At 64.2% G+C, this 55049-nt stretch carries 57 protein-coding genes and 1 pseudogene (1 of these 58 running past the window's edge); 30 read left to right on the top strand and 28 right to left on the bottom strand.

The window, feature by feature from the left end; genetic code table 11:
• The 3 genes from IT549_RS10670 to IT549_RS10660 all read left to right on the top strand — a co-directional run.
• Nucleotides 1–4200 carry the 3' portion of an autotransporter domain-containing protein gene (locus tag IT549_RS10670; protein WP_292972955.1) on the top strand. The gene continues 243 nt to the left of window position 1, outside the view, so 4200 of the gene's 4443 nt are visible here — the last part of the coding sequence; the start codon falls outside the window, past its left edge; it ends in the stop codon at nt 4198–4200.
• 190 nt (nt 4201–4390) lie between these two features.
• Entirely contained in the window at nt 4391–4810 is a 420-nt protein-coding gene (locus tag IT549_RS10665; protein WP_292972953.1) for a VOC family protein, read from the top strand.
• Between the two features lie 10 nt (nt 4811–4820).
• Complete coding sequence (locus tag IT549_RS10660; RefSeq protein ID WP_292972951.1) at nt 4821–6158, top strand: ectonucleotide pyrophosphatase/phosphodiesterase; 1338 nt, start codon at nt 4821–4823, stop codon at nt 6156–6158.
• A gap of 262 nt (nt 6159–6420) precedes the next feature.
• On the opposite strand, the pseudogene IT549_RS10655 reads toward IT549_RS10660, so the two are convergent.
• The 10 genes and pseudogenes from IT549_RS10655 to IT549_RS10610 all read right to left on the bottom strand — a co-directional run.
• Nucleotides 6421–6585: pseudogene (locus tag IT549_RS10655) on the bottom strand (YihA family ribosome biogenesis GTP-binding protein); the annotation flags it as partial.
• 249 nt (nt 6586–6834) lie between these two features.
• A complete protein-coding gene (locus IT549_RS10650; protein ID WP_292972949.1) occupies nt 6835–7734 on the bottom strand; it encodes a hypothetical protein in 900 nt (299 codons plus the stop codon).
• On the bottom strand, nt 7735–8592 hold the full coding sequence (locus IT549_RS10645) for a hypothetical protein (protein ID WP_292972947.1): 858 nt from the start codon (nt 8590–8592) through the stop codon (nt 7735–7737).
• A gap of 182 nt (nt 8593–8774) precedes the next feature.
• Nucleotides 8775–8912 (bottom strand): hypothetical protein, encoded by a 138-nt coding sequence (locus tag IT549_RS10640; protein ID WP_292972945.1) that lies wholly within the window; start codon nt 8910–8912, stop codon nt 8775–8777.
• Between the two features lie 231 nt (nt 8913–9143).
• Entirely contained in the window at nt 9144–9779 is a 636-nt protein-coding gene (yihA, locus tag IT549_RS10635; RefSeq protein ID WP_292972943.1) for a ribosome biogenesis GTP-binding protein YihA/YsxC, read from the bottom strand.
• 1 nt (nt 9780) lies between these two features.
• Complete coding sequence (gene yidC / locus IT549_RS10630; RefSeq protein WP_292972941.1) at nt 9781–11568, bottom strand: membrane protein insertase YidC; 1788 nt, start codon at nt 11566–11568, stop codon at nt 9781–9783.
• Nucleotides 11569–11642: 74 nt separating this feature from the next.
• The gene (gene yidD / locus IT549_RS10625) at nt 11643–11852 is read right to left on the bottom strand and encodes a membrane protein insertion efficiency factor YidD (RefSeq protein ID WP_292972939.1); all 210 of its coding nucleotides are present in this window, start codon (nt 11850–11852) and stop codon (nt 11643–11645) included.
• Nucleotides 11849–12211 (bottom strand): ribonuclease P protein component, encoded by a 363-nt coding sequence (gene rnpA / locus IT549_RS10620; RefSeq protein ID WP_292972937.1) that lies wholly within the window; start codon nt 12209–12211, stop codon nt 11849–11851. The genes yidD and rnpA overlap by 4 nt, the downstream gene beginning before the upstream one ends.
• Nucleotides 12212–12225: 14 nt before the next feature.
• Nucleotides 12226–12360, bottom strand: coding sequence for a 50S ribosomal protein L34 (gene rpmH / locus IT549_RS10615; protein WP_039388288.1), 135 nt, complete (start codon nt 12358–12360; stop codon nt 12226–12228).
• 258 nt (nt 12361–12618) lie between these two features.
• Complete coding sequence (locus tag IT549_RS10610; protein ID WP_292972928.1) at nt 12619–13299, bottom strand: alpha/beta hydrolase; 681 nt, start codon at nt 13297–13299, stop codon at nt 12619–12621.
• Between the two features lie 157 nt (nt 13300–13456).
• Here IT549_RS10610 and IT549_RS10605 point away from each other — a divergent pair, with 157 nt between their 5' ends.
• On the top strand, nt 13457–14965 hold the full coding sequence (locus IT549_RS10605; RefSeq protein ID WP_292972926.1) for a YifB family Mg chelatase-like AAA ATPase: 1509 nt from the start codon (nt 13457–13459) through the stop codon (nt 14963–14965).
• Between the two features lies 1 nt (nt 14966).
• Here IT549_RS10605 and IT549_RS10600 read toward each other — a convergent pair whose 3' ends face one another.
• Nucleotides 14967–15482 (bottom strand): helix-turn-helix domain-containing protein, encoded by a 516-nt coding sequence (locus tag IT549_RS10600; protein WP_292972925.1) that lies wholly within the window; start codon nt 15480–15482, stop codon nt 14967–14969.
• 197 nt (nt 15483–15679) lie between these two features.
• Here IT549_RS10600 and IT549_RS10595 point away from each other — a divergent pair, with 197 nt between their 5' ends.
• Nucleotides 15680–16021 (top strand): hypothetical protein, encoded by a 342-nt coding sequence (locus IT549_RS10595; RefSeq protein WP_292972924.1) that lies wholly within the window; start codon nt 15680–15682, stop codon nt 16019–16021.
• 97 nt (nt 16022–16118) lie between these two features.
• Here IT549_RS10595 and IT549_RS10590 read toward each other — a convergent pair whose 3' ends face one another.
• From IT549_RS10590 to galE, 4 genes are all read right to left on the bottom strand, one after another.
• A complete protein-coding gene (locus IT549_RS10590; RefSeq protein WP_292972923.1) occupies nt 16119–16733 on the bottom strand; it encodes an HAD family phosphatase in 615 nt (204 codons plus the stop codon).
• A gap of 100 nt (nt 16734–16833) precedes the next feature.
• Nucleotides 16834–16959, bottom strand: coding sequence for a type B 50S ribosomal protein L36 (gene ykgO / locus IT549_RS10585; protein ID WP_004210176.1), 126 nt, complete (start codon nt 16957–16959; stop codon nt 16834–16836).
• Between the two features lie 275 nt (nt 16960–17234).
• Nucleotides 17235–18854, bottom strand: a complete 1620-nt coding sequence (locus tag IT549_RS10580; protein WP_292972922.1) for a M20/M25/M40 family metallo-hydrolase — start codon at nt 18852–18854, stop codon at nt 17235–17237.
• Nucleotides 18855–18924: 70 nt separating this feature from the next.
• Entirely contained in the window at nt 18925–19929 is a 1005-nt protein-coding gene (gene galE, locus IT549_RS10575) for a UDP-glucose 4-epimerase GalE (RefSeq protein WP_292972921.1), read from the bottom strand.
• A gap of 136 nt (nt 19930–20065) precedes the next feature.
• Between galE and IT549_RS10570 the strand changes: the two genes are divergently transcribed.
• From IT549_RS10570 to IT549_RS10555, 4 genes are all read left to right on the top strand, one after another.
• Nucleotides 20066–20761, top strand: a complete 696-nt coding sequence (locus IT549_RS10570; protein ID WP_292972919.1) for a DUF4136 domain-containing protein — start codon at nt 20066–20068, stop codon at nt 20759–20761.
• Between the two features lie 62 nt (nt 20762–20823).
• Nucleotides 20824–21414 carry a DUF4136 domain-containing protein gene (locus tag IT549_RS10565; RefSeq protein WP_292972917.1) on the top strand — a complete coding sequence of 197 codons (591 nt, stop codon included), beginning with the start codon at nt 20824–20826 and terminating at the stop codon, nt 21412–21414.
• The gene (locus tag IT549_RS10560) at nt 21411–22541 is read left to right on the top strand and encodes a M14-type cytosolic carboxypeptidase (RefSeq protein WP_292972915.1); all 1131 of its coding nucleotides are present in this window, start codon (nt 21411–21413) and stop codon (nt 22539–22541) included. The genes IT549_RS10565 and IT549_RS10560 overlap by 4 nt, the downstream gene beginning before the upstream one ends.
• 133 nt (nt 22542–22674) lie before the next feature.
• Complete coding sequence (locus tag IT549_RS10555; RefSeq protein WP_292972913.1) at nt 22675–23421, top strand: hypothetical protein; 747 nt, start codon at nt 22675–22677, stop codon at nt 23419–23421.
• 10 nt (nt 23422–23431) lie between these two features.
• Here IT549_RS10555 and IT549_RS10550 read toward each other — a convergent pair whose 3' ends face one another.
• From IT549_RS10550 to IT549_RS10540, 3 genes are all read right to left on the bottom strand, one after another.
• Nucleotides 23432–23860, bottom strand: a complete 429-nt coding sequence (locus IT549_RS10550; protein ID WP_292972911.1) for a cytidine deaminase — start codon at nt 23858–23860, stop codon at nt 23432–23434.
• Nucleotides 23857–24555 carry a glycoside hydrolase family 25 protein gene (locus IT549_RS10545; protein WP_292972909.1) on the bottom strand — a complete coding sequence of 233 codons (699 nt, stop codon included), beginning with the start codon at nt 24553–24555 and terminating at the stop codon, nt 23857–23859. The genes IT549_RS10550 and IT549_RS10545 overlap by 4 nt, the downstream gene beginning before the upstream one ends.
• 196 nt (nt 24556–24751) lie before the next feature.
• Entirely contained in the window at nt 24752–25234 is a 483-nt protein-coding gene (locus tag IT549_RS10540) for a UPF0262 family protein (RefSeq protein WP_292972907.1), read from the bottom strand.
• Between the two features lie 290 nt (nt 25235–25524).
• Between IT549_RS10540 and IT549_RS10535 the strand changes: the two genes are divergently transcribed.
• Nucleotides 25525–27033 (top strand): replicative DNA helicase, encoded by a 1509-nt coding sequence (locus IT549_RS10535; protein WP_292972905.1) that lies wholly within the window; start codon nt 25525–25527, stop codon nt 27031–27033.
• Nucleotides 27034–27145: 112 nt separating this feature from the next.
• Nucleotides 27146–27490: a DNA-directed RNA polymerase subunit omega gene (gene rpoZ / locus IT549_RS10530; RefSeq protein ID WP_292972903.1), complete on the top strand. Its 345-nt coding sequence runs from the start codon at nt 27146–27148 to the stop codon at nt 27488–27490.
• Nucleotides 27491–27549: 59 nt separating this feature from the next.
• Here rpoZ and IT549_RS10525 read toward each other — a convergent pair whose 3' ends face one another.
• Nucleotides 27550–28512 carry an alpha/beta hydrolase gene (locus IT549_RS10525; RefSeq protein WP_292972901.1) on the bottom strand — a complete coding sequence of 321 codons (963 nt, stop codon included), beginning with the start codon at nt 28510–28512 and terminating at the stop codon, nt 27550–27552.
• Nucleotides 28513–28624: 112 nt separating this feature from the next.
• On the bottom strand, nt 28625–28993 hold the full coding sequence (locus tag IT549_RS10520; protein ID WP_292972899.1) for a hypothetical protein: 369 nt from the start codon (nt 28991–28993) through the stop codon (nt 28625–28627).
• A 92-nt stretch (nt 28994–29085) separates the two neighbouring features.
• Here IT549_RS10520 and IT549_RS10515 point away from each other — a divergent pair, with 92 nt between their 5' ends.
• Nucleotides 29086–30156 (top strand): DUF3667 domain-containing protein, encoded by a 1071-nt coding sequence (locus tag IT549_RS10515; RefSeq protein WP_292972897.1) that lies wholly within the window; start codon nt 29086–29088, stop codon nt 30154–30156.
• 17 nt (nt 30157–30173) lie between these two features.
• On the opposite strand, the gene ftsH is transcribed toward IT549_RS10515, so the two are convergent.
• Nucleotides 30174–32099 (bottom strand): ATP-dependent zinc metalloprotease FtsH, encoded by a 1926-nt coding sequence (gene ftsH, locus IT549_RS10510; protein ID WP_292972895.1) that lies wholly within the window; start codon nt 32097–32099, stop codon nt 30174–30176.
• A 134-nt stretch (nt 32100–32233) separates the two neighbouring features.
• Here ftsH and IT549_RS10505 point away from each other — a divergent pair, with 134 nt between their 5' ends.
• Entirely contained in the window at nt 32234–33373 is a 1140-nt protein-coding gene (locus tag IT549_RS10505) for a hypothetical protein (RefSeq protein WP_292972893.1), read from the top strand.
• Nucleotides 33374–33412: 39 nt separating this feature from the next.
• Here the strand turns inward: IT549_RS10505 and IT549_RS10500 are convergent, their stop codons facing one another.
• A complete protein-coding gene (locus IT549_RS10500; protein ID WP_292972891.1) occupies nt 33413–33811 on the bottom strand; it encodes a hypothetical protein in 399 nt (132 codons plus the stop codon).
• A 106-nt stretch (nt 33812–33917) separates the two neighbouring features.
• Between IT549_RS10500 and IT549_RS10495 the strand changes: the two genes are divergently transcribed.
• On the top strand, nt 33918–35528 hold the full coding sequence (locus IT549_RS10495; protein WP_292972889.1) for a bifunctional phosphopantothenoylcysteine decarboxylase/phosphopantothenate synthase: 1611 nt from the start codon (nt 33918–33920) through the stop codon (nt 35526–35528).
• Nucleotides 35497–35976, top strand: coding sequence for a dUTP diphosphatase (gene dut, locus IT549_RS10490; RefSeq protein ID WP_292972887.1), 480 nt, complete (start codon nt 35497–35499; stop codon nt 35974–35976). The genes IT549_RS10495 and dut overlap by 32 nt, the downstream gene beginning before the upstream one ends.
• A gap of 1 nt (nt 35977) precedes the next feature.
• Here dut and IT549_RS10485 read toward each other — a convergent pair whose 3' ends face one another.
• Together IT549_RS10485 and IT549_RS10480 are read right to left on the bottom strand one after the other, a co-directional pair.
• Complete coding sequence (locus IT549_RS10485; RefSeq protein WP_292972885.1) at nt 35978–37183, bottom strand: acyl-CoA dehydrogenase family protein; 1206 nt, start codon at nt 37181–37183, stop codon at nt 35978–35980.
• Nucleotides 37180–38274 carry an acyl-CoA dehydrogenase family protein gene (locus IT549_RS10480; protein WP_292972883.1) on the bottom strand — a complete coding sequence of 365 codons (1095 nt, stop codon included), beginning with the start codon at nt 38272–38274 and terminating at the stop codon, nt 37180–37182. Before IT549_RS10480 ends, IT549_RS10485 begins: the two co-directional genes overlap by 4 nt.
• Before the next feature lie 212 nt (nt 38275–38486).
• On the opposite strand from IT549_RS10480, the gene IT549_RS10475 reads away from it, so the two are divergent.
• On the top strand, nt 38487–39803 hold the full coding sequence (locus tag IT549_RS10475; protein ID WP_292972881.1) for a sugar MFS transporter: 1317 nt from the start codon (nt 38487–38489) through the stop codon (nt 39801–39803).
• 22 nt (nt 39804–39825) lie between these two features.
• Here IT549_RS10475 and IT549_RS10470 read toward each other — a convergent pair whose 3' ends face one another.
• Nucleotides 39826–40383 (bottom strand): YqgE/AlgH family protein, encoded by a 558-nt coding sequence (locus IT549_RS10470; RefSeq protein WP_292972879.1) that lies wholly within the window; start codon nt 40381–40383, stop codon nt 39826–39828.
• Between the two features lie 183 nt (nt 40384–40566).
• Between IT549_RS10470 and rpmI the strand changes: the two genes are divergently transcribed.
• The 6 genes from rpmI to pheT all read left to right on the top strand — a co-directional run bounded on the left by rpmI (nt 40567) and on the right by pheT (nt 46764).
• Nucleotides 40567–40770: a 50S ribosomal protein L35 gene (rpmI, locus tag IT549_RS10465; RefSeq protein WP_067536462.1), complete on the top strand. Its 204-nt coding sequence runs from the start codon at nt 40567–40569 to the stop codon at nt 40768–40770.
• Nucleotides 40771–40783: 13 nt separating this feature from the next.
• On the top strand, nt 40784–41143 hold the full coding sequence (gene rplT, locus IT549_RS10460) for a 50S ribosomal protein L20 (protein WP_292972872.1): 360 nt from the start codon (nt 40784–40786) through the stop codon (nt 41141–41143).
• 162 nt (nt 41144–41305) lie between these two features.
• A complete protein-coding gene (locus IT549_RS10455; RefSeq protein ID WP_292972870.1) occupies nt 41306–42196 on the top strand; it encodes a helix-turn-helix domain-containing protein in 891 nt (296 codons plus the stop codon).
• 122 nt (nt 42197–42318) lie between these two features.
• Entirely contained in the window at nt 42319–43191 is an 873-nt protein-coding gene (locus IT549_RS10450; protein ID WP_292972868.1) for a helix-turn-helix domain-containing protein, read from the top strand.
• A gap of 88 nt (nt 43192–43279) precedes the next feature.
• Nucleotides 43280–44377 carry a phenylalanine--tRNA ligase subunit alpha gene (gene pheS / locus IT549_RS10445; RefSeq protein WP_292972866.1) on the top strand — a complete coding sequence of 366 codons (1098 nt, stop codon included), beginning with the start codon at nt 43280–43282 and terminating at the stop codon, nt 44375–44377.
• Entirely contained in the window at nt 44374–46764 is a 2391-nt protein-coding gene (pheT, locus tag IT549_RS10440) for a phenylalanine--tRNA ligase subunit beta (RefSeq protein WP_292972864.1), read from the top strand. Before pheS ends, pheT begins: the two co-directional genes overlap by 4 nt.
• On the opposite strand, the gene IT549_RS10435 is transcribed toward pheT, so the two are convergent.
• A complete protein-coding gene (locus IT549_RS10435; protein WP_292972862.1) occupies nt 46761–47057 on the bottom strand; it encodes a hypothetical protein in 297 nt (98 codons plus the stop codon). The genes pheT and IT549_RS10435 overlap by 4 nt on opposite strands.
• 17 nt (nt 47058–47074) lie before the next feature.
• Nucleotides 47075–48142, bottom strand: coding sequence for a chorismate synthase (gene aroC, locus IT549_RS10430; RefSeq protein WP_292972860.1), 1068 nt, complete (start codon nt 48140–48142; stop codon nt 47075–47077).
• A gap of 59 nt (nt 48143–48201) precedes the next feature.
• On the opposite strand from aroC, the gene IT549_RS10425 reads away from it, so the two are divergent.
• The 5 genes from IT549_RS10425 to IT549_RS10405 are packed head-to-tail and all read left to right on the top strand — an operon-like array spanning nt 48202 to nt 50212.
• Nucleotides 48202–48513, top strand: coding sequence for an antibiotic biosynthesis monooxygenase (locus tag IT549_RS10425; RefSeq protein ID WP_292972858.1), 312 nt, complete (start codon nt 48202–48204; stop codon nt 48511–48513).
• The gene (locus IT549_RS10420; protein WP_292972856.1) at nt 48510–48854 is read left to right on the top strand and encodes an arsenate reductase; all 345 of its coding nucleotides are present in this window, start codon (nt 48510–48512) and stop codon (nt 48852–48854) included. The genes IT549_RS10425 and IT549_RS10420 overlap by 4 nt, the downstream gene beginning before the upstream one ends.
• Nucleotides 48851–49444: a nicotinamide riboside transporter PnuC gene (pnuC, locus tag IT549_RS10415; RefSeq protein WP_292972854.1), complete on the top strand. Its 594-nt coding sequence runs from the start codon at nt 48851–48853 to the stop codon at nt 49442–49444. Before IT549_RS10420 ends, pnuC begins: the two co-directional genes overlap by 4 nt.
• The gene (locus tag IT549_RS10410; RefSeq protein ID WP_292972852.1) at nt 49441–49962 is read left to right on the top strand and encodes an ATP-binding protein; all 522 of its coding nucleotides are present in this window, start codon (nt 49441–49443) and stop codon (nt 49960–49962) included. The genes pnuC and IT549_RS10410 overlap by 4 nt, the downstream gene beginning before the upstream one ends.
• Nucleotides 49949–50212 (top strand): hypothetical protein, encoded by a 264-nt coding sequence (locus tag IT549_RS10405; protein WP_292972850.1) that lies wholly within the window; start codon nt 49949–49951, stop codon nt 50210–50212. Before IT549_RS10410 ends, IT549_RS10405 begins: the two co-directional genes overlap by 14 nt.
• Here the strand turns inward: IT549_RS10405 and ubiG are convergent.
• Entirely contained in the window at nt 50199–50948 is a 750-nt protein-coding gene (gene ubiG / locus IT549_RS10400) for a bifunctional 2-polyprenyl-6-hydroxyphenol methylase/3-demethylubiquinol 3-O-methyltransferase UbiG (RefSeq protein ID WP_292972848.1), read from the bottom strand. The two genes, IT549_RS10405 and ubiG, sit on opposite strands and share 14 nt — an antisense overlap.
• Before the next feature lie 81 nt (nt 50949–51029).
• On the opposite strand from ubiG, the gene IT549_RS10395 reads away from it, so the two are divergent.
• The 3 genes from IT549_RS10395 (at nt 51030) to IT549_RS10385 (ending at nt 54803) form a co-directional block, all read left to right on the top strand.
• Nucleotides 51030–52283 carry an aspartate kinase gene (locus tag IT549_RS10395; protein ID WP_292973132.1) on the top strand — a complete coding sequence of 418 codons (1254 nt, stop codon included), beginning with the start codon at nt 51030–51032 and terminating at the stop codon, nt 52281–52283.
• A gap of 80 nt (nt 52284–52363) precedes the next feature.
• A complete protein-coding gene (locus IT549_RS10390) occupies nt 52364–53653 on the top strand; it encodes a cytochrome P450 (RefSeq protein ID WP_292972846.1) in 1290 nt (429 codons plus the stop codon).
• A gap of 142 nt (nt 53654–53795) precedes the next feature.
• Entirely contained in the window at nt 53796–54803 is a 1008-nt protein-coding gene (locus IT549_RS10385) for a nitronate monooxygenase (RefSeq protein WP_292972844.1), read from the top strand.
• Nucleotides 54804–55049: the final 246 nt, after the last annotated feature.

Genomic DNA, 55049 nt, shown 5'->3' with positions numbered 1-55049 from the left:
CCCTTTCTGTCGATCGGCCGGACGAACACCGGCACGCTGGATATCATCAACGGCGGGAAGATGGACAATACCGTGGTCCTGATCGGCCAGAATGCCGGAAGCTCGGGCGCGGCACTGGTCGATGGGCCGACTTCGTTCTGGCAGTCATCGATTTTCGAGGTTGGTGTTCACGGTGAAGGTTCGCTGCTGGTCCGCAACGGCGGTACTCTGGACAGTAATGCCGCGGCTATCGGCTTTGAAGCGGACGGCACCGGGCTGGTGATCATTGATGGCAGCGGGTCGAGCTGGAGCAACGCTGGCACGATCAACATTGGCCACGCGGGAAGCGGCACATTGATCGTGCGCAATGGCGGTGTGGTCAATGCCGGGAACGATAGCTACATCGGCCGCGAGCCGGGATCGACCGGTGCGCTACGCGTCGATGGGGCGGGTTCACAGTTCAACCTGGGTGTCAACGATCTCTTCCTCAACAATGGCACGATCGACATCACGAATGGCGGCGCAGTCGATACCCGCGATCTCTACGCAAGCGGCGGGGTCAATGTCAGCGGAGCAGGCTCGCTATTTGACGGGCGGTTCCTCCATATCGGCTTCGATGCATTTGGCACTCTGACCGTTGCTGGTGGCGGCAAGGTGCAGGCCAATTCAGCCGTGTTCGGTGCCTCGACCGGAGTTTCGGGCATAGGCAGCGTCGATGGCCCCGGTTCGGTTCTCGACACCTCATTTGGAATCTTTGTCGGCAATTCCGGCAGCGGCATCCTGACGATCAGCAATGGCGGTACGGTCAACACCATGAACGGCCATATCGGTTTCGATCCGGACGCAGGTGGGATTGTCACGGTCAGAGGGGTCGGCTCAAGCTTCAATGCCAGCGACTTCCTCTATGTCGGCCAAGGCGGCGTCGGCTTGCTCGATGTTCGCGAGGGCGCCCTGGTCACCAGCGGGATCGGGGCAATCGGTCTCAGCGCCGGTTCGAGCGGCCTGGCTTCGGTCAGGGATAGTGGTTCGGCCTGGAACCTCACCGATGCGCTCTATGTCGGGCATTCGGGTACCGGCACGCTGGCCTTGCGCGATGGCGGCACGGTCAGCAGTACCAATGGCTTCGTCGGCTTCAACCTTGGCGGTGATGGCCGGGCCGAGATCGATGGCACTGGATCGAAGTGGACCATGAGTGGCGACCTGCACATCGGCACCGGCGGCACGGGCGTGATGACCGTGACCAATGGCGGCGTCGTCACCAATGCGGTCGGTTATGTCGGCCACGGTACCGGATCGACCGGCGAGGTCAGGGTAGACGGGGCCGGAGCGAACTGGACCAATTCGGGCGCGCTGATTGTCGGCAACTTTGGCGATGGCACGGTCAACTTGCGTAATGGCGGCACGCTCAATTCGCTTTCGGGCACGATCGGATCGCAGGCCGGCTCGACCGGGATGGTCGATGTACGCGGCATCGGATCGCTGTGGGCCACCGGGCACCTTGCGGTTGGTTATGAAGGCCAGGGGCAGCTGGTACTTATGGATGGAGGCGAAGTGTGGGCGCAGAACGCTGACCTTGGTTACAATCCCGGTGGTCTGGGCAGCGCGGTCATTTCGGGCGCCAATTCCAGGCTGTCGCTGAGCGGTATCCTGCTGGTTGCCGATTCGGGAATGGGCGGCCTGGTGGTCAGCAATGGCGGCACGGTGACCAGCTCGATGGGTCTGATTGCACGCAGCAACGGATCGACCGGCACGGTGACCGTCGCGGATGCCGGGTCGAGCTGGCAGATTGCCAACGATCTCCATGTCGGGATTGATGGGCTGGCCTACCTGAGCATCTACACCGGCGGCAATATCAACAACTTCAACGGGGTTGTCGGATCGAATGCCGGTGGTGCCGGGATCGTCACCGTCAGCGGGGGCGGGGCCAGCTGGGTCAATGTCGGCGACCTGACGATCGGGCAGGACGGGTTCGGCAACATGGCGGTCCGTTCGGGCGGCTATGTCGGCAGTCAGGATGCCTATGTCGGGCGCAACGCCGGTTCGGACGGTTCGGTCGAAGTCGAGGGCGCCGGGTCGCTGTGGAATGGCAGCAATGCCTTGACGATCGGCCATGCGGGCACCGGCTCGCTCGCGATCCGCACCGGCAGCGAAGTGCACAGCGCGATCGGTATCGTCGGAAGCCTGGGCGGCAGCCATGGCGAAGTCGAGGTGCTGGGCACCGGATCGCAGTGGATCAACAGCGGATCGCTGCTGGTCGGCAATTTCGGCGCGGGCACCCTGACCATCGCCCAGGGCGGCAACGTCACGACCCCGGTCGCGGTGGTGGGCACCGGTGCGGGCGGCAATGGCCAGATCGCGATCGACGGCACCGGATCGTACCTGCAGGTATCGGGCAACATGACCGTGGGCTCCTTCGGCAACGGAACGGTGACCGTGCGGAGCGGCGGCACCCTGAACGTCGGCGGGACCCTGCGGTTGGCCAGCCAGCCGGGGACGACCGGCGCGCTGATCATCGGGGCCGATTTCAATCAGGCCGCGGTAGCAGCGGGCCATGTCAACGCCGGGGCGATCCAGTTCGGTGCGGGCGATGGCGGGATCGTGTTCAACCACACCGGCAGCAACTATGTCTTCGCCGGGAATATCAGCGGGCAAGGCAACATCAGCTTCATCAATGGCACCACGGTGCTGACCGGCAATTCGAGCGGCTTTCACGGGCAGGCTTCGGTCCAGGGCGGTACTGTGGTGGTCCAGGGTTCGTTCGGAGACCTGCTGTCGGTCAATACCGCCGGCCGGCTGATGGGCACGGGCACGATCGGCGGGGTTTCGGTTCACGGCACGATTGCGCCGGGCAATTCGATCGGCACGCTCAATGTCGGCACCATCGCCTTCAACAGCACTTCGACCTATGAAGTCGAGATCACCCCGGCGGGTGCGGCCGACCTGATCGCCGCGACCGGCAATGTCACGATCAATGGCGGCACGGTCAGGGTGATGAACCCGGTCGGCAGCTATGCGCTGGGCACCCGCTATACGATCATCACCTCTGGCGGCAACGTCTCGGGCACGTTCAGCGGGCTCAGCCTGCTCAATCCGCTGCCCACGCCGTTCCTGACCTTTGCGCTGAACTATGCGCCCAAGGCGGTCTATCTCGATGTGCTGCGCAGCGCGGTCACCTTCGCCTCGGTGGGCCAGACGCAGAGCCAGAAGGCGGCGGGCGCCGGGCTCGACAGCCTGCCGCAAAGCGGTCCGCTGATCGGCGCGCTGGTCCAGCTGACCGGGCCGCAGGCCGCGCAGGCCTTCGATGCGCTTTCGGGCGAGATCCACGCCTCGGCCAAGACCGCACTGATCGAGGACAGCCGGTTCGTGCGCTCGGCCATGGGCGGGCGGATGCGCGACAGCGATGGGCAGGGCTCGATGCTCTGGGCCCTGGGCCTGACCTCAAGCGGCCAAACCGACAGTGACGGCAACGCCGCGCGGCTCGATCGCTCACTCGATGGCGGCCTGATCGGCTTCGATGGCGAAGTGGCCGATGGCTGGCGCGCCGGTGTGCTGGGTGGCTGGTCGCGCAGCGAGTTTTCGGTGCCTGCCCGCGCTTCGGAAGGGCACGCCAGTTCGGTCCATCTCGGCGCCTACGCCCATGGCCGGTTGGGCCAGCTCAACCTGCGGCTGGGCGCGGCGCAGAGCTGGCACAAGCTGCACACCGCCCGTGTAGCTGCCTTCCCCGGCTTTGCCGAAAGCCTGACCGCCAGCTACAGCGCCCGCACGCTGCAGGGCTTTGCCGAACTGGGCTATACCATCAAGGCCGGCTCGCTCGATCTGGAGCCCTATGCCCAGATCGCCGCGGTGAGCCATCACACCAACGCGATTGCCGAAAGCGGCGGCACGGCAGCACTGGGCGGCAGCGAGCGCACCGAAACCCGCACTTTCAGCACGCTGGGTCTGCGGGCCGCGGTTGGCCTGGGCCAGGACGGCAAGCTCACCCTGGGCGCGGGCTGGCGGCACGGCTTTGGTGCGGACGAACCGCTGGCCACGCTGCACTTCGCTGGCGGTGCGCCCTTCACGATTGCCGGAGTGCCCGTGGCCGGGGACATTGCCGATCTGGAAGCCGGCGTGGACTTCAGCCTGAGCCGCAACCTGCGGGTGGGGCTGTCCTATGGCGGCCAGTTCGGTTCGGGCAGCAGCGACCATTCGGGCCGCGTCGCGCTCAGCCTGAAGTTCTGAGCGGCTGGCGCACCTGATAGCCTGCTTGAGCGACCCGGCAGGTTATCCGCACGGCTGGCAGGACTGCTCTCCAGCCAGCTGCAACGGGGGGAGGGCCGGAGGATGAATCCTCCGGCCCTTTTCGCGTGCAGGGCCCCGCGCAAGTCTTGCGCATTGACGCGAGCGGCGGCGGCGGGCAGTCAGTCCAGCGATGAGCCTGCGTCCCTTCCATCTCGCCTTTCCCGTCCGCGATCTTGAGGAGGCCCGCGCCTTCTGGGGCGGGGTGATGGGCTGCCCTGAAGGGCGCAGCAGCGAGCAATGGATCGATTTCGATTTCTATGGCCACCAGATCGTCGCCCATTGCACCGGGCAGGCGGCGGACGATGCCGGGAACAACCATGTAGACGGCCACGGCGTGCCAGTGCCGCACTTCGGGATCGTGCTTGAACTGCAGGACTGGGAGGACCTGGCCGAGCGGCTCAAGGCGGCGGGGACGAAGTTCGAGATCGAACCCTATGTCCGCTTCAAGGGGCAGGTCGGCGAACAGGCGACCATGTTCTTCCGCGATCCCAGCGGCAATGCCATTGAAATGAAAGCCTTTGCCGATCTGGGGCAACTGTTCGCGAAATAGGGAGCTGCCGATGCTGCGCCGCCTGCTGATTGCCGTGCTGGCCGTGCTGGCCTGGGCTCAACCGGTCGCTGCCCGTCCGCTGCTGCTGATCTCGATCGACGGGCTGCGCCCGGGCGATGTGATCGAGGCCGACAAGCGCGGGTTGAAGGTGCCAACGCTGCGTCGGTTTCTGGCGGAAGGCAGCTATGCCAGCGGCGTGCGCGGGGTGCTGCCCAGCGTGACCTATCCCAGCCATACCACGCTGCTGACCGGGGCCAGTCCGGCGCGGCACGGGATCATCGCCAACCAGACCTTTGATCCCCGGCAGATCAATGCTGCGGGCTGGTTCTGGTACGCGCAGGATATCAAGGTGCCGACCCTGTGGGATGCGGCCCGGCAGGCCGGGCTATCGGTTGGCAATGTCCACTGGCCGGTCAGCGTCGGGGCGCGGGCGATCGACTGGAACCTGCCGCAATACTGGCGCACCGGCCACGCTGACGATGCCAAGCTGCTGGCCCTGCTGGCCACTCCGGGGCTGCTGCGCGATCTGGAGCAGGCGCGCGGCGAACCCTATGCGCAGGGGATCATCGAGGACATCGATGGCGATGAGAACCGGGGGCGCTTTGCCGCCGCGCTGATCCGCCGCCACAAGCCGGGTTTCATCACGGTCTATTTCACCGCGCTTGACCATACCCAGCACGAGGATGGCCCCGATACCGCCAGCGCTCGCGCGGTGCTGGAACGGATCGACAGCGCCGTCGCCCAGGTGATCGCGGCCCAGCAGCAGGCGCATCCCGATACGGCGATCGCGCTGGTCAGCGACCATGGCTTTGCCCCGGTCGGCACCGAGGTAAACCTGTTCCGCGCCTTTATCGACCAGGGCCTGATCACCCTGGGGCCGGACGGCAAGGTGCAAAGCTGGCAGGCGATGCCCTGGCCCAGCGGGGGCAGCGCAGCGGTGGTGCTGGCCGATCCGGCCGACAGCGCAGCCCGGGCAAGGACGGCTGCGGTGCTGGCCGCGCTCCAGGCCGATCCGGCCAGCGGGATCGCCAGCATCGCCGATCAGGCCGCAATCAAGACCTTGGGCGGCAATCCGCAGGCGGCCTTCATGGTCGATTTCCGGATCGGCACCAGCGCCGGAACTTTTGCCAATCTGGCCAAGGGGCCCTACGCCGCAACCGCGAACAAGGGCACCCACGGCTGGTTCCCCGATGCGCCCGAAATGCGCGCCAGCTTCTTCATCATGGGGCCGGGCATTCCCAGGGGTCGCAACCTGGGCGAGATTGATCAGCGTGCGATCGCACCCACGCTGGCGCGGATCATGGGCGGCAAGCTGGGCGGCGCGGAGGTTCCGGGCCTGAAGTTCTAGGGTCAGGACCTATTAACCGCGCCTTCGAGGCACCGGAATGGCGAACATATCGGAGGGAAATTCACGCAGGGAAGGCTGGTTGCCTTTCCAAGGGAATTTCCTTTCGAGATGGAAGCCATTCCGGTGTCCCGAAGGGATTTGGCCAAAATGGCCCATTGCCGCGTCAGGAAGTCTTGAAATATCGACATATTCCAGCGCCTTCCTTCCTTGCACTGAGCCATTTTGACTCAAACCTCGAAGGCGCGGTTAATAGGTCCTGACCCTAAATCGACGCGTCTTCCAGCACGGCAGCGCGCAGCTCTTCGATCCCCATGCCCTTTTCGCTGCTGGTCACGTGGACCACCGGATAGGCGGCGGGGTGCTTGCGCGCCTCGGCCTGGGTGGTGAGCAAGACCGCTTCCAGCTCGCTGGCCGTGATCTTGTCGGCCGCTGGGCGAAGACGACCAGTACGCGATCACAACTCTCCTGGCGCGGATCATCGGAGCGAGATTCGGCAGCGCGGAGGCAAAGCGCTGGAGTTCGAGCTCAGAGCATCTTCCAAACTGGCGGTTGGCAAGGCGAGCGCAAACAAGCTTCGCGTACGCTAAATATGGGCCAGTTTCCCCGACCTAAACCCAAGGCTGAGTTCCGAAGCCGCCGCTAAATGTGAGCCAATTCCAACACGGCGAATCTGGCTTCAGGAGGCTTGAAGCACCGACGAAACATATCTGCGTGTCATTTCCCGCACCATTCGCCTGTTCGAATCAAGTCCAAGTTTGGCGCGTTGCTCTGCCTCAGCTTCGGAGTTCGATGACTTAACCAAAGCCTTGCAGGCTCGATAACGAGTCATGTCGCAATCGCTGTTGGCTGAGATATGTGCCAAAGTGTCGTCCACATCGGCGTCGTTCAAAGCCCCCGCAATTTCAAATATGCTGGGAGAGGATTTTGCCGACATAACGTGACTTATTACGTTTTTATCCGTGTCAAAATAATACTGATAAATATACTGAAATGCCGGATTTGCGTCCATTATGTTGATAGAAACTGACATTGATTCCGGAGGAAACTGCTCATGAACATCTTGCAGTGCTCGATAGAGAAGTATGTCACCTTCTTTCAAATTTCTTTCTTTTATAAATTTCAATCCTGCGCTTTCTCCGATGTATCCGTCTAGATCACTGTAATCGTATTCATAATACTTACTCAGATATCCTGGGCCAAAATATCCTATCGTAAGAAAATTAAAATTGTGATCATGCGCCATCTCATAGATGAACGCGTCAGGCTTTTTTATATATTCGAAATCCTGGTGAGAAGACCAGCAATTTACTCTGAGGAATGAGTTTCTCCCAAGATTCCGTAGTATCAGAGAGCCTACACCATATCTATTGTCGCTTTGATCGGAAAGGTTGTTGGTCAGGGAATCGATAACAAACCGGCCGAAGAAGTTTCTATCGTTTGCGAGCTTCTTAAGCAGCGGAGCTGCCTCTACCAAGGACTCCTGTTCAGCAGCATTGAACTTCCCGTCGATATAGAGTTCGCAGAACTCGTCGAGACCGATGCTGCCATCTTCGTCGCAATCAATTTGCAGAGCCACTTAAGCCTCCTCCTTGGCCTTGCTTGCCAGAAAATCGAGCGTTGCCCTTGCCGCGCGTCTGACGGAGGGGTTTACATCGTCATCGACCATTTTTTTGGCGATTTCTGCGCCTGCAGCCGGGTCGATCGCCAGCAATTCGCGCACCGCATACCAGCGCTGGTAGAACGGTCCTGTCAGCGCCAGCTTCTTGATAACTTCGGCTCTGTCCGGCGTTCCAATGTTTCTGAGCGTAGAAAGGAGAAACATTGATCGCGCAGCTTTCCCATTGCGGGGGTGGAGCTCGCGGTAAGCAAGAGATTCGGCATCGAAATCGACTGAGACACTTGCTGAAAGCGATGGAATTGAAATCTGAACATATACGCAAGGGCTCGTTATCTTGTCGATCGATATCGCTTGGCAGGCACCGTCAATTTCGAGCGTTTCTCCTAGCACGAGTTCGGCGGGCTCCGCGAACCGACAGGCGGAGCCCATAAAGTCCGATTCTTCGCAGATTCGATCACATTGCCACTGGCGGAAGGTCATTGGTCGTCCAGATAGCAGCCTATAGAATTCCTTCTGGCCCGAAAACTGTACAGTTTTCCCCGCCATCCGACTGACAAAGTCAATTGGAGAAACGGATGAAACTTGTATCGAAAGATTTTCTCCATCGAAAATTCTGATCATCGAGAATGGCGAAGAAGGGCTATATGTATCATGCGGGAATGGCATGAATGCGTCAGGAATATATCTTGCGCTATGAACATAGTATTCAATATGCATCAAAATCCAACGCAAATCGCCATCAAGAAATATTTTAATATTGGATTCCGCTTCAGATATACGATTAGATTGTACCAGGTCTTCAACTTTATCTGACAATTCGCAAATAAGAGGGTGTTGTCGCAAAAGGCTCTCTTGGATAGCCTGATACGATCGGTAGCATTCAAGAAGTGGGGGCCGCTTCATATCCAAGCCTGTTTGCTAACTGCCTATATTTCGCACAGCATCTATCGCACAATGAAATTGCGCGATTCAATTTATTAAGAATCGCGCAATTCCGATCAACGAATTACAATCGAGAACAGAAGCATCAGAGATATAAGCGCCGGATGAGCAACCGAATCTTCGGCAATTCCGGGATCGCTGCAAATAACATTGGTATCGAGGTGCGGAATTTCATTGATATCAATAGAAGTCATGTTGACATCCCCAATATTATAGACCGAATCTAGCTCGGCGTTGCAATTTGGGCATAATTCGATCTTGGAGTCAACGATCTGAGTTTAAAAATTAAGAATATCGTTTGGACATTGGCTGCGTGACTGGAGCATCGCTTGCAACATCGAGATTTTGGGATCAATTCAAGAGCTCCAACAACCAATTGATTGCGGTCCCCCAGGGGAAGACAGCGATGAATTGAGTCATTGAACTCATATTGCCGCGTCTTCGACTACAGCAGTGCGCAGTTCCGCGATCCCCATGCCCTTTTCGGATGAGGTGACGTGTACCATCGGAAAGGCGGCCGAATGCTTGCGCGCTTCGGCCTGGGTGGCGAGCAGGACCGCTTTCAGTTCACTGGCCTTGATCTTGTCGGCCTTGGTCAGCACCAGCCGATAACCGACCGCCGCCTCGTCGAGCATCTTCATCATCTCGCGGTCGACGTCCTTCACCCCGTGGCGGCTGTCGATCAGCACCAGGGTGCGCTTCAGCTCGACCCGCCCGCGCAGATAATCGCGGACCAGCCGCTTCCAGTTCTCGACCACCTTGAGCGGGGCCTTGGCAAAACCATAGCCGGGCATGTCAACCAGCCGCAGCCGGGTGGGCGTGCCCACTTCGAAGAAGTTCAGTTCCTGCGTCCGGCCCGGGGTAACCGATGCGCGCGCGATCGCCTTGCGCCCGGTTACCGCGTTGAGCAGGCTGCTCTTGCCGACGTTGGAGCGCCCGGCAAAGGCGATCTCCGGCGCGCCGGGATCGGGCAGGAACTTGAGCGCCGGGGCGCTCAGCAGGAAATCGACCCGGCCCGCGAACAGGCGGCGGGCCTGTTCGTTCAGGCTGTCTTGTTCCACCCTATTTGCCCCGGGTCTTGGCCCGCTCGGCATCGACGGTATCCTTTTCGGCCTGGGCCTTCAATTGCGGATGCTTCGAATAGAGATAGGCCTGCTGGGCAATGGTGAGCACGTTCGAGGTGATCCAGTAAATCAGCAGTCCGGCCGCGAAGGGCGCCATGATAAACATCATGAGCCACGGCATCAGATCCATGATCTGCTGCTGGGCCGGATCCATCTGCGCCGGGTTAAGTTTGAACTGCAGCCACATGGTGATCCCCAGCAGCAGCGCCAGCAGGCCGATGCCCAGAAACGCCGGGGGGGTGAAGTCAAGATAGCCGAACAGGTTCAGGATATGCAGCGGATCGGGCGCGGAAAGGTCCTTGATCCACAGCGCGAAGGGCTGGTGGCGCATTTCGACCGCCAGGATCAGCACCTTGTAGAGCGCGAAGAACACCGGGATCTGCAGAAGGATCGGCAGGCACCCGCCAAGCGGATTGACGCCTTCCTTCTTGTACAGCGCCATGATTTCTTCCTGCTGCTTCTGCTTGTCGTCCTTGTAACGTTCCTGGATCGCCTTCATCTTGGGCTGGATCGCCTTCACTGCGGCCATCGAGGCGAACTGCCTCTGGGCGACGGGGAACATCACGCCGCGCACGATCAGCGTCAGCAGCATGATCGCCACGCCGAAGTTGCCAACCAGACCGAACAGCGACTTGAGCAGCCAGAAGATCGGCTTTTCGAACCAGCGGAACCAGCCCCAGTCGATTGCCAGGCCAAATTTGGGAATGCCGGCTGCCTCGTACTTGTCGAGCACCGAGCTTTCCTTGGCCCCGGCGAACAGGCGGGTCGAAACCGCGCTGCTCTGGCCCGGCCCGATCGCGGCGTCAGGATAGATCAGGTCGGCCCGGTAGAGCCCGCCGCCCAGCGCGCGGAAGCCACTACTGGCCTGGGCCTTGGCATCGGGCACCAGCGCGCTCATCCAATAGATGTCAGTAAAGCCGATCCAGTCGGTCTTGCCCGGGTTGGTCAGCTGCTTGGCTTCGGTCACTTCATCATAGTCCGGACCGAACGAGACCGCGTCGTCAAAGGCACCGAACGGCCCGGCGTGGACGTTCCAGGTGTCGATCGAGGCGGTCTTTTCGGTCCGCGCGATCAGCGCATAGGGCTTGGCGGTCAGCGCCGCCTGGCCGCCATTGCTGACTTCCTGTGTGACGGTCAGCATGTAATCGGCGTCGATCGCGTAGGTCAGCTTGAAGGTGACCCCGGCGGGGTTGGTCCAGCTCAGCGTGACCGGGCTCTGCGGGGTCAGCTTGGCGCCCTGCGGCGCGGCCCACTGGGTGGCAGGGCCGGGCAGCGCGGCATCGGCGCGGCCATCGGGCAGCCGCCAGCCGAATTCGGCGAACTGCTGGGCCGGCGTGCCGGCCGGCGAGAAGATCCGCTGCGGGCCGCTGTTCTGTTCGACCGCGGCGGTGTGGCGGTTGGTGGTCAGGTCATCGACCGCGCCGCCGATGAGGTTGATCGAGCCCGACAGGCCCGGCGCGGCAATCGCGACACGGGTGGCGGGATTGAGCGCGGTCTTGAGGTCCTTCGCTTCCAGCGCCTTGTCAGCCGCGTCGGTCAGCCCGCCTTCGCGGGTGTGAGCGGGGCTGGTGCTGGCCGAAGCGGCGGGCGCGGGGGCGCTGGCGGCGGGAACGGGCGCCTTGTTGGCGTTGGGATAGAGGTACTTCATCCCCCAGTCCCAGCCGACAAAGATCAGCAGGGTCAGCACGCCTGCAAGGACCATGTTCTTGAAATTCTGGTTGTCCACTCGGGGCGCCCCTGGTTCGCTAGTCAATTCATGTCAGATGGGAAGGCGGCAGGGCCTGTCAAGGCATCGGCCGGTCACGGAACCGGATCGTACCCGTGTCCCCCCCAAGGATGGCAGCGCAATATACGCTTCACGCCCAACCAGCCACCCTTAATCGCGCCGTGCTTTTCGACCGCCTCGATCATGTATTGCGAGCACGACGGGGCATAGCGGCAGCTGGGCGGCAGGACCCGTGAAGGCCCCAGTTGCCAGCCGCGCGCGATCAGGATCAGCAGGCGTTTCATCGGCGCGGCCCGGGCTTGCGGCGGGGCGGATCGCCCTGGCCCTGGGCTGCGCGGGCCAGCGCGGCGGTCAGTTCCTCGCGCAGCCTGGCGAAGTCGCGTTCGACCCCGCCTTCGCGCCCGATCAGCACATGGTCGTGCCCGGCCAGCCCTTCTTGCGGCAGCGCCGCGCGCAGCAGTTCGCGAAAGCGCCGCTTCATCCGGTTGCGGACCACGGCGTTGCCGATCTTCTTGGTGACGGTGATGCCATAGCGCATCGCATCAAGCCCGTTGGGCCGCGCAAGCAAAACAAAACCGGGGCGCGCGATCCGCAGGCCCCGGTTGGCTGCCAGAAAATCGGCCCTCTTGGTCAGGACCGACATGCTGGGCGATTCGCTCAGGCGCTGAGCTTTTTGCGACCGCGCGCGCGGCGGGCGCGCAGGACCTTGCGACCGCCAACCGTGGCGGTGCGGGCGCGGAAGCCGTGACGGCGGGCGCGAACAAGGCGGCTGGGCTGGAACGTACGCTTCATGTCAAAAAACCTCGGAAATCTCTATTCGACTGACCTCATCGTTAGACAGGGCCCGATCGCAGACGCGCGCCGTTAACGGAGGGCAGGGAGTGAGTCAAGGGATTCGGTTTCGAATGGTTGCTCGCACAAAGCCACAAAGTCACAAAGTCGCAGCTCTGCAGCGAAGCTGCTCCAATTCACCCGCTCGGGATTTTCCAGCTCGGATAGCCTTCGGCGATTTCCGCCAACTTTGTGGCTTTGTGACTTTGTGCGAGAATTTCAGTCCAGCTTGACCCACTGGCGCATGTCCGCCGCGGTCAGCCATTTGGCATCGGCATGCGGAACCGAATTGGTCATGGCATAGAATGCGCTGGCCTGCGGCGCATCCATGCCCATATCGCGGTAATAGTCGATATAGGCGCGGTTTTCGGGGGCATCGGCGGGATAGTCCTTGGCCTCACGCCCGTCTTCGTCGGCCCACGAATGGACCGCAAATTCGCTGCCCGGATCGGCAAAGCGCTGTTTGCCGGCCAGGAACAGTTCAACCCCGCCCGAACGCACCGAACCGCCGGATGGAACGTGGGTGGCAATCCCCTGGGCGCGGATCATCCGGCCCAGCTTCAGGTTCGCACGGTCGTCTTCGGTACCGGGACATTCGACCATCTCGATCGTTGCGATGCCGGGATAGGCACGCAGCATGGCCTGGAACTGGGCCGGGCTGGCGCTGTCGGTCACATCGACCAGCGCCGCGCGATTGCCATCAAGCACGCGGAACGGGCCAAACCGGGCGATCCCCTGGGGGATCGGCGCGGGGGCGGTGGCGACATAGCGCTCGGACCCGCCCTCATCGACGTATTCGATCACTTCGACCAGGTCCTCGATCACGATCGTCTCGGCCGCCACGGCAGGGGCCGCGGTGCAGGCGAGCAACGTGAGAGCAAGGGCGGTCAGTGTGCGCATGCCATGCTAATCGCCCGCCGCCCCTTACCGGGTTCACAAGGCCAAAGGTTAAGAAGGGCTTACCGACGATTGTTCCATTCCGGCGCTATCGGCTCGACAGGCCAGTGTTTCTGCGGCACACCCAAGTAATTCGCCGTAGCTGCATGGGGGCAATACTTTGGTCGCGCTGGTCCAGACGGTGGCTTACCTTGGGCTGGAGGCGCGCAGCGTCGAAGTGCAGTGCCAGATCGCGCCGGGCCTGCCGCGCTTCAATGTGGTCGGCCTGCCCGACAAGGCAGTCAACGAAAGCAAGGAACGGGTCGGTGCCGCACTGGCAGCGATGGGTCTGTCGCTGCCGCCCAAGCGGATCACGATCAACCTCTCGCCCGCCGACCTGCCCAAGGAAGGCTCGCACTATGACCTGCCGATCGCGCTGGCGCTGCTGGCGGCGATGGGGGTGACCGATGCCGAACAGCTGGGTGATTTCATCGCGGTGGGCGAACTGGCGCTCGATGGCCGGATCGTCGCCTCGCCCGGCGTGCTGCTCGCCGCGCTGCATGCCGCATCGCAGGACCTTGGGCTGATCTGCCCGGCCGTGCAGGGCAGCGAGGCGGCCTGGGCCAGCGGTGTGCCGGTGGTGCCCGCGCCCAATCTGGTCAGCCTGCTCAACCACCTCAAGGGCGTGCAGCAACTGGCCCAGCCGCAACCGGGTGAGGCGGAAGCGCCCGGCTTCGGGCCCGACCTCAGGCAGGTGAAAGGCCAGGAAGTGGCCAAGCGCGCGCTCGAGATCGCGGCGGCTGGCGGTCACAACCTGCTGATGATCGGTCCGCCGGGTGCGGGCAAATCATTGCTGGCCAGCTGCCTGCCCGGGATCCTCCCGCCGCTGACCCCGGCCGAGGCGCTGGAAGTGTCGATGGTTGCCTCGGTCGCGGGCACGCTGGAAGAAGGCCGGATCAGCCGCACACGCCCGTTCCGCTCGCCGCACCATTCGGCCTCGATGGCGGCGCTGACCGGCGGCGGCCTCAGGGTTCGGCCGGGCGAGGTCAGCCTGGCGCACCTTGGCGTGCTGTTTTTGGACGAGCTGCCCGAATTCCAGCGCGCGGTGCTCGATTCGCTGCGCCAGCCGCTCGAAACCGGCTCGGTCGATGTCGCGCGGGCCAATGCCCATGTCACTTTCCCGGCGCGGGTCCAGCTGATCGCGGCAATGAACCCGTGCCGCTGCGGGCATCTCGGCGATCCGGCGCTGGCCTGTTCACGCGCGCCGCGGTGCGCCGCCGATTATCAGGCCAAGGTTTCCGGGCCGATGCTCGACCGGATTGACCTGCATGTCGAAGTCGATCCGGTCAGCGCCGCCGACCTCGCCCTGCCGCCGCCCGCCGAAGGCAGCGCACAGGTCGCCGCCCGGGTCGCCGCGGCCCGCGCGGTGCAGACCGCGCGGATGGCCGGAACCAACAAGCGCAGCAATGCCGAGCTTGACGGCGATCTGCTCGAATTGCACGCCACCCCTGATGAACCGGGCCGCAAGCTGCTGATGCAGGCGGCCGAAGCGATGCGGCTCTCAGCGCGCGGCTATACCCGGATCCTGCGCGTGGCGCGGACCATCGCTGACCTTGCCGGCAGTGAAGGGGTGGGCCGGATCCATGTGGCCGAAGCGCTCAGCTATCGGCGGGTGGCGCCCAGGGCGTAAGTTACCTCAGCACATTCAGCTGCGGCTTGACCGGATAGTCGTCGTACTCGGCCTCGCTCTTGCCGACATCGGAGGCTTCGCGCCATTCAAGTTCGGTGTGGTGTAGCCGGCGTCCGTCGTGGGCGTGGATCGCGATTTCGGCGATCGGCATGCCGTCGCGCGCGTCGCACAGCACCGGGTTGCTGGGAATGCCGACGCCGTACTTCTCACCCCACTGGCGCAGCGCTAGCATCGCGGGAAGCAGGTCGAGCCCCTTGGCGGTCAGGCGGTATTCGATCTTGCGGCGATCCTCGGGCAGCGGCTCGCGCTTCATGATCCCGTGTTCGACCAGCCGGGCCAGACGATTCGACAGGATGTTGCGGGCGATCCCCAGGGTCGAAAGAAACTCTTCAAAGTGGTGCAGGCCGTTGAAGCTGGCGCGCAGGATCATGAAGCTCCAGCGTTCGCCCATGACCTCGAGAGCAGCGGGAAGCCCGCAGTTCTGCATGTCATTCAGCGGTTCGGTCAGTTTACCCATAGCTTCACGTCCCCTTGCCCGAAGGCAGCCTAACTCAATTGCTCTTCCAGTTGCACAAAAAAATCTTTGCTGCGGCGCACAGTTTCTAGTTGCAACTGAAAACCTATCGCATTAGGTAGCGATTAGCAACGCAAATCGAGTCTCCCTCCCAGGACCCCTTTCGATCCCTGCGTGCAAGACAGGAAAGGGATTTAGACATGACCGCAATTTCGCAGCAATTCTCGCGCGGCCTGCTGGCCGCTGGCCTCGCTCTGGCTGGCACCGTGCTCAGCTTCTCGGCCACCACCACCCCCGCGCATGCCGGCGCCAGCCGCAACGTGGTGAAGCTTTCGACCGCGCTGGCCGCGCCGAAGAGCAAGGTGGTGAACGGCGTGATCTGGAACTGCGCGGGTGATACCTGCACGGCTCCGATCGATGGTTCGCGTCCCGAAAAGACCTGCGCCCAGGTGGTGAAGGCATTTGGTACGCTTTCGGCATTCACCGGCCCGAAGGGTGAATTCGGCGCTGAAGATCTTCAGCGCTGCAACGCGGCTGCCTGACCGCGCCAGGGCCGCCCCCTTATAGGCCCCAGGCAAATCCTCAACAGCCCCCTCCATGGCCTCCGTTCGCAAGAACGGGGGCCTCTTTTCTTGGGGTTCAGTCCAGCAACCCCCGCTCCACCAGTTCGGCGCGCAGGCTGTCGGCTGCGGTAAAGTGGTGCGCGTGCCAGCCGCTGGCGCGGGCGCTTTCCACATTGGGCAGGCTGTCATCGACGAACAGCATCGCCGGCGGGGCATGGCCAAAGCGCGCGGCGGCGAGCGCGTAGATCGCCGGATCGGGCTTGGCGAGCTTCTCGTCACCCGAAACCACGATGTCGCGAAACAGGTCGAACAGCGGCCAGGTCGGGCGGAACTGCGCCCAGGTGTCGGCGCCGAAATTGGTGATCGCATAAAGCGGCACGCCCGCGCGGTGCAGGTCCTGCACCAGATCGACGCTGCCCGGGACCGGGCCGGGGATCGTCTCGTTGAACCGGGTCAGCCAGGCGCGAATCAGGCGGGCGTGATCGGGATAGAGCGCGCTGCGCTCGGCGATCATCTCCTCGGCGGCGCGGCCGGCATCGTGCTCGCCGTGCCAGGACAGCGGGATTACCTCGTCCATGAACCAGGCCCGCTCGGCCGGATCGGGGATCAGTTCGCGAAAGGGCAGGTCACGTTCCCACTGGACCAGCACCTTGCCGACATCGAACACCACCGCCTCGATTCGCCCGGTCATTGCCAAATTCCCCTGCAGCAAAAAAGGTTTCGGCCCGCGCTCCGGTGGGAGGCGGGCCGCAATGGTTTCAACCGGATCCGCATGCGGACCCCGCCGGGACTTAGCCCTGGCGCGCCTTGAAGCGGCGGTTGGTCTTGTTGATCACATAGGTCCGGCCACGACGGCGGATCACGCGGTTGTCCCGGTGACGGCCCTTGAGCGACTTGAGGCTGTTGCGAATCTTCATTGGTTCCTCGGTGCGGCTGCTGCCGCTGAAAACTTGAAGTGGCGCCGTTAGTGGTGACTCGGTTGGAAGTCAACCAAGGAGTCACCTCCCCCTCCATGGGGGAGGGATACCGCAGCTTGTGAGCTTGCTCGCTAGCGCAGGTTGGGTGGGGGTGCGCTCGCGGCCTTACTCGTAGTTTGTCGCGCGCTCACCCCCATCCAACTGCGACTAGGCGGCACAGCCGCCAAGTCTGCGTATCCTTCCCTCATCAAGGGGGAAGGGTCCCTTGCTATCTCCTATTCATCCGGATCGCGCACCTTGAACGGATCGGTCGGCACCGGCTTGGACGGCAAGGGCATGCGCGGCAGGTCCTTGTCGCTGTTCGCGGCTTGCAGCAGCATCGCGGCCATGATCGTGGCTGCCTGGCGCAGATCATCGCCGCGCAGGTGGTCCAGCGTGTCGATCGAGGTGTGGTGGACCCGGCTGTCATAATCGAGCGGGTCCTGGATGAACTGGTATCCGGGCAGCCCGATCGCCTGCATGAAGACGTGGTCGGTGCCGCCGGTCTTGCCGGTCACCACCCGGCCGGCGCCCAGGCTGGCGAAGGGGTTGAGCCATTTGCCCAGCATGCCTTCGGCCGCGATGTTGCCTTCGGCATAGATCCCGCGGATCTTGCCGCCGCCATTGTCGAGATTGAAATAGGCCTTGAGATCGCCGTAGCCCGGCTTGGGCGTGATCGGCCAGGCCTGCGACCAGGCCGAATAGGCGGCGATCCCGGTCAGCTTGGGGTCGATCGGGCGGCTGGCCAGGTGGCGGTCGATATAGGCGCGGCTGCCCAGCAGGCCCTGTTCCTCGCCCGCCCACAGTGCAAAGCGGATCGTGCGGCGCGGCTTGACCCCCAGCCGCATCAGGATCCGCGCGGCTTCCAGCACCACCACGCTGCCCGCGCCGTTGTCGGCCGCACCGTCACCGGCGATCCAGCTGTCGAAGTGCGCGCCTGCCATGACATAGCCAGCCTTGGGATCACTGCCCGGGATTTCGCCGAACAGATTTTCGGCCATCAGGTTGCTTGCATCGAAGCGGGCGGCCAGCGCCAGTTCCAGTGTGGGCGCAGTGCCGGTGGTGGTCAGCCGGGCGAGCCGGCGATAGTCCTCTGCTGCCACTTCGAAAGCGGGCAGGGCCAGGGTTTCGCCCGGACGGAAATTGTAACCTTCGCCGTGCACCAGCTTGCCGTCGCGATAGCTGATCCGCACCATGGCCACTGCGCCTTCGGCCTTGAGGAAGCGGCTCAGCTCAAGCGGGAAATTGGTCCGTTTGGCGCGGCGGTCGGCGGCATGCGGATCGAAGCTGGGCAAATCGTACTTGTCGTATTCGCCGATCTGCTTGTCGTCATAGCGCTGGAACGCGGGCTTGCTCGGCTCGCCGCTGGTCCCCGGCATCGAAATCAGCACCACCTTGCCGGCCAGCTTGCCCTTCCACTGGGCAAAGTGTTCGGCCTTGCTCATCGGGGCGAGCACCACCGGCGCGCGCAGCGTTCCTTCGGTGGGCGGAGACCAGGCGACGGGGATCGCGGTCAGTTCGATCCGGCGCGGCGTGACCATCACCGCGCGGTAGCTGTCGACGTTCCAGCCCAGCCCGAATTCGAACCCTTCGCGGTGTACGTTCTGCAGCCCCAGCCGCGTCATCCGGGCGGTCGCCCAATCGGCGGCGCGGCGATAGCCTTCGGAATTGGTCAGCCGCGGGCCGATCCCGTCAAGCAGTTCGGACGCCATGACCATTGCCTCGCTGCGGTTGAGGCCCTCGTCCATCACCGCCGCCACCTGGCCTTCGCTGGCATCGGCCAGCAGCGGGGCCGGGCTGGTTGCCAGCATCGCCAGCAATGCCCCGCCGCCCAGCAGCGCCTTCCTGATCATCATTGTTCTCCCCTGTCTGATCTTGGTGCCCTTGCTTACACAACGGCACGTCCAGGCCAAGGGGGGAGGCGGCCTATTGGCTGCGGATTTCCGAAAGCCTACGTTCCCATTGCAGTGCATGGCTGACGATGGTGTCGAGATCGGCGTATTTCGGTTCCCACGGCAGCGTGGCCTTGATCCGGCGGTTGTCCGAAATCAGCGAATCCGGATCGCCGGCGCGGCGCGGGCTGAGCTTGCGCTCGATCGTCAGGTTGGTGACCCGATCGACCGCGTCTAGCACTTCGAGCACCGAGAAGCCCCGGCCATAGCCGCAGTTCATCGTCAACGAGCTGGCCGGATCCTGGATCAGCGCTTCCAGCGCCAGGACGTGGGCCTGGGCCAGGTCCGCTACGTGGATGTAGTCGCGCACCCCGGTGCCATCCGGCGTGGCATAGTCGGTGCCGAACACCTCGACATGGCTGCGCTTGCCCAGCGCCGCCTCGACCGCCACCTTGATCAGGTGGGTCGCGCCGGCGGTTGATTGCCCGGTGCGCGCGCGCGGATCCGCCCCGGCGACGTTGAAATAGCGCAGCGCACAGAAGTTGAGCGGGTGCGCGCGGGCGACGTCGGCCAGCATGGTCTCGGTCATCAGCTTCGACATGCCATAGGGATTGATCGGTGCCTTGGGGCTGTCCTCGCTGACCGGCGAGACTTCGGGAATGCCATAGGTCGCCGCGGTCGAGCTGAAGATGAAGTGCGGCACCCCGCCGGCCACTGCGCTGGCGATCAGCGCGCGGCTCTTGGCGGTGTTGTTGTGATAGTACTTCAGCGGGTTCTCGACCGATTCGGGCACGATGATCGAACCGGCGAAATGCATCACCGCCTTGATCCCCTGTTCGGCAATGATCCGGGCCAGCAGGGCGCTGTCCTCGATATCGCCTTCATAGAACGGCACCCCTTCGGGCACCGCCCAGCGAAAGCCGGTGGTCAGGTTGTCGATCACTGCGACCGGCCAGCCGGCATCGGTCAGGGCAAGGACCGCGTGGCTGCCGATATAGCCGGCGCCACCGGTAACGAGGACGGGAACTTTGTTGGTCATGACAGCGGCGGATCTAACACGATCAGGCAATAAAGTGGTTAACGCCGATCGGGCCGGGCGCGTTCAGCCGGGCGCAAGGTTCGTGCGCCGATGGACCGGGCGTGGGGCAGGTTTTCGATAAGTGAAGGATCAATCCATGGCCGCAATCCGCGCATCCCTGCCAACCCTTGCCACCGTTGCCCTGCTGGGGCTGACGGGCAGCGCGCTGATGGCGCAGCCGGGGGCCTGGGGCGGGCCGGGCTGGGGGCGGACGGGCTGGGGCGGCACCGCGCGCAGCAGCACGCCGTCGCTGGAAGGCCGGGTCGAAGTTGCCCGCTTCCGCGCCGAAGACCAGCGGGTGCTGGGCATGGGGTCGGTCGCGGTGGTGACCATGTCGGGCGACGCGGAAAATTCCGACCGGCGCTTTGGCGCGACATTTGAAGCTGCGGTTGAAAACCAGCTGCTGCATGCCGGTTATGCCGCCGCGGCCAGCGGTGCGAGCGACGGACAACTGGTCGAAGTGCGGGTGGTGCGCAGGGAAGCGGTGCCCGCCGAACAGAAGCGCAAGCCGCTGTCGGGCGAAATGACCATGGGGGTTTCCAACCATGGCTCGATGATGGGGATCGGCCTGCAGTACGATGCCAGCAAGCCCAAAGCCGCGCTGCTTTCGACCCGGCTCGAAGCGCGGATCAAGGACCGGGCCAGCGGCGCGGTGCTGTGGGAAGGCCGGGCCGAGATGTATTCGCGTGATGGCGACGGCAAGTGGGATGACCAGACTATTGCCGATCGGCTGGCCCAGGCGCTGTTCGATGGCTTTCCGGGCAAGACCGGCGAACAGACGCTCAAACGCTAAGTGCTTGCATCGCGGGGCTATCGGATTCAAAATCGCACCCAGGCCAACAAGGGGAGCCGGCAATGAAGCGTATCGTTCCTGTCCTGGTACTGTCCGGCCTGCTGGCGCTGGCGGGCTGTATGACCCCGGTTGGCCCGGTTGAAGTCACGCGGTTCCATGCCGCCGATGTCTCGATGCTGGGCAAGGGGACGATCTCGGTCGAGCCGGCCCCGGGGATGGATGGCAACAACCTTGAATGGCAAAGCTACCGTGCGGCGGTGATGCGCCAGCTGGTGCTGCTGGGCTACAGCGAGGCCTCGCCTGGCACCGGCACCCAGGTCGCCCACATGGCGATGAGCCGCCAGACGCTGGAGCCGCAGGGCCGCAGCCCGGTCAGCGTCGGGATCGGCGGCTCGACCGGCAGCTATGGCTCGGGCATCGGTCTGGGTATCGGCCTCAACCTTTCGCCCAAGCCCAGCGCGCAGGTGACCACTGACCTGGCGGTGACGATCCGCGACCGCGCCAGCAATGCGTCGCTGTGGGAAGGCCGCGCCAGCTTCACCGTTTCAACCAGGTCGCCGCTGGCCGCGACCACGCTGGGCGCGCCAAAAATGACCGAGGCCCTGTTCAAGGGCTTTCCGGGCCAGTCAGGTGAGACTATCGAGGTCAAATGACCCAGATCACCATCGACGCTGCCTTCGACAGCGGCAATATCGAAGTCCTTGCAATCGACGGCGCCGCTGCCCGGCTGGCCATCCGCAAGGACCATCTTTCGGACTTCTACCAGTGGTTCCACTTCCGCGTCACCAATTGCGCCGGGCGCGAACTGGAACTCAAGATCACCGGGCTGGGCGGTTCGGCCTATCCCGATGGCTGGCCCGGCTATCACGCGGTGGTCAGCGAGGATCGCGAATTCTGGGGCCGCGCCGCCAGCAGCTATGACAAGGATGAAGACGGCGGCACCCTGACGGTGCGCTATACGCCCGACGCCAACCTGGCCTGGTTCGCCTATTTTGCCCCCTATTCGATGGAGCGCCACCATGATCTGGTCAGCCAGGCCGCGCTTGAGCTGGGGGTGGAGCACCGGGTGCTGGGCCGCACGCTTGATGGCCAGCCGATCGACTGCCTTGAGCTGGGCGAGGGCGACCGGCAGGTCTGGCTCTATGCCCGCCAGCATCCGGGCGAATCGATGGCCGAATGGTGGATGGAAGGCGCGCTCGATTGCCTGACCGATTCGGCCGACCCGGTCGGGCGCAAGCTGCGCCAGCTGTGCCGGTTCCACATTGTGCCCAATGCCAATCCAGACGGTTCGCGCCGCGGGCACCTGCGCACCAACGCCGCAGGGATCAACCTCAACCGCGAATGGGAAAGCCCCAGCGCGGAAAAGAGCCCCGAAGTGCTGGCGATCCGCAACGCGATGGATGAAACCGGCGTTGACTTCGCGATGGACGTGCACGGCGACGAGGCGATCCCGGCGGTGTTCCTGGCCGGGTTCGAAGGCATTCCTTCGTGGAACGAAGCGCAGCAGGCCGGGTTTGATCGCTACGCCGCGATCCTCGAACGTCGCACCCCCGATTTCCAGACCCGGCTGGGCTATCCGGTGGCGGGGCCGGGCAAGGCCAACATGACCATGTCCACCAACCAGGTCGCCGAACGCTTTGGCGCGGTGACGATGACGCTGGAAATGCCGTTCAAGGACAACCGGGACTTGCCCTGCGAAGTGCAAGGGTGGAGCCCTGAACGCAGCGCGATCCTGGGCCGGGATTGCATGGGAGCACTGCTGGAGTGGTTGCGGGGGTAGGTTGCCAATTCGATCAGCTGCCCCAGCGGCGTGGTGGCCTGTGTTGCATTCGCAGGTTTGAATGATAGAGATCGCGCACTGACATAGCCAATTTTGTAAGAATAATGTCAGAAATGGTCGCGAGGATTCTCTATTGTCATTCTTCTATTCATCACGATTCTATGATCGTGACTTTGAAAGAACGTCCAAATCTGCTGCGGCAACCGTGCCGGTATTGGCGGAATGCCTGGAAATGGGCGGAGCACGTCCGGTCTCAAGTGTAATTGATATCGGTTGCGGTCGCGGGGTTTGGCTCAAGACTTTCGGAGCCGTCAAAATCGTCGGGCGGGATGGTCCCTGGACAAAGCGGGATCGGCTCCTGATCGACCCGGCAAACTTCACTGCCACGGATCTCTCGATGCCATTCGACGAGCCGGAGCGATTTGATCTGGCGATGTCGCTCGAAGTTGCTGAACATATCGATGCAAGGCAGGCCGACCAGTTCGTCGACAATCTGATTGGACTGTCTGACACCATCCTGTTCTCGGCAGCCATCGATGGACAGGGAGGGCAGCATCATGTCAACGAACAGCCGTTGACCTATTGGGCCGAACGATTTCGGGGCAGGGGCTATGAACTCTTCGATGTCTTGCGGCCCAGGCTCTGGAACAACCCGGATGTCTGCTGGTGGTATCGGCAAAACATGGTTGTATTGTGCAATGACAAAAGTCGGTTCAGGTCGGGGCTGGAGCTTGCGGTCAGATCCAGTCCGGCGATACTTGATCTGGCCCATCCGGCTGGCTTCAGCGAGAAGGCGCGACTTGCCAATCTTTTCTCACCAGAGGAATATGCCGGCAAGTGGCTGGCGCAACTGGGGCGGAAATTTCGCGGCAAGGCTTGAGGGAGCGTGGCTATCCCAGGCTTGATGGCCCAAAGCTGTGCGGCAGCAGGTCGGACAGGCTGAGTTCCAGCACTTCGCTTTCCCCCACGCACAACACCGTTGGGTCGTTGCCCCCCAGTGCGGCCACTTCATTGAGGATCTGGCGGCAGCGTCCGCAGGGGGTGACCGGATCACCCGCACCCACCGCGCCGGCTTTGCCGCCGATCACTGCCACGGCTTCGAGCTTGCCGCGCCAGTCCTCGCTCAGTGCCTTGCCGACCGCGACGGTTTCCGCACACAGTGTCAGTCCATAGCTGGCGTTTTCGACATTGGCGCCGGTCACCACCGAGCCATCGGCAAAGCCCAGCGCCGCGCCGACGTGGAAGCTGGAATAGGGTGCATAGGCCTTGCCCGCGGCTTCGCGTGCGGCTGCGATCAGGCTGTCTTTGCTCCAGCTCATCGGCTGACCACCACCCAGCGCAGCGGCTGGGCCGCGGCTTCGCTTTGCATCATCGTGTTCGCGGTCCACAGCGTCCAGGGCCGGCCGGCATATTCGGGCTGCATGTAGATGGACTCCAGCCAGAGGTTGCGGTCGATCCGCGTGGCAAGGTGATAGCGCTTTTCGAAGGCGCGCGAAATCTTCAGGATCGTCGGCTTGCCGGTGTGGGTTTCGATCTGGTTGAGGAAGGTCATCAGCTCGCTTTCAACCGCGGCATCGGTAACCTTGACCGGGCAATCATCAGCCAGCATGTCAAGCCAGACCGCCGGCGGCAGCATCGCCTTGTCGCGCGCCACCACGGTCATGAAATTGGCTGCCTGCTTTTCGGCCGGCTGGCACGGATCATAGGTGTGGACCGCACCGACCTGCAGCTTGGCGGCCCTGGCATCCTCAAGGTTCTGGGTGAAGGCCGGATCGCGGGCAAAGGCGCTGGCCGAGGCATCGAGATAGGCAAAGCTGACGCCAATCGCCTTGGCCGCCTTCCAGTCCACCGCGCCGTCATCGCTGCCGACCTCGATCCCCTGGACCGGGAAAGCTCCGCGCGCCGGGCGCCAGTGGTGCACCGTCCACCAGCCCCAGGCCGCGCCGATCAGCGCAAGCAGCAGCATGGCGCCAAACAGGCGCAGCCGCCAACGGGAAGACTTGGTGCGTGCCATCGTAGTTACCTTGCGACCCCTGCTTCCTCCCCTTGATGGGGGAGGGATACCGAAGCTTACCCCCGCGAAGGCGGGGGCTAGCGCAGGTTGGGTGGGGGTGACCACTGCGCCAGGACGCAACATCACCCCCATCCAACTTCGACCAGGCGCTTGCAGCACCAAGTCTCCGTATCCTTCCCCCATCGAGGGGGAAGGTTCATCCCCTGATATGCAGCACGCAGATCAGGGTAAACAGCCGCCGCGCGGTGGCGAAATCGGTTTCGACCTTGCCCTCCAGCCGTTCGAGCAGCAGTTCCGCCGCTTCGTTGTGGACCCCGCGCCGGGCCATATCGATCGTCTCGATCTCGGCCGCAGTGGCCTTGCGGATCGCCTGGTAATACGAATCGCAGATCGCGAAATACTCGCGGATCGGGCGGCGGAACCGGCCCAGCCCCAGGATCAGCTGTTCCAGCAACTGCCCGTCCTGGTCCGCCACTTCCAGCAGCAGCCGGCCATCGTCCACCGCCAGTTTGAGCCGGTAGGGGCCTTCATGTCCGGCCTCCCAGGCGCGGCTTGGCTTGAACAGGTTTTCCTCGATCAGGTCGAAGATCGCGATGCGCCGTTCCTGCTCGATATCGGCATTGCGCCACAGGATCGTCGCCTCGTCGAGCTCGATATGGATGATCCGGGGGTCTGCCATGCTGGCGGGCTTTTCGCAGATGCAAGATTCGCGGGCAAGGGGGGATAAAGGTTCGCACAAAGACACAAAGACACGAAGTGTCATGGCTTGCGGCGAAGCCTCCCGTTGCTTCAACGGTCGAGCCTGGCGCAGGGCAATGATGATTCGATGGGCCTGCAGCGCGCACCCTCGATCTTCGTGCCTTTGTGTCTTTGTGCGAACCAATTCTTGCTCCGTCCCCGCTATCCACAGCCTGTGCGTGAACGCACCACCTTGCACCCCAACCGGCATCAGCGCATGGAACGCGGACCATGGCCGAACCGATCCCCTTTCCCCGTGCTGACGAAACCGCCGCGCGCGCCTTGCCCAGCAACGTCGAGGCCGAGGCCGCGTTCCTGGGGGCGGTGCTGATCGACAACCGGGTGCTGGAAGAACTGGTCACGCCGCTGCGTCCCGATCATTTCTTCGAACCGGTCCACGCCCGGATCTTCGAACGCGTGCTGCAACTGCTCGATCGCAAGGCGGTGGTCACCCCGGTCACGCTCAAGCCCTATTTCGAAGCCGACGAAGCGCTCAAGGAACTGGGCGGTGCGGGCTATCTGGCGCGGCTAACCGCCGACGGGCAGGGGCTGCTGGCCCCGCGCGAACTGGCCGAGCAGATCTATGACCTGGCCTTGCTGCGCGAACTGGTGGCGGTGGGCCGCAACCTGGTCAATTCCGCGCTCGACACCAGCGAAAGCGTTGAGCCGATGGAGCAGATCGCTTCGGCTGAAGCCGCGCTTTATCGCGTGTCCGAAGGGGCCTCGGTCGGCAACGAGGCGATTTCGTTCCGCCAGTCGAGCCTGACCGCGATCCAGCAGATCGAAAAGGCGCTCAATTCGGGCGGGCACATTTCGGGGCTGACCACCGGGCTCGATGATCTCAACCACAAGATCGGTGGCCTGCACGATTCCGACCTGGTGATCCTGGCCGGGCGTCCGGCCATGGGCAAGACCTCGCTCGCCACCAACATCGCCTTCAACTGCGCCGAACGCTATCTGCGCGACATGAAGGACGGGATCGACCCGGCCAAGTCGGTCGGCGCGCCGGTCGCCTTCTTCAGCCTGGAAATGAGCGCTGACCAGCTTGCCACGCGTATCCTGGCCGAACAGGCCGAGATCAGTAGCGAACGGCTGCGCAAGGGCTCGATCAGCCATCAGGACTTCCAGCAGATCTCGTTCGCCAGCCAGCGCCTGGCCGAACTGCCGCTGTACATCGACGATACCCCGGCGCTGTCGATCGCGGCGCTGCGCACCCGCGCGCGGCGTCTGAAGCGGCGGCACGATATCGGTCTGGTGGTGATCGACTACCTCCAGCTGCTGCAGGGATCGGGCCGCGCGAACGACAACCGCGTCAACGAAATTTCGGAAATCAGCCGCGGCCTGAAGACCCTGGCCAAGGAACTGTCGGTCCCGGTGATCGCGCTGTCGCAGCTGTCGCGTGCGGTCGAAAGCCGCGAGGACAAGCGCCCGCAGCTGGCGGACCTGCGCGAATCAGGCTCGATCGAGCAGGACGCCGACATGGTCTGGTTCATCTTCCGCGAGGAGTACTACCACAACGCCGCCAAGCCCGATGAGCCCAGCGAATCGAGCTCGCCCGATGCGATCGCCAAGTACGACAAGTGGATGGAGCGCCACCTCGAGGTGGTGAACAAGGCCACGGTGATCATCGCCAAGCAGCGCCACGGCTCGACCGGCAACGTCCAGCTGCTGTTCCAGAGCGAGTTCACCAAGTTCGGCAATCTGGCCCCGGGCACCAGCTATGGCGGATATGAAGAGTGATTCGCTGAAATTTGCGTTATAAATCAGATATTTATGCGATTTTTTCTTGACTTTTCAATGCGCTGGCCGCTAACAGCCGCGCTTCCCGGAATTTCATGTACTGGAGTGCCAGATGGCGCGCGTTACCGTTGAAGATTGTGTCGACAAGGTTCCCAACCGCTTCGATCTCGTCCTGCTCGCTGCTCAGCGTGCGCGCGAGATCTCGGGCGGGGCGGAAATCACGCTGGAGCGTGATCGCGACAAGAACCCGGTGGTCGCCCTGCGCGAAATCGCCGAACAGACCGTCCGTCCTGACAACCTCAAGGAATCGGTGATCGGTTCGCTGCAGCGCGTGCTGCCCGACGATGACGATGAAGTCGATGATATCGGTTCGCTCAGCCAGTCGGCCGAAGCGCTGCGGATCACCGCTGCCGCGCCGGTGCGCAACACCTCGATCGGTGGCGACTACGAAGGCTGAGGCTGATTTCCATTGGCCAGCGCTGTCATGGCGCTGGCCAATGTGACCCAGGGCTGCACTTAGCGCCCCGGCTGTGCTGGCCAGTGCTGGTCCAGCCATGGTTCCAGAACTTCAACGAAGGCGTCCGGCTGTTCCTCCATCGGGAGGTGCCCGGCGTCGGCGATGATCCGCAATCGCGATCCCCTGATTTCCCGGGCAAAGGCCTGTGCGTGGGAAAATGGCACGACGCGGTCCTGTTCCCCCCAGATCAGCAGGGTCGGCGCCGCGATCGTTCCGATCCTGTCCCATTGGCGATCGTCAAATGAGGCGCTGGCCCAGATTCCTGCGGCCCGCCGGTTACCGGGAAAGCGGGCAAGTTCCCAATAGCGGTCAGTTACCGCATCGGTGATCCGGCCCGGATTGGCATAGTTCTGCTTGAGCGAGGCGATGACCACGCTGCGCGGCAGGGTGTAGGGCAGCAGTTCCTGCCCCAGCCATGATCGCGCCAGTCGCGCGCCGAAATACAGCTGCAGCGGTTCGGACGCCCTGGCGCCGGTGGCATCGACCAGGACGATCCCGGCCACCCGATCCGGCCTGGCAATGGCCGCGCGCCAGACCGTTCGGCCCCCGGCGCTGTTGCCGATCCATACTGCCTGTCGGACCTTGGCGGCATCAAGCACCGCAATCCCCGCCTCGATCGCGGATTCGATCGAATAGTCATCCAGCGGATTGGGTCCGGTCAGCCCATGGCCGGGCAGATCGAACGAGATCACGCGGTAACGCTGCTTCAGCCGCGCGACGGTGCCTTCCCAGGTTTGGAGTGAACTGTTCGATCCGTGCAGCAGCAGCAGCACCGGCCCGGTGCGCGAACCCTGATCGCGGTAGTGAATCCGGCCAACCGAACTTTCGATAAAGCGCGCTTCACTGCCGCCGTACTTGCGCACCATTTCCGCGATATCGGTATCGGGCGTGCGCAATGTCAGCAGGGCCAGAGCGGTGATTGCGGTCAATGCAGCCAGCCACTTGATCGTTTTTCCGCGCATTGTTCAGGCTCCCGCAGCGATTTGCGGGGCCGCTCTTCCCAGCGACCAGGGGGAGCGTCAATTGCGCCCCCTGCACCGGGTCATTATTTGCGCGGGGTAAAGGGTCCTGGCCCTAGCGGCAGGGATACTTCTTGATGAAAAAGTCGGCCATCGCCTGCTTCATCGAAACCCGCGGGCGGGCCGGGGCGGGATAGGCGCGCAGATGCGCCAGCAGTTCATCCGAAGTCAGCTTCGCACCTTGCGGCGGGCAGCTGGATGGCTTGCCGGCCGCGCGTTCCTTGGCCAGGCGCGCGCGATAGGCTTCGCCCGCAGCGTTGCCCTCGTTCTTGAGCAGGCTGAAATCGCTCGACACCAGCGCCATGGCCCCCTTGGCCCGGAGCGCATCGGCCTTGGCCAGGAAGGTCGCGACATTCATGTCGCCGGGGGCGGCCAAAGCGGCGGCGGGCAGGGTCAGGGCCAGCACGGCCAGGATCTTCTTCATTGCAGTCTCCGCTTTGGGCGTTGTTGCCTCATGGCTTGACCGCACGCACCTTGCAAGACCATGAACCGGCCAGAACAGTGCGGGAAAAACAGATGAGCAGCGAAGGGGAGATCATCGGCGAGATCGCACAAGGTGCGCTGATCGCCCGGGCCGCAGAGCCCGCGCATGGCGAAGCGGAAGATGGCCACACGCACGAAAGTGCCTGCCTCAATTGCGGCACCGCGCTGGTGGGCAGCCATTGCCACCAGTGCGGCCAGGCCGCGCATGTCCACAAGACGCTGGGTGCGTTCTTCCATGATCTGCTGCACGGGGTGTTCCACTTCGAGGGCAAGATCTGGCGAACCTTGCCGCTGCTGGCGTGGAATCCGGGCAAGCTGACCCGCGAATACATCGATGGCCGCCGCGCCAGCTATGTCAGCCCGATCGCGCTGTTCCTGTTTGTTGTGTTCCTGACCTTTGCGGTGTTCAACCTGCTGAAAAGCCCGGTCAATTTTAACGCTGGATCGAATGCCCAGGCTCAGGCAGGGTTCGGCGCGGCCCGGGTTGAGGCAGATAATGCTGTTGAGCGGCTTGAAGCGAGACTGGCCAATGCCCGTGCGGGCAAGGGCGGCGATGTCGTTGCTCTTGAGCGAGAGCTCAAATCCGCGCGCGACGCAGTGACCGCGCTTGAAGCGGCGGAGCAGGGGAACCTGCCGGAGACGATTGCCGATGCCGATCCCGGGACATCCAGGGCGACTGCGGACGCAATCAACAAGGCCTGGCGCCACGCAAAGGAAAACCCCGACCTGATGCTCTACAAGCTGCAGACCGGGGCCTATAAATATGCCTGGCTGGTGATCCCGCTCAGCGTACCGTTCCTTTGGCTGCTGTTTCCCTTCAGCCGCCGCTTCCACCTTTACGATCACACCGTGTTCGTGACCTATTCGGTCAGCTTCATGCTTATCCTGGCGACGCTGGCCAGCCTGCTGATCTCGGCCGAGATCGGCTGGCTGCCGGGCCTGCTGATGCTCTATTCACCGGTCCACATGTACCGGCAGGCGCGCGGCACCTACCAGCTGAGTCGTTTTGGCGCCTTGTGGCGCACCTTTTTCCTGGCTCTGTTCGCGCAGATCGTGCTGATCCTGTTCGGCACGATCCTGGCTCTGATGGTGGCGAGCGGCTAGCCACTGGGAAACAGGCTTCAGGCAGCCGCGCCGGCGAACCGCTTGCCGGCCTTGGGGATCGCCGAACCCTGGACCGGGGCAATCGTCTGGCCGCCGACCGGCTTGTCCGGACGGTCCAGCTTGCCGGTCTTGATCAGTTCGTCGATGTCCTCGCCCGACAGCGTTTCAAATTCGAGCATCGCCTGGGCCAGCAGATGCAGGTGCTTGATGTTCTTCTTGAGGATCGTGGTCGCGCGCTTGTGCGCACCATCGACCAGCACCCGGATTTCCGCGTCGATCAGCTTGTTGGTCTCGTCCGAACCCATCGTCCGGGTCGAGCCGCCATAGCCCAGATAGCCTTCCTGGGTGTCTTCGTACTGCAGCGGTCCCAGCTTGTCCGACATGCCCCAGCGGGTGACCATGTTGCGCGCCAGCGAAGTGGCATACTGGATGTCCGACGAGGCGCCCGAGGACACCTTGCCGTGGCCGAAGATCAGCTCTTCCGCGACCCGGCCGCCCATCGCCACCGACAGGTTGGCCAGCATCTGGTCGCGGTGATAGGAATAGCTGTCACGCTCGGGCAGGCGCATCACCATGCCCAGCGCGCGGCCGCGCGGGATGATCGTGGCCTTGTGGATCGGATCGCTGGCATCCTCGTTGATCGAGACGATCGCATGGCCGGCCTCGTGATAGGCGGTCATCTTCTTCTCGTCCTCGGTCATCACCATGCTGCGGCGCTCGGCGCCCATCATGACCTTGTCCTTGGCGTCCTCGAACTCGCGCATGGCAACCAGCCGCTTGTTGCGGCGGGCCGCTAGCAGCGCGGCCTCGTTGACCAGGTTGGCCAGGTCCGCGCCCGAAAAGCCCGGGGTGCCGCGCGCAATGGTCCGCGCCTCGACATCGGGGGCCAGCGGCACCTTCTTCATGTGCACGCCCAGGATCTTTTCGCGCCCTTCGATATCGGGCAGCGGCACCACCACCTGGCGGTCGAACCGGCCCGGGCGCAGCAGCGCCGGATCAAGCACGTCGGGGCGGTTGGTCGCGGCGATGATGATGATGCCTTCGTTGGCCTCAAACCCGTCCATTTCAACCAGCAGCTGGTTGAGCGTCTGTTCGCGTTCGTCGTTCGAATTGCCCAGGCCGTGCCCGCGGTGCCGGCCGACCGCGTCGATTTCGTCAATGAAGACGATGCACGGCGCGTTCTTCTTGGCCTGTTCGAACATGTCGCGCACGCGGCTGGCGCCCACGCCGACGAACATTTCGACAAAGTCCGAACCCGAAATGGTGAAGAACGGCACGCCCGCCTCGCCCGCGATCGCGCGGGCCAGCAGGGTCTTGCCGGTACCAGGCGAACCGACCAACAGCGCGCCCTTGGGGATCTGCCCGCCCAGCTTTGAAAAGCGGTGCGGATCGCGCAGGAACTCGACGATTTCCTCAAGCTCTTCGCGCGCCTCGTCGATCCCGGCGACATCATCAAAGGTCTTGCGGCCCTGCTTTTCGGTCAGCATCTTGGCCTTGCTCTTGCCAAAGCCCATCGCCCCGCCGGCCCCGCCGCCCTTCTGCATCTGGCGCATGACGAAGATCGCCAGCCCCAGGAACAGCAGGATCGGCAGCACCTGGATCAGCAGCACCACGAACAGGCTGCTTTCCTCGGGCGCCTTGCCATCGTACTTGACGCCGCTCGACTGCAGCAGCGGGGCCAGTGTGGCATCGTTGGGGATCGGCACCGTGCTGAACGGCTTGTCCTGCTTGGTCTTGCCGATGATCCGGGTTTCGCCGACCTGGACCGAGGCGATCTGCCCTTCGGCCACCTTGGCGCGGAATTCCGAATAGGACATCTGCGTCACCGCCGCTTCGTTGCGGGCGTTGAACATCGAAACCACCAGCAGCAGGGCCAGGATAACCCCGCCCCAGACCATCAGGTTCTTCATCCAGGGAGTACCGCTGGGTTGTTCGTCGTTCATGCGCAGGCGATCCTTTCCCTGCCTATGTAGGACCGCAGGGCTGAATCGCAAGCTAACGGCGACAAGACCCTTGGCGAATCCGCCGACTTGCGCCGCGGCGGGGCGACAGGCACAAGGTGGCCAAGGGGGACCAGATGACCACACCGCCAGCCATCGACGATCGCTTTGCCCACTGGCCGCGCTGGCCCGCGCGGCTGCTGCTGGCAGCGGTGCTGCTGATCCTGACCGCTGCCGCACTGGTGCCGATCGCGGCCGGCAAGCAGGAAAGCCAGACTGTCGGCTTTGTCGAGGCGATGGCCGGCGGCCAGGCCGCCAAGGACGCCCAGCGCCCGCGCGACGATGATCTGGCGCTGTACGACCGGGTGATCGAGCGGATCGGCAAGGGTGAGAATTACTATGCCGTCGCCGCCGACGAACATCGCCAGGCGCACTATCCGCTGCGCCCGGGCGTGGCGGTGCGGCTGCCGACGCTGGCCTATCTGGCGGTGGCGCTGGGCGACAGCGGCAAGGGCGCCGAAGTGCTGGTGCCCGGGGTACTGGCGGCGGCGCTGGTGCTGCTGGTCGCGGTAGTGCTGGCCTGGTGGAAGCGGCTGGGCGAGGAGCCGGGCGGGGCACAGTTCCAGCGGATCGGCACCGCGCTGGTCTTCATGGGCGCCAGCCTGGGGCTCAACCGCTATTACTTCGTGCTGCACGAATTGTGGGCCGGGATGCTGATCGCGCTGTCGCTGGCGCTGCACCGGCCGGGGCGCAAATGGCTGGCCGCGCTGCTGGTCGCCGCGCTGGCGCTGGCGATCCGTGAGCATGTGCTGCCCTATGTGCTGCTGATGGGCGCGCTGGCGCTGTGGCGGCGCGACTGGAAAGAGGGCGCGGCCTGGGCCGGGCTGGTGGCGCTGTTCGGGCTCTACCTGACCTGGCATCTCGGCCAGGTTGCCCAGCACGTCCTGCCCAGCGATCCGCTGGGGCCCAGCTGGCTGGAACTGCGCGGGCTGTCTGGCTGGTTGTCGAACGTGGTCCTGTCCAGCAACCTGCGGTTCCTGCCGCATTTCGTGGCCGGACCGCTGGTCATGCTGATGGTGCTGGGCTGGGCCGGGTGGAAAAGCCCGCTGGGCACCACCGCGACCCTGCTGTACCTTGGCTATGGCCTGGCCTTCATGATCGCCGGGCGGCCCGACAACTTCTATTGGGGCGCAGTGATCGCCCCGGCGATGTTCGTCGGGCTGGCCTTCGCCCCGCAGGCTGTGGGGTCGCTCTTGAAAGCGGCCCTGCCTGGTTGACGGTGTTGCAGCTGATCGCGGAGGCGATCAGCGCACCGATCAGGACGTCAGCTCTTCGATCTTGTGGTGCGGAACCACTTTCCAGCCGATCACCAGCAGTACGAATTGCAGCGCCTCGACCACCATCGGTTCGAAAAAGCCGGGCTGGGTGCCGGAAACCAGCGCGCTGATCGCACGGCCAGTGAAAGCAATCGCGAACAGCGCGGCCGGGACCAGCAGCAGATCGCCGTTGCGGACCCAGGCACCGCGCAGCATGCAAAAGCCGATGACCAGGAAAAAAGCGGGGAAATCGGCGCGCAGCACGGCAAAGCCCAGCGGGCCGTTGGGCGAAACGCCGAATTGCAGCCCCATCCCGCCCGGATCGTAAAGAAAGCTCAATCCCAGAGCCAGATTGAACAGGCCGGCCAGAAAAATCAGCGCGGTAACGGCAATTCGCATTTCGGTAACCCTCCCGTTTAACCCCAACTTAGCCACTGTGCCGCAAGGCGGTCGAGAAGCAAAGCCTGTTGCGCATAAAGGAAGGGCATTGCACAAGCGGGTTTCAATGACTGGGCCAAGGATCCTTCTGGTGGTCGGGGGTGGCATTGCCGCCTACAAGGCCTGCGAGCTCGTCCGCCTGATCCGCAAGGGCGGCGGCGAGGTTTCGTGCGTGCTTACCGAAGGCGGTTCGAAGTTCATCACCGCGATGACCCTGGCCGCGCTCAGTGAGAACCCTGTCCACACCACGCTGTGGGACCTCACCAACGAGGTCGAGATGGGCCACATCCAGCTTTCGCGCAGCGCCGATCTGGTGGTGGTCTGCCCGGCAACGGCGGATCTGCTGGCCAAGATGGCGCACGGCATTGCCGATGATCTGGCCACCACACTGCTGCTCGCAACCGACAAGCCGGTGCTGGCCGTGCCGGCGATGAATGTGCGGATGTGGGAGCACAAGGCGACCCAGGACAACGTCAAGAGCGTGATCGAGCGCGGGGTTCATGTACTCGATCCCGATGAAGGGCCGATGGCCTGCGGCGAATTCGGCCCCGGCCGCCTGCCCGAACCGGTGGCCGTCTGGAACGCGGTCTGCCAGTTGCTCGAACTGGAAACCATGCTGCTGCCCGCGCCCGAACCAGAGCTGGACCTGGGCGAATTCGAAGGTGTCGAAAGCGTCGATACCGGGCTGGGCGGCCTGTCGGCCAGCATCATCCCGCGCCAGGGCAAGGGCCGCACGATCGACCTCGACGCGATCGAGCTGGAAGGCGAATACGTTGATTTCGAGCCCGAGCCGCTGCCCGAAGTGCCGCCGGCCGAAGTGCTGCTCGACAGCCCGATCCTGTCGAAGAAGGGCAAGGCCAAGGCCGCGCCGCCGACCGATCCCGAAGCGCTCAACCATGTGGTCAAGGGTGATGCCCAGGCCACACCCGAAATCCTGCCGGACGATTTCCTGACCAACCCGTTGCAGGGCCAGCCCGATTTCGCCGGCGATACCGCCGAATGGGTCCCGCCGGTCGATGGCCCGCTGATCGGCAAGCACGTGCTGGTTACCGCCGGCCCGACGCATGAACCGATCGACCCGGTGCGCTACATCGCCAATCGCAGTTCGGGCAAACAGGGCTATGCGATCGCTGCCGCTGCCGCCCGGCTGGGCGCACAGGTCACGCTGGTGTCCGGCCCGGTCAACCTGGCCACCCCGCCGGGGGTTGACCGGATCAATATCCAGACCGCGCGCGAGATGGCCGATGCGGTCAAGGCGGCGCTGCCGGTGGACGTCGCGGTGATGGTCGCGGCGGTGGCCGACTGGCGCACCACCGACTTCCACAGCGAAAAGATGAAGAAGCGCGGTTCGGCACCGCCCGCGCTGCGGCTGACCGAGAACCCGGATATCCTGGCGATGGTTTCGGTCAGCGACAAGCGGCCCAAGCTGGTGATCGGTTTCGCGGCCGAGACCGAACGGGTGCTCGAACACGCCAAGGACAAGCGCAAACGCAAGGGCGCGGACTGGATTGTCGCCAACGATGTGTCGGGCGATGTGATGGGCGGCGATGTCAATGCCGTGCATATCGTCACCGCCAAGACTGTCGAAACGCTACCCGAGATGGCAAAAGACGACGTAGCCAAAGTGCTCGTTGAAAGGATTGCCGATGCCCTTGTCGGGGAACCAGCCGACACCTGACGTTCCGGTTCGCGTCAAGCGACTGCCCCATGGCGAAGGGCTGGACCTGCCTGCCTATGCCACTGCCGGAGCAGCCGGAATGGATGTCGTTTCCGCCGAAGCCGTGACGATCGCCCCCGGCGGCCGCCATGCCGTGGCGACCGGCCTGGCCATGGCGATCCCTCCGGGCTTCGAAATCCAGGTCCGCCCGCGTTCAGGCCTGGCGCTGAAGCACGGGATCACCGTGCCCAACACCCCCGGGACGATCGACAGTGATTATCGCGGCGAACTGAAGGTCATCCTGATCAACCACGGCGCCGAACCCTTCGCGATCCAGCGCGGCGACCGGGTGGCACAGCTGGTGCTGGCTCCGGTCACCCGCGCCAGCTGGCTGGCGGTGGACGAACTTGATGAAACCGAACGCGGCACCGGTGGATTTGGGTCCACCGGCGGCGTCGTCGCGCTTTGAACTAGGCCGGAATTGCGTTGAACGGCACGCCCTTGTCGGGGCGATAGTCCTGCGGCAGGCCCAGGATCTTCTCGGCGATGGTGTTCAGCAGCACTTCGTCCGAACCGCCGGCGATCCGCCCGGTCGGCGCGTTGAGCCACGAGGTGCCCCAGTCGGTCTTGACATAGGCGTGCGGATCGAAGGCCAGGCCTTCGTTGCCCATCAGGTCCATCGCCATTTCCGAAAGCTTCTGCCGGCTGCGCACCGCAACCAGTTTCTGCAGCGATCCTTCGGGGCCCGGCTGCATCCCGGCCATCATCATCGCAAAGGCGCGCTTGGTGATCGAATCCAGCCCGGCGCGCATCGCATGGTTGCGGGCAATCGCGCTGCGCACGCGGCCATCCTCGATCGCCGGCTTGGCGTTGATATCGACCCGTTTGGCCAGCTTGACGAATTCATCGAGGTGCGGGCCGAACCCGCCGCTGTCGGTAGCGATATAGCGTTCGATCATCAGCGTGTGGAGCGAGACGCCAAAGCCCCCGCCAACCGCGCCCAGCCGCTGCGAATCCTCGATCCGCACGTCGTCGAAGAAGATCTCGTTCACGTGGCTGTCGCCGCCGGCCAGCTTGATCGGGCGCACGTCCACACCCTTCGACTTCATGTCGATCCAGAAGTAGGTCAGCCCCTTGTGCTTTTCGACCGTCGGATCGCTGCGGGTGACGATCACGCCGTAATCGCAGTACTGCGCCCAGCTGGTCCAGATCTTCTGGCCGTTCATCTTCCAGCCGTTGCCATCGGATTCAACCTTGGTGCGCAAGGCAGCAAGGTCGGACCCGCCCGAAGGTTCGGAGAACATCTGACACCAGATTTCCTCGCCGCGCAGCGCCTTGCGCACGCGCTCCTTCACGAACTCCTTGTCCTCGCAATAGTGGATCAGGATCGGCACCGGCATGCCCAGCGAGATGCCGAAGAACTGCACCGGCATGCCGAACTGCATTTCCTCGGCATCGAAGGTGATCTTGTGAAGGTGGGTCAGGCCCTGTCCGCCGATGTCCGGAGACCAGTTGATCCCGGCGAACCCGGCGTCATACTTTTTGGCCATGTATTCGCGGCCCAGCGCCAGGTCCTGTTCGACCGTGTTGCCGCTGCGCGCATCGCGGCCATATTTGGGCGCCATGCTTTCAAGGAAAGCGCGCGCCTTTGCCCGATAGGCTTCAAGTTCGCTCATGCCACTTCTCCTTGCAGGCGTTCGACCAAGAGGTCTTCCCAGAAGACCAGGTTGCCGCATTCCACCGCCAGGCTGCGGGCGCGGCGCATGTGCAGGTGCAGGCCCAGTTCCCAGGTGACGCCGATCCCGCCGTGGATCTGCACGCAGTCACGCGAATTGGTGTCATAGGCCTCGGTCGCCGAGATCCGCGCATCGGCCGCGGCGGTGAGGAACTCCGCCGTGCCTTCGCTGGCGGCGGCATGGATGCAGTTGGCCCGGGCGATCTCGACCAGACCGTACATTTCGGCCACGCGGTGCTTGATCGCCTGGAACATGCCGATCGGCTGGCCAAAGGCCTTGCGGGTGTTGGCATAGTCACGCGCGATGTGCAGCAAGGCTTCGGCCCCGCCGACCTGTTCGTGCGCGGTGACCACCGCCATCCGGCCCATCACATCGAGCACCAGCGCGCGGGCCGCATCGCCGGCGGCAAGTTCGGTCGCGGGCGTCCCGGCAAAGACCAGATCGGCATAGAGCCGGCTGTTGTCATAGCTGTCGACCGCGTTGCGGGCGGCTCCGGCCAGTTCGGCCAGTACCAGCACCGGCTGGCCGTCCTTGCTGGCCCAGACCAGCGCGACATCGGCCTTCTGGCCGCCGGGCACCGCCGGCTTGGTCCCGCTGAGCTTGCCATCGGCAAAGCTGACGGCGGGGGCGGGGGGTAGCGCGGCGTTGCCTTCGGCAATCGCGACACAGCCGATCGCCTCGCCGCTGGCCAGCCTGGGCAGCCACTGCGCCGCCAGCGCGGCATTGCCGCCCTGGACCAGCGCCTGCGACACTCCGTAGCCGCCGGTCAGGAACGGCGCGCCAGACGTTGCCGCGCCGCAGGCCTGGGCCACCAGACCCAGCTCGATCAGGCCAAGGCCCAGCCCGCCGTGCTCCTCTGGCACCGCCAGCGCGGTCCAACCCTGCTCGACCGCAGTATCCCAGAACGGCGCATCGTGTTCGCCAACCTGCTCAAGCAGCTTGAGCAGGCGGGCCTTGTCCATCCGGGCGTCGAGCACCCGGCGGCTTTCGGTCGCAATGGCCTGCTGGCCTTCATCATAGAGTATCGACATGATCGCGAATCTCTCCCTTTCGCCGCAGTCTTAATCGCGCGATTAAACTTGGCAAGGGGAGCCGAGGAGGGAGATTTATGGAAACGCTTCCAATTCCACTTTCCTTGGCCAGCGATTCATACGTATACGGTTGGACATTGCGGGCCAGCCCGCCAAGACATGCACTTCCGGCCGCCTGTGGGGGATTGCCGGCAACAATGGGAGAGAATGCTATGGCAGCGCCAATTACCGGGTCGAGCGCGGCCGGCGGGGGTTCGAGCGGAGGCAAGACCGGGATCGTCCTGGCGCTGGCTTTCGCGGTGTTCTTCCTGCTGGGCGGGGTGACCAACATCAACGACCTGCTGGTCGGCAAATTCAAGCCGATGTTCCACCTCAGCCATGCTCAGGCCAACCTGGTGCAGATGGCCTTCTTCATCGCCTATGCGCTGTGCTCGATCCCGGCCGGGATCGTGATGAGCAAACTGGGCTATATCCGCACTTTCGTGCTGGGTTTCGTTATGGTCGCTGCAGCGGCGTTCCTGTTCATTCCGGCTTCGGCTTCGGCCAGCTATGGCGGGTTCCTGGCTGCGCTGTTCTTCATCGGCGCGGGAATCACGGTGCTGCAGGTGGCGATGAACCCGATCATCACCACGCTGGGGCCGGTCGAAACCTCGCACAGCCGGCTGACCTTCGCGCAATCGTTCAACTCGATCGGGGTGTTCCTGATGGTCTATGGCGGGGCGTCGTTCCTGCTGGGCGATTCAAAACCGATCGACGCTGAAACCGCGACCGAAGCGCAGTTGCAAGCCTACCGCGTGGCCGAAGGCGCGGCGATTGGCCAGGCCTATACCTGGCTGGGCATTCTGATGCTGGCCATTGCCGCGCTGTTTTGGGTGTTCCGTTCGGCGATCGATCAGGCCAAGGCCGATGACGTCAAGCTGGAAGGTACGCTTGGGCTGTTCCTGCACAATCGCCGGGTCCAACTGGGTGCGCTTTGCATTTTTACCTATGTCGGTGCCGAAGTGGCGATCGGATCTAACCTGATGGCCTACCTGGGCCAGGACAGCGTGATGGGGCTGGGGCTGGAAGCAGCCGGCAAGCTGGTTGCGCTTTACTGGTTGGGGGCGCTGGCCGGGCGGCTGCTGGGCGGGTTCATCCTGCGCATGGCCAAGCCGGGCCGGGTGCTGGCCACCTTTGCCGCGGCGGCGATCGGGCTGATCGCGCTTTCGGCGGTCAGCAGCGGCGCGGTCTCGGGCTGGGCGCTGATCCTGGTGGGCTTCTGCAATTCGCTGATGTTCCCGACTATCTTCAGCCTGGGCACCGAAGGGCTGGGCGAACAGACACCGCAAGGTTCGGGCATCCTGTGCACTGCCATCGTCGGCGGGGCATTTGTGCCTTACCTCTACGGCCTGACTGCCGACGCAAGTTCGCTGCGTGCGGCCCTGATCGTGCCGGTGGTCTGCTATGCGATCATCGCGATGTTCGGCCTGTGGACCGTGAAGAACCCCAGCGGCGGCAGCGCGGGCAGCGCCGGGCCGGTCTACGACTGATCCTTGCCGGGACCGGGCGGGCTCAGGCCCGCCCGGTCTGGCTGGACAGCAGCGCCGGGTCGATCCCGACCTGGCGCCAACAGGCCTTCCAGCGCTGGTCGGCCGGGGTATCCCACAGCAACCGGGCATTGCTGTCGAGCGCTTGCCAGCCGTGGCGGCGCATCTCGCCATCGAGCTGCCCCGCGCCCCAGCCGGCATAGCCCAGCGCAACCAGCCAGCGGCTGGGCCCTTCGCCCGCAGCAATCGCGCGGAGCACCTCAAGCGAGGTCGAGAGCGAGCAGAGCGGCACGGCGTGGAGCGTGCCGGGGCCTTCCCAATCGGGGGTATGCAGCACGAACCCGCGCTGCGGTTCGACCGGCCCGCCATAGTGGACCGGGCAATCGGGCGCGGTGCCGGGATCGATGTCCAGGTCTTCCAGCAGCCGGTGCAGGCCAAGGCCCTGCCTAACCGCACCGATCCCCACGCCCAGCGCACCTTCGCCGTCGTGGCTGAGCATCGCGATCACCGCGTGATCGAACCGCGGGTCGCCCATCCCGGGCATGGCCAGCAGCAGCTTTCCGGCAAGGTAGGTGCTTTCCATGCCTCCCGGACTAGCCCTGACATCGCTGGAAGGAAAGCGCGGGCTTGCTTTTGCGCCGATTCCCCATTAGGGGCGCGCGCTTCACCGACACGGATGAGTCATTCTTCGTGAATGATTCTGGGATCGGCCTGGCCATCAAGGGCTGCCACGGCTGATCTTTCGTGTCTCTAGAAGGAGACGAAAATGCCCAAGCTCAAGACCAAGAGCGGCGTCAAGAAGCGCTTCAAGCTCACCGCCACCGGCAAGGTGAAGCACGGCGTTGCCGGCAAGCGCCACCGGCTCATCAGCCATAACGGCAAGTACATCCGCCAGAATCGCGGCACCGACGTCATTTCAGACGCCGATGCGAAGACGATCAAGAAGTGGGCGCCCTACGGGCTCAACTGAGGAGTACTGACCAATGAGCCGTATCAAACGGGGTGTTACCACCCGCGCCAAGCACAAGCGGATTCTCGATCAGGCCAAGGGCTATCGTGGTCGCCGCAAGAACACCATCCGCGTTGCGCGCCAGGCCGTCGAAAAGGCCGGCCAGTATGCGTACCGCGACCGCAAGGTTAAGAAGCGGACCTTCCGCGCCCTGTGGATCCAGCGCATCAACGCTGCGGTCCGCGCCGAAGGCCTCAGCTATTCGCAGTTCATCCACGGAGCCAAGCTGGCGGGTATCGAGCTTGACCGCAAGGCGATGGCCGATCTGGCGATGAACGAAGGCGGCGTCTTCGCTGCCGTGATCGCCCAGGCCAAGGCCGCGCTGCCGGCCTAAGCTGCGATCGATCGCACATTCGAAAGGGCGTGGCCGGACCTCCGGCTGCGCCCTTTCCGATTCCTGACGCCTTTTGGCTTGCCCTGAAGGTGCAAGCCGTGGCATTCTTGCGCCGCGAGCGAGACATTTTCGGTCGCTGGACTTCGTTAGGGGTTTCGCGCGATGTTGAAGACTGTGCTCGAAAGGGCGGTGGCGGTGCATTTCTATCGCCCCTCGCCAGAGCTGGCACCATACATATCCACCTATTACCTGACCGAGGTGAACCTCGAGGCAGGCGGCGTGGTCGAGGACTGGCTCCATCCGGAATGGGCCAACCTGCGCTTCACCAGCAATGCCCGCTACAGCTCGGCGCTGGGCGATGGCCCGCTGGAAGCCTTGCCCAACGTGATCCTGACCGGCCCCACCAGCCTGGCCGCGCATTTCCGGATCGACGGGACCGCGCGGATCTGGGGGGTGGGGATCCTGCCGCTCGGCTGGGCCCGGCTGATGGGCAAGTCGGCCCACGAGTATGTCGATCGGGTGGTCAGCCCGCATGATGAAGCTGCCAGCGCCCATTTCGCCGGGATCGCCGAAGCGGTGTTTGGTGCCGAACGCGATCCGGTGGCCGAGGTCGGACGGATCGATGCTTACCTGTCCGCACTGCTCGCGGCGCGCCCAGCGGGTGAGGATGAGGCGCGTATCCGGGCAGCGCATGCTGCGCTGATCGATGATGACATGGCTGCGGTCAGCGAACTTGCCGCGCAGCTGGGCATATCGGCCCGCTCGCTTGAACGGCTGTGCCTCAAGGCTTTCGGGTTTTCGCCCAAGCTGTTGCTGCGCCGGCAACGCTTCCTGCGCAGCCTGGCGCAATTCATGCTCGACCCTTCGCTCAAATGGATCAACACGCTGGATTTCCACTATGTTGACCAGGCGCACTTCGTCCGCGACTTCAAGCGCTTCATGGTGATGAGCCCGAGCCGCTATGCCGCTGCGGAACATCCGGTGCTGCGCGCCGCCGCGCAGGCCCGCACAGCTTCAGCCGGGGCAGCGGTCCAAGCACTGCACCGCCCGTAAATTAACCGCCTGCGGGCTTGTCAGTCCGCCGGCTTCATGCGAAAAATTATCAACATCACGATCGAAACCAATAACACGATCGCAGCAAGGAACCTTTGGTGTCGCCAGATTATCGCATAGATTTGCGGTTTCATCCGCCGCCAGAGGACCTGCGCCGGTATTTTACCACGTTCTATTCGGCCGAGATCGATCCGGGCAGCAACGGGACATTGCGTGACAGCCTGCATCCCGAATGGGGTGGAATGCGTTTCTTCACGCCCGTTGGACCAGATTCCTGGACCGATGGCGGCCAGCGGCTCGAGGGGGCACTCTTTGTAACCCAGGGGCCCAGCTCGCATCCGATCCATTTCAGCATGCCCAGGACCCGGATGTGGGGAATCGGATTCCTGCCGCTGGGCTGGGCCAAGTTCATCCAGCTTCCCGCCGCCGAATTTGCCAACCAGATTTGCAACGGGTTCACCCACCCGGAGTGCGAGCCGTTCCGTCCACTGGCCACCAACCTGTTTGACCCGGATGGCGACGAGCAGCTGGAACTGGCCCGGATCATCGCCTTCTTCCGCGAATTCAAATCGCGCGAGCCGGTGGATGAGAAGCGGATCCTGGCGATCCACACCGCACTGGTCGATCCGCAGCTGGCCACCGTGCAGGAGCTGGTCGATCGGGTTGCCGCCAGCCAGCGAACGGTTGAGCGGATCAGCCACAAGCATTTCGGCTTTTCGCCCAAGCTGCTGCTGCGCCGCCAGCGCTTCATGCGCAGCTTGGCCCAGTTTATGGTCGATCCTTCGCTGAAGTGGATCGGGGCGATGGACAGCCACTATCACGATCAGGCCCAGTTCGTGCGCGATTTCCGCGAATTCATGGGGCTGAGCCCGCGTGAATATTCCAGCCAGCCGCACCCGGTGCTGGAACGCTTCACTCAGGAACGCAACCGCGTAGCCGGGGCCGCGGTCCAGACGCTTGACCGGCCAAGCGGCGTGGGTGATCCCGCCGCCTGAAGCGGCCGCGCAATTTGCCATTTGGCATCGCGGGCCGTGCTGGCTAAAGGCGCCAGTTCAATTCAACTGCCCGGATGGACTTGCTACAGTGGACTATGCCGCATCCCGTGAAGAGGCGCTGGCGCGTATCGCGCAGGCGCAGGATCTCGACGCGCTGGAGAAGCTGCGGGTCGAGTTTCTGGGCAAGCAGGGTTCGATCTCGGGCCTGCTGAAGACGCTGGGCGGCATGTCGCCCGAAGAACGCCAATCGACGGGGCCGCAGATCCACGCGCTGCGCGAAGCGGTCAGCGATGCGCTGGCCGCGCGCAAGGAAGCGCTGGAAGGCGCGGCGCTCGATGCCCAGCTGGCGCGCGAGACGATCGACCTGTCGCTGCCCGCACCCGATATGCCGCGCGGCACGATCCACCCGGTCAGCCAGGTGATGGACGAACTGGCCGAAATCTTCGCCGATCTGGGCTTCGCCGTCGCCACCGGTCCCGAGATCGAGGACGACTGGCACAATTTCACCGCGCTCAACATTCCCGAAAGCCATCCGGCGCGGGCGATGCACGATACCTTCTATTTCCCCGACAAAGACGCCGAAGGCCGTGCGATGCTGCTGCGCACCCATACCAGCCCGGTGCAGATCCGCGCTATGCTGCAGCAGGGCGCGCCGATCCGGATCATTGCCCCGGGGCGGGTCTATCGCTCTGACAGCGATGCCACCCACACCCCGATGTTCCACCAGGTCGAAGGGCTGGTGATCGACAAGGGGATCACGCTGGGCCACCTCAAGTGGACGCTCGAGACCTTCCTCAAAGCCTTCTTCGAGCGTGAGGATATCGTGCTGCGCCTGCGCCCCAGCTACTTCCCCTTCACCGAACCGTCGGTGGAGGTCGATGTCGGCTTCGCTATCGTCAACGGCAAGCGCGTGCTGGGCGGCAGCGGTGATGCGCCGGGGCATGGCTGGATGGAACTGCTCGGCTCTGGCATGGTCAATCGCAAGGTGATCGAAGCCGGCGGGCTCGATCCCGATCAGTGGCAGGGCTTCGCCTTTGGTGTCGGCGTCGACCGGCTCGCCATGCTCAAATACGGAATGGACGACCTGCGCGCCTTCTTCGATGGCGATGTGCGCTGGTTGCAGCACTACGGCTTTTCGCCGCTCGACGTGCCGACACTTTCCGCCGGTGTGGGAGTGCGGCCATGAAGTTCTCGCTGACCTGGCTCAAGGACCACCTCGATACCGAAGCTTCGGTCGAGGAAATTTCTGCCAAGCTCAACGCCGTCGGGCTTGAAGTTGAAGGGATCGAGAACCCGGCCGACAAGCTTGCCGGTTTCAAGGTCGCCAAGGTGCTCACCGCCCAACGTCACCCCAATGCCGACAAGCTGCAGGTGCTGAGCGTCGATGTGGGTGCCGGGGAGCCGCTGCAGGTGGTCTGCGGCGCGCCCAATGCCCGCGCGGGCATGGTGGGCGTGCTGGGCCTGGCGGGCGCGATCGTGCCGAACGGTGGGTTCGAGCTCAAGAAGAGCGCGATCCGCGGGGTCGAATCGAACGGCATGATGTGTTCGGTTGCCGAACTCGATCTGGGCGATGATCACGACGGGATCATCGAACTGCCCGGCGATGCTCCGGTCGGAACCGATTTCGCTGCCTATCACGGTGCCGATCCGGTGATCGACGTTGCGATCACTCCCAATCGGCCCGATTGCATGGGCGTCTATGGCATTGCCCGCGATCTGGCCGCCGCCGGGCTGGGCACTTTGCACCCGATCGCTGCGCAGGCGGTGCCGGGCAGCTTCGCCTGCCCGCTGCCGATCCGTACCGACGATGCGGAAGGCTGCCCGGCCTTCTATGGCCGCGTCATCCGGGGGGTGAAGAACGGCCCCAGCCCCAAGTGGCTGCAAGACCGGTTGAAGAGCGCGGGCCAGCGCCCGATTTCGGCGCTGGTTGACATCACCAACTATGTCATGCTGGCCTATGGCCGCCCGGCGCATGCCTATGACCTCGCCAAGCTGTCAGGTGCGATCTTTGCCCGCCGCGCGCAGGATGGCGAAAGCTGCCTGGCGCTCAACGGCAAGGAATACACGCTGACCAGCGCGATGACCGTGATTGCCGACGATAACGGCGTCCACGATATCGCCGGGATCATGGGCGGTGAGCATTCGGGCTGCTCGGACGAAACCACCGACGTGCTGCTGGAAGTCGCCTATTTCGATCCGGTGCGGATCGGCGATACTGGCCGCGCGCTCAACCTCACCTCGGACGCGCGCCAGCGGTTTGAGCGCGGGGTCGATCCGGCCTTCCTCGATATGGGGTTGGCCTTGCTGACCGACCTGATCGTCGGGATCTGCGGCGGCGAGCCGAGCGAACCGGTGTTTGCCGGGCAGCCGCCGGTTGCACCGAAGCTCATCAAATACGATCCCGCCATGGCTGAGCGCCTGGGCGGCGTGGCGATCCCCGAAGCCCAGCAGCGCGCCACGCTTTCGGCGCTTGGTTTCGCCAGCGATGCCGCCTGGAACGTGACCGTCCCCAGCTGGCGCCCCGATGTGGATGGCGCGCCCGATCTGGTCGAGGAAGTGGTGCGGATCCACGGGCTCGACAACATTGTCAGCGCGCCGCTGCCGCGGCTCGACGGGGTGGCCCGGCCGACTGCCACTGCGGCCCAGAAGCTGGAGCGCAAGCTGCGCCGGGCTGCGGCCGCGCGCGGCAACAATGAAGCCGTGACCTGGAGCTTCCTGCCCGAACCCGAGGCCGACCTGTTCGCCGATGGAAATGGCGGGCTGTGGGTGCTGCAGAACCCGATCAGCGAGGACATGAAAGCCATGCGTCCCTCGCTGCTGCCGGGGCTGCTGGCGGCGGTGCGGCGCAATCTCGATCGCGGCGCGGCGGGCCTGCGCTTGTTCGAACTGGGCCGGCGCTACCTGCGTGGCGCTGCCGGGGCCAGCGATGAGCGGCTGACGCTGGGCCTGGTGCTGGCGGGCGAAAAGACCGCGCGCGGCTGGGCCAGCGGCAAGGCTGCAATGTTCGATGCCTTTGATGCCAAGGGTGAGGCCATGGCACTGCTGGCCGAGGCCGGCGCGCCGGTCGATAACCTGCAGGTGATGGGCGAGGCGGGGCCGCAGTTCCACCCGGGGCAGTCGGGCACGCTGCGGCTGGGTCCCAAGACCGTGCTGGCGCGGTTCGGCATGCTGCATCCCGCACTGCTGAAGCAGTTCGACATCGACGTGGCCGTAGCCGCGGTTGAGCTGTTCCTCGATGCGATCCCTTCGCGCAAGGCAGCAGACTTTGCCCGCCCGCACTATGCCCCGCCGGCGCTGCAGGCGGTGCGGCGCGATTTCGCCTTCCTGGTGGATGGGGCGCTGCCCGCCGGCGATCTGGTCCGCGCGATCCGTGGCTGCGACAAGGCCAATGTGGTGGCCGCGCGCCTGTTCGACGATTTCCGCGGCCAAGGCGTGCCCGAAGGCCAGAAGAGCCTGGCCATCGAAGTGACGCTGCAACCGGGCGACAAGAGCTATGACGAGGCCGAGCTTAAGGCGATCGCCGAACGGGTAACCGCGGCGGCGGCCAAGCTGGGCGCAGTGCTGCGCGGCTAAACCTTGCGCGAGAGGTCCAGCACCTTGGCGTAAAGGTCTGGCGCGGCTTCGCTGCGGATCAGCATCACCGCGTGGGTCAGCCGCACCCGGCGATCGGCCCCGCCGCTTGATATCCGGGCCAGCTGGTCACGCACCTGCGCGGTGTTGACCCCGTCGCGGCCCAGTGCGGCGGCAACCAGCAGCGAGGAGAGATGGTGCTGCCCCGGATCGGCGTCGAGCCGCTTCTGGCGCTGATAGTTGTAGAACCACAGCGCGCCGATGAAGCCCAGGATCAGGACGCCGTAGATGCCCATCTCAGCCGCCCCTCATTTCAGCCGCACTGCCCGCGGTGGAGCAGCTTGTGGTCGGCCAGGACCAGCGCCATCATCGCTTCGACCACCGGCACCCCGCGAATGCCGACGCATGGATCGTGCCGGCCCTTGGTGCGGATTTCGGCGGCCTGGCCCTCACGGTCGATCGTTTCCACCGGGGTCAGGATCGAGCTGGTCGGCTTGAAGGCAACCCGCACCTTGACCGGCTGGCCGGTGCTGATCCCGCCCGCGATCCCGCCGGCGTGGTTGGCGGTGAACAGCGGAGCGCCCGGTCCGGGCCGCATCGGATCGGCGTTCTGTTCGCCGGTCAGCCGGGCGGCGGCAAAGCCATCGCCGATCTCCACGCCCTTGACCGCGTTGATCCCCATCATCGCTGCCGCGAGATCGGCATCAAGCTTGCCATAGAGCGGCGCGCCCCAACCGGCGGGCACGCCCTGCGCCACGCATTCGACCACCGCGCCGACCGAGCTGCCCGCCAGCCGCGCTTCGTCAACGATCTTTTCCCAGCGCTGTGCCGCAACCGGATCGGGGCAGAAGAACGGGTTGTTGCCGATTTCGTTGGCGTCGAAATTGGCCGGCTCGATTGCATCGCCGCCGATCTCGCTGACCCAGGCCAGCACCACCACTTCCGGGATCACCAGCCGCGCCACCGCGCCCGCCGCAACCCGCGCTGCCGTCTCGCGCGCCGAACTGCGCCCGCCGCCGCGATAGTCGCGAAAACCGTACTTGGCGTCATAGGCATAGTCGGCATGGCCGGGGCGATAGGCCTTGGCCACCTCCGAATAGTCTTTCGAGCGCTGATCGACATTCTCGATCATCAGGCTGATCGGGGTGCCGGTGGTGCGGCCTTCGAACACCCCTGAAAGGACCTTGACCGCATCCGGTTCCTGCCGCTGGGTGGTGTATTTGGACTGCCCGGGGCGCCGCGCATCGAGGTATGGCTGGATCTTGCCTTCATCCAGTTCCAGCCCCGGCGGGCAGCCATCGACAACGGCGCCCAGCGCCGGCCCGTGGCTTTCGCCCCAGGTGGTGAAACGCAGCAGACGGCCGAATGTGTTGACGGACATGGCGTGGCTTTGGCCAAAAACGGTTGCGGGCGCAAGCTTTGCCCCGCTAAGCCTGCACCATGTTCCTCGTCGTCTTCCGCAACCGCAAGCGCGCCGATCTGGACGCTGGTGCCTATTCGGCCGATGCGAACCGCATGGAGGAGATGGCCCGCGCCCAGCCCGGGTTCCTCTCGTTCAAGAGCTATACCGCCGATGATGGCGAGGTGATCGCGCTCAGCGAATGGGCCGATGCCGAGGCCGCACGGGCCTGGGGCAGCCAACCCGATCACGCCGTGGTCCAGGCCAAGGGCCGCGCCGAATATTACGCCAGCTACACACTCTACACCTGCGACAACCCGCGCACCCATCGTTTCGAAAGCCCCGACGCGTGACCATCACCCTTTACGGCATTCCCAATTGCGACACGGTCAAGAAAGCCCGCGCCTGGCTTGATGCGCAGGGCATTGCCTATGCGTTCCACGACTACAAGAAGGCCGGGGCCGATCCGGTCCGGCTGGCGCAGTGGTGCCAGGCGGCGGGCTGGGAAAAGGTGCTCAACCGCGCCGGGACCACCTTCAGGAAGCTGCTCGATGCCGACCGGGCCGATCTGGATCAAGCGAAGGCCGTCGCGCTGATGGCGGCCAATCCCAGCTGCATCAAGCGGCCGATCGTCGAGCATCCCGGCGGACTACTGGTGGGTTTCAAGCCCGATGAATGGACCGTGCTGGGATGAACCTCGACCCTGATCTGCTCGCGAACCTGGAATGGGTGGCGGCCGGTTTCGGCGTTGCCAACATCGCGCTGCTGATCTTCCGCAGCCACTGGAACTACCTGTTCGGGCTGGTGATGGTGGCGCTGTATTTCTTCGTGTTCTGGGAACGCCGACTCTACGCCGAATCCGTGCTGCAGGTGTTTTTCTTCGCCGCGCAGGGTTGGGGCTGGTGGCTGTGGCTCAAGGTCGGGGGCGATGACAATCAGGTCCGCGTGCGCTGGCTCGACTGGCGCAGCCGCTGGGTCTGGCTGCTGGTTATGGCGGCGATCAGCATCAACCTCAGCTGGGTCATGGCCAAGTACACCACCGCCTCGGCGCCCTATGTCGATACGCCGATCGCGGTCTTCTCGGTCGGGGCGCAGATCCTGCTGGCCTTCCGCCGGATCGAGAACTGGGTGCTGTGGATCGCGATCGATCTGGTTTCGATCGGCCTCTATATCTACCGCGATCTTGAGCCGACCGCCGGGCTTTATGGCGGGTTCCTGGTGTTGAGCCTTCTGGGCCTGCGTGAATGGATCGAGGCCGAACGGCGCGAGCGACTGGCTGCGTGATCCGGATCTGCTTCCACGGGGCGGAAAGCACCGGCAAATCGGTGATGGCCGACAAGCTCAGCCGTGAACTGGGCGCGACCTGGGTGCCCGAATATGGCCGGACCTATTGCGAGGAGCGCGGTACCGACCTGGCGATGGCCGACCTGCTGGCAATCGCCGAGGGGCAGGACATGGCGGTCAGGGCGGCACTGGCCGGGCAGCCCCGGCTGCTGCTGCTCGATACCGATCAGCTGATGACCGCGGCCTGGGCCGAAATGCTGTTCGGCGAAGTGCCCGCAGCGCTGATGGGCTATCCCAAGGCCGATCTCTACCTGCTGTTTTCGGCCGATGTGCCGTGGGTTGATGATGGCACCCGGTTCTTCGGCAAGAGCCCCTTGCGCGCCCGGTTTGCCGCGTTGGCGGAAGACATGCTGGTCAGGGCCGGGGTCCCCTGGCGACGGATTACCGGCAGCTGGTGCGAACGTGAACAACAGGTACGCGCGGTGATTGCCGAACTTACGCATAATGCCGGGGCTTGACCCGCGGCGCTTTTCGGCATTTCCTGAGCGGGTTCAGCAGGAGGCGGGGATGGATTTCATCAAGGCGCTGGTGCCCGGTTCGATCCTGACATTCGTGGTCTGTGCTGTGCTTGGCGCAGGACACAGCAAAGGCGGCTGGCTCAATATCCAGCCTTATTATGTGCAGGACCACCGGTTCTACTGGTCGTGGGTGATGTTTGCCATCGCGACGGGCCTGGCCTGGATGCTCTATATCATCACGCCGAAATAACAGCGGTTACGATGTAGTTGAGCGACAGATCGCCCGACAGGTGCAGCCCTTGCAGTGGTGACCAGGCAATGCCGCGCGGCTCACCCATTTCCAGACCGGCCCCGGCCAGCAAGTCGCGCAGCTCTTCAGGCGTGACGAAATCGTCCCAGTGGTGCGTGCCGCGCGGAACCATTCCCAGCCGCTCGGCCGCTTCGACCATCAGCAATCTGGACCTGGCGGTGCGATTGGGGGTGGACAGGATCATCAATCCGCCCGGGGGCAGCGCGGCCTTCAGAGCGGCGATGAATGCGCCCTTGTCGGCAACATGCTCGATCACTTCGAGCGAGGTGACCAGATCGAATCCTGTGAGACCCAGCGCGGCGACATCGCCGCAGTGATAGGCGATATCCAGCCCCGCGCCTGCCGCATGAGCACTGGCCACGGCAATGTTTTCTTCTGCCGCATCAACTCCGGTTACCGCCGCGCCCAGCCGGGCGAGCGGTTCGCACAGCAGGCCGGCCCCGCAACCCACATCGAGCGCGCGTTTGCCCGCCAGCGGGCGCACAGCGCGCGAATCCGCGCCGAAATGGGCATCAATCGCTTCGCGGACGAACCCCAAACGCACCGGGTTCAGCCGGTGGAGCATCGCCGATGAACCCTTGGGATCCCACCAGTCAGCCGCCAGTGCGCCGAAATGCGCGGCTTCTTCGGCGCGGATGGTCGCCCCGGCGGTGCGAGTCTTGGTTGCATTAGCCATGCACCCTCCCTAACAGGACGCCCGCCCGGACGCGAGGGTTCGGTAACAGCAAACGGAGCGCAGCACTTGGCCCGCATCGTGATGAAATTCGGCGGCACCTCGATGGCGGGATCGGAACGGATTCGCCGCGTCGCCAATATCGTGCGCCGCCAGCAGGCAGCCGGGCACGAAGTGGCGGTGGTCGTGTCGGCCATGGCCGGCGAAACCGACCGGCTGGTGAACTTCTGCCGCGAAGCCAATCCGCTTTATGATCCGGCCGAATACGACGTGGTGGTCGCCGCGGGCGAGCAGGTGACCTCGGGGTTGCTGGCGCTGACCTTGCAGGCGCTGGGCTGCCAGGCGCGATCGTGGCTGGGCTGGCAATTGCCGGTTCACACTGACGATGCCCATGCCAAGGCCCGGATCGAGGATATCGACAGCGCAGCGCTGCTGGCCAGCATGGCCGGGGGCGAGATCGCGGTGATCCCGGGCTTCCAGGGGCTTTCGCCGGCCGGCCGGGTGACCACGCTGGGTCGCGGCGGATCGGATACCTCGGCGGTGGCGGTGGCGGCGGCGATCGGCGCGGATCGCTGTGATATCTACACCGACGTCGATGGGGTCTATACCACCGATCCCCGGATCGTCGCCAAGGCGCGCAAGCTGAAGTACGTCACGTACGAGGAAATGCTCGAGCTGGCCTCGGTCGGCTCGAAGGTATTGCAGACCCGCTCGGTCAGCCTGGCGATGAAGGAAGGCGTGCGGGTGCAGGTGCTGTCCAGCTTCATCGACGATGATGCCACCCCGGCCGATGAAATTCCCGGCACCATGATCGTCAGCGACGAGGAACTTGAAGGACACGAGATGGAACGCCAGCTGATCACCGGCATCGCTGCCGACAAGAACGAAGCCAAGATCATCCTGACCCGCGTGCCCGACCGGCCCGGCGCGGTGGCAACGATCTTTGCCCCGCTTTCGGCAGCCAACATCAACGTCGATATGATCATCCAGAACGTCGGGCGCGACAAGGGCGAGACCGACGTGACCTTCACCGTCCCCGCCGCCGACCTGCTGCGCGCGCAGACCCTGCTTGAAGCGCAGAAGGAAGCGATCGGCTTCAACCGGATCATCACCGACAGCAAGGTGGCCAAGGTTTCGGTGGTGGGCGTGGGGATGCGCAGCCATGCCGGTGTCGCCAGCACCATGTTCCGCGCGCTGGCCGATCGCGGGATCAATATCCAGGCGATCTCGACTTCGGAAATCAAGATCTCGGTGCTGATCGACGAGGACGAGACCGAACTGGCGGTGCGCGTGCTGCACACCGCTTATGGCATGGATGCCGAGGGCGAGGCTGCGTAAGGCGCAAGCGCCATTGCCTGTTTGCAATGGCGAGCGTGACGCGAACCAGCTAGCTCCCGGCAAAATCGGGGGAACCGCCGATGCCCGGGGAACTGCCGCTACCTGCCTTCAGCTTCCTGCCGCACCAGCCCAGCCTGTGGCGGTTGCTGCGCGTCGGGGTTGGCGACGTTGGCAGCTGCATCCCCGCTGAGATCCTTGACCAGTTCAGCGTCCAGCTGCCCGGACCAGGCGCACCGCTGATCGTTTCATCGCCCGAACTGGCCCGCGAAGTGCTCAACGACCGGGCCGACCTGTTTGCGCGCGACAAATTTATCCGCCGGCTGTTTCGCCGCGCCTGGGGGCAGGGGCTGGCCGGTGCCGAAGGTCCGGCATGGGAACGCCAGCGCAAAGCGGCGGCACCGTTTTTCCGCCCCAAGGCGGTGGCCGGGCAGCTGGCCGCCTTTGCCCGCGAAAGCAATGCGGTGGCTGCTGAATTGCCCACCGATGCGGCGGTGGAGCTTAACGCGCTGGCCTTGCGGATCGTCTCGCGGATTGTCTTTTCAGTGCTGGTCGATGCGCGCGGGGCGGTCGATCCCGAAGCGGTATCGCGTGATGTCCCGGGCTATATCGCGCGTATTGTCGACTTTGGGCCAGCAGACCTGCTGCCCTTGCCCGAGCGCCTGCTGGACTGGCTGAACGGCGTGAACCGCGATCCGCAGGCCCGGCGGGTCCGCGCCGCGGCTGATCGACTGGCCAAAGCACGCGGCGATGGGCTGCGGCGCGTGGACATGATCGCCCTGCTTGAAGGGGTCGGCCCCGCGCGCGACAACATCGGCGGGCTGATCCCGGCGGCGATGGACACCACCGTCCACGGCCTGTCCTGGGCGCTCAACACCCTGGCGCTGCGCCCCGATTGGCAAACGCGCCTGGCCGGCGAAGCCCAGGCCGCCGGGCCACTGCCCACGCTCGATCAATTGCCGCTGACCCGGCGCGTGGTGCAGGAGGTGTTGCGGCTCTATGCTCCTGCGCCGCTGCTGGCCCGCAGCGCGGCGGTGGATCAGGTGATTGGCGGACACCGGGTGCGGCGCGGCCAGACCGTGATCGTTGCGGTCTATGCCATGCACCGACATCTGCGGCTGTGGGACGATCCCGATCGGTTCGATCCCGACCGGTTCCTGCCGGACCGGGGATTGAACCCGGCCTGGATGCCGTTCGGCACCGGCCCCCGGATGTGCATCGCCGCGCAGTTCGCCCAGGCCGAGATCGCGGTTGTGCTGGCGCGGCTGCTGGCGCAGTTCGAATTCCTGCCGACCGGTCACCAGCCACGCCTGCTGCTGCGCACGGCAACCCGTTCACTGAACGGGCTGCAGGTGCTGGCGCGGCGGCGTTAGCCGAACAGCCAGGTGCCGTTGCTCGCGACCGGATTGCGGCGCTCAAGACGACGGGCCGACAAATTACGCTACGGCAGGTCTGGAATCCGCCGTGCACCCCGCCTATAGGCGCGCAATATCAGTCTCATCCCCAAGGGCCTCCATGACCAAAAGCAAGACCCACGCGCTGATGCAGCGCGGCATCGAATTCCTTGGCAGCGAGCACGCGATCTTGTGCGGTGCGATGAGCTGGGTCAGCGAACGCAACCTGGTGGCCGCGATCAGCAATGCCGGCGGGTTCGGGGTGATCGCCTGCGGGGCGATGACTGCGGAACTGCTCGATGCCGAGATCGCCGCGACGAAGGCGCTGACGTCGAAGCCGTTCGGCGTAAACCTGATCACCATGCACCCGGACCTGACCGATCTGATCGCGGTCTGCGCGCGGCACCAGGTTGGCCACGTGGTGCTGGCTGGCGGGATTCCGCCCAAGGGCTCGGTCGAGGCGATCAAGCAGTTCGGTGCCAAGGTGCTGGTCTTCGCGCCGACGCTGGCGCTGGCCAAGCGGTTGCTGCGCAGCGGCGCCGATGCACTGGTGATCGAAGGCAGCGAGGCGGGCGGCCATATCGGTCCGGTCGCAACCTCGGTTCTGGCGCAGGAATTCCTGCCCGAACTGGCAGAAGACCATGTGGTCTTCGTGGCCGGGGGGATCGGCCGGGGCGATATGATCGCGGCTTACCTGGAAATGGGGGCATCGGGCGTGCAGCTGGGCACGCGGTTCGCCTGCGCCACGGAATCGATCGCGCATCCTGCGTTCAAGCAGGCCTTCTTCCGCGCCAACGCCCGCGATGCCGAAGCATCGGTTCAGGTCGATCCGAGGCTGCCGGTGATCCCGGTCCGCGCGCTCAAGAACAAGGGCACCGAATTGTTCACCCAGCGCCAACGCGAAGTTGCCCAGCTGCTTGACGAGGGCAAGGTCGAGATGGACGAGGCCCAGCTGGAGATCGAAAAGTTCTGGGCCGGTGCGCTGCGCCGCGCGGTGATCGAAGGCGATGTCGAAAACGGCTCGCTGATGGCCGGCCAATCGGTCGGCATGGTGACCAGCGAGCAACCGGTTGCGGAAATCATCGCCGAATTGCTTGCGCAATCCGAAGCCGCCTTCGCCGCGCGATAACCGGACGCGAGCCTGCCGCGCACGGGCCTGTTCGCGTTCCGCGACTCGAGGCGAATCGGTCAGATAGGAATGAATCGCAAACCAATGTTTTTGTAAGCTTTGTGTAAGCTTCTGAAATGGTTACAAAAATCTGACAAGTCCCATTTTCGGACATTTCCTCGATTCGACGCCCGAATTGTTCCTTAATATGCTGATAACCATCACTTTTTGACCCCTTCGGGGTGGGCGAAGAGAATCGCTTCGTTG

It is taken from the genome of Novosphingobium sp. (genome assembly GCF_020852455.1).
GTDB lineage: Bacteria > Pseudomonadota > Alphaproteobacteria > Sphingomonadales > Sphingomonadaceae > Novosphingobium.
Note: the sequence above shows the minus strand (reverse complement) of the source record. Positions and strands in the feature narration are given on the sequence as shown.

Excerpts from the sequence above, each read along its gene's own strand:
- IT549_RS10665 (WP_292972953.1), top strand. The coding sequence starts at position 4,391 with ATGAGCCTGCGTCCCTTCCATCTCGCCTTTCCCGTCCGCGATCTTGAG.
- IT549_RS10660 (WP_292972951.1), top strand. The coding sequence starts at position 4,821 with ATGCTGCGCCGCCTGCTGATTGCCGTGCTGGCCGTGCTGGCCTGGGCT.
- IT549_RS10640 (WP_292972945.1), bottom strand. The coding sequence starts at position 8,912 with ATGACTTCTATTGATATCAATGAAATTCCGCACCTCGATACCAATGTT.
- yidD (WP_292972939.1), bottom strand. The coding sequence starts at position 11,852 with ATGAAACGCCTGCTGATCCTGATCGCGCGCGGCTGGCAACTGGGGCCT.
- rnpA (WP_292972937.1), bottom strand. The coding sequence starts at position 12,211 with ATGTCGGTCCTGACCAAGAGGGCCGATTTTCTGGCAGCCAACCGGGGC.
- rpmH (WP_039388288.1), bottom strand. The coding sequence starts at position 12,360 with ATGAAGCGTACGTTCCAGCCCAGCCGCCTTGTTCGCGCCCGCCGTCAC.
- IT549_RS10610 (WP_292972928.1), bottom strand. The coding sequence starts at position 13,299 with ATGCGCACACTGACCGCCCTTGCTCTCACGTTGCTCGCCTGCACCGCG.
- IT549_RS10600 (WP_292972925.1), bottom strand. The coding sequence starts at position 15,482 with ATGGGTAAACTGACCGAACCGCTGAATGACATGCAGAACTGCGGGCTT.
- IT549_RS10595 (WP_292972924.1), top strand. The coding sequence starts at position 15,680 with ATGACCGCAATTTCGCAGCAATTCTCGCGCGGCCTGCTGGCCGCTGGC.
- IT549_RS10590 (WP_292972923.1), bottom strand. The coding sequence starts at position 16,733 with ATGACCGGGCGAATCGAGGCGGTGGTGTTCGATGTCGGCAAGGTGCTG.
- ykgO (WP_004210176.1), bottom strand. The coding sequence starts at position 16,959 with ATGAAGATTCGCAACAGCCTCAAGTCGCTCAAGGGCCGTCACCGGGAC.
- IT549_RS10580 (WP_292972922.1), bottom strand. The coding sequence starts at position 18,854 with ATGATGATCAGGAAGGCGCTGCTGGGCGGCGGGGCATTGCTGGCGATG.
- galE (WP_292972921.1), bottom strand. The coding sequence starts at position 19,929 with ATGACCAACAAAGTTCCCGTCCTCGTTACCGGTGGCGCCGGCTATATC.
- IT549_RS10570 (WP_292972919.1), top strand. The coding sequence starts at position 20,066 with ATGGCCGCAATCCGCGCATCCCTGCCAACCCTTGCCACCGTTGCCCTG.
- IT549_RS10565 (WP_292972917.1), top strand. The coding sequence starts at position 20,824 with ATGAAGCGTATCGTTCCTGTCCTGGTACTGTCCGGCCTGCTGGCGCTG.
- IT549_RS10560 (WP_292972915.1), top strand. The coding sequence starts at position 21,411 with ATGACCCAGATCACCATCGACGCTGCCTTCGACAGCGGCAATATCGAA.
- IT549_RS10550 (WP_292972911.1), bottom strand. The coding sequence starts at position 23,860 with ATGAGCTGGAGCAAAGACAGCCTGATCGCAGCCGCACGCGAAGCCGCG.
- IT549_RS10545 (WP_292972909.1), bottom strand. The coding sequence starts at position 24,555 with ATGGCACGCACCAAGTCTTCCCGTTGGCGGCTGCGCCTGTTTGGCGCC.
- IT549_RS10540 (WP_292972907.1), bottom strand. The coding sequence starts at position 25,234 with ATGGCAGACCCCCGGATCATCCATATCGAGCTCGACGAGGCGACGATC.
- IT549_RS10535 (WP_292972905.1), top strand. The coding sequence starts at position 25,525 with ATGGCCGAACCGATCCCCTTTCCCCGTGCTGACGAAACCGCCGCGCGC.
- rpoZ (WP_292972903.1), top strand. The coding sequence starts at position 27,146 with ATGGCGCGCGTTACCGTTGAAGATTGTGTCGACAAGGTTCCCAACCGC.
- IT549_RS10525 (WP_292972901.1), bottom strand. The coding sequence starts at position 28,512 with ATGCGCGGAAAAACGATCAAGTGGCTGGCTGCATTGACCGCAATCACC.
- IT549_RS10520 (WP_292972899.1), bottom strand. The coding sequence starts at position 28,993 with ATGAAGAAGATCCTGGCCGTGCTGGCCCTGACCCTGCCCGCCGCCGCT.
- IT549_RS10515 (WP_292972897.1), top strand. The coding sequence starts at position 29,086 with ATGAGCAGCGAAGGGGAGATCATCGGCGAGATCGCACAAGGTGCGCTG.
- ftsH (WP_292972895.1), bottom strand. The coding sequence starts at position 32,099 with ATGAACGACGAACAACCCAGCGGTACTCCCTGGATGAAGAACCTGATG.
- IT549_RS10505 (WP_292972893.1), top strand. The coding sequence starts at position 32,234 with ATGACCACACCGCCAGCCATCGACGATCGCTTTGCCCACTGGCCGCGC.
- IT549_RS10500 (WP_292972891.1), bottom strand. The coding sequence starts at position 33,811 with ATGCGAATTGCCGTTACCGCGCTGATTTTTCTGGCCGGCCTGTTCAAT.
- IT549_RS10495 (WP_292972889.1), top strand. The coding sequence starts at position 33,918 with ATGACTGGGCCAAGGATCCTTCTGGTGGTCGGGGGTGGCATTGCCGCC.
- dut (WP_292972887.1), top strand. The coding sequence starts at position 35,497 with ATGCCCTTGTCGGGGAACCAGCCGACACCTGACGTTCCGGTTCGCGTC.
- IT549_RS10485 (WP_292972885.1), bottom strand. The coding sequence starts at position 37,183 with ATGAGCGAACTTGAAGCCTATCGGGCAAAGGCGCGCGCTTTCCTTGAA.
- IT549_RS10480 (WP_292972883.1), bottom strand. The coding sequence starts at position 38,274 with ATGTCGATACTCTATGATGAAGGCCAGCAGGCCATTGCGACCGAAAGC.
- IT549_RS10475 (WP_292972881.1), top strand. The coding sequence starts at position 38,487 with ATGGCAGCGCCAATTACCGGGTCGAGCGCGGCCGGCGGGGGTTCGAGC.
- IT549_RS10470 (WP_292972879.1), bottom strand. The coding sequence starts at position 40,383 with ATGGAAAGCACCTACCTTGCCGGAAAGCTGCTGCTGGCCATGCCCGGG.
- rpmI (WP_067536462.1), top strand. The coding sequence starts at position 40,567 with ATGCCCAAGCTCAAGACCAAGAGCGGCGTCAAGAAGCGCTTCAAGCTC.
- rplT (WP_292972872.1), top strand. The coding sequence starts at position 40,784 with ATGAGCCGTATCAAACGGGGTGTTACCACCCGCGCCAAGCACAAGCGG.
- IT549_RS10455 (WP_292972870.1), top strand. The coding sequence starts at position 41,306 with ATGTTGAAGACTGTGCTCGAAAGGGCGGTGGCGGTGCATTTCTATCGC.
- pheT (WP_292972864.1), top strand. The coding sequence starts at position 44,374 with ATGAAGTTCTCGCTGACCTGGCTCAAGGACCACCTCGATACCGAAGCT.
- IT549_RS10435 (WP_292972862.1), bottom strand. The coding sequence starts at position 47,057 with ATGGGCATCTACGGCGTCCTGATCCTGGGCTTCATCGGCGCGCTGTGG.
- aroC (WP_292972860.1), bottom strand. The coding sequence starts at position 48,142 with ATGTCCGTCAACACATTCGGCCGTCTGCTGCGTTTCACCACCTGGGGC.
- IT549_RS10425 (WP_292972858.1), top strand. The coding sequence starts at position 48,202 with ATGTTCCTCGTCGTCTTCCGCAACCGCAAGCGCGCCGATCTGGACGCT.
- pnuC (WP_292972854.1), top strand. The coding sequence starts at position 48,851 with ATGAACCTCGACCCTGATCTGCTCGCGAACCTGGAATGGGTGGCGGCC.
- IT549_RS10405 (WP_292972850.1), top strand. The coding sequence starts at position 49,949 with ATGCCGGGGCTTGACCCGCGGCGCTTTTCGGCATTTCCTGAGCGGGTT.
- ubiG (WP_292972848.1), bottom strand. The coding sequence starts at position 50,948 with ATGGCTAATGCAACCAAGACTCGCACCGCCGGGGCGACCATCCGCGCC.
- IT549_RS10395 (WP_292973132.1), top strand. The coding sequence starts at position 51,030 with ATGAAATTCGGCGGCACCTCGATGGCGGGATCGGAACGGATTCGCCGC.
- IT549_RS10390 (WP_292972846.1), top strand. The coding sequence starts at position 52,364 with ATGCCCGGGGAACTGCCGCTACCTGCCTTCAGCTTCCTGCCGCACCAG.
- IT549_RS10385 (WP_292972844.1), top strand. The coding sequence starts at position 53,796 with ATGACCAAAAGCAAGACCCACGCGCTGATGCAGCGCGGCATCGAATTC.